Source organism: Coleofasciculus sp. A1-SPW-01, from assembly GCF_040217205.1.
GTDB lineage: Bacteria > Cyanobacteriota > Cyanobacteriia > Cyanobacteriales > Coleofasciculaceae > Coleofasciculus > Coleofasciculus chthonoplastes_A.
Genome location: NZ_JAVJNP010000155.1, coordinates 1 through 45125 on the forward strand (window position 1 = coordinate 1; position 45125 = coordinate 45125).

The 45125-nt window shown below is 45.1% G+C and carries 40 protein-coding genes and 6 pseudogenes; 16 read left to right on the plus strand and 30 right to left on the minus strand.

All coding sequences use genetic code 11. The features are described 5' to 3' along the window. Positions 1-314 precede the first annotated feature (314 nt). The 4 genes and pseudogenes from RH949_RS23405 to RH949_RS23420 form a co-directional block, all read right to left on the minus strand. Entirely contained in the window at positions 315-1682 is a 1368-nt protein-coding gene (locus tag RH949_RS23405; protein WP_446356522.1) for a UDP-glucose dehydrogenase family protein, read from the minus strand. A 102-nt stretch (positions 1683-1784) separates the two neighbouring features. Then, a pseudogene (locus RH949_RS23410) lies at positions 1785-2420 on the minus strand (GDP-mannose 4,6-dehydratase); the annotation flags it as partial. 33 nt (positions 2421-2453) lie between these two features. After that, a pseudogene (locus RH949_RS23415) lies at positions 2454-3104 on the minus strand (LAGLIDADG family homing endonuclease); the annotation flags it as partial. Positions 3105-3298: 194 nt separating this feature from the next. Beyond that, a pseudogene (locus tag RH949_RS23420) lies at positions 3299-3734 on the minus strand (GDP-mannose 4,6-dehydratase); the annotation flags it as partial. A gap of 475 nt (positions 3735-4209) precedes the next feature. On the opposite strand from RH949_RS23420, the gene RH949_RS23425 reads away from it, so the two are divergent. Together RH949_RS23425 and RH949_RS23430 are read left to right on the plus strand one after the other, a co-directional pair. Continuing rightward, positions 4210-6348, plus strand: coding sequence for an EAL domain-containing protein (locus tag RH949_RS23425; protein ID WP_446356524.1), 2139 nt, complete (start codon positions 4210-4212; stop codon positions 6346-6348). Between the two features lie 236 nt (positions 6349-6584). Beyond that, positions 6585-8672, plus strand: a complete 2088-nt coding sequence (locus RH949_RS23430) for a glycosyltransferase (RefSeq protein ID WP_446356526.1) — start codon at positions 6585-6587, stop codon at positions 8670-8672. Positions 8673-8752: 80 nt separating this feature from the next. On the opposite strand, the gene RH949_RS23435 is transcribed toward RH949_RS23430, so the two are convergent. The 4 genes from RH949_RS23435 to lepA all read right to left on the minus strand — a co-directional run bounded on the left by RH949_RS23435 (position 8753) and on the right by lepA (position 13980). After that, on the minus strand, positions 8753-9367 hold the full coding sequence (locus RH949_RS23435; protein ID WP_446356528.1) for a hypothetical protein: 615 nt from the start codon (positions 9365-9367) through the stop codon (positions 8753-8755). 123 nt (positions 9368-9490) lie between these two features. After that, entirely contained in the window at positions 9491-10399 is a 909-nt protein-coding gene (locus RH949_RS23440) for a polysaccharide lyase (RefSeq protein WP_446356530.1), read from the minus strand. A 217-nt stretch (positions 10400-10616) separates the two neighbouring features. Continuing rightward, a complete protein-coding gene (locus RH949_RS23445; protein WP_006104684.1) occupies positions 10617-11705 on the minus strand; it encodes an RNA-guided endonuclease InsQ/TnpB family protein in 1089 nt (362 codons plus the stop codon). 463 nt (positions 11706-12168) lie between these two features. Continuing rightward, complete coding sequence (lepA, locus tag RH949_RS23450) at positions 12169-13980, minus strand: translation elongation factor 4 (protein WP_006104676.1); 1812 nt, start codon at positions 13978-13980, stop codon at positions 12169-12171. A gap of 203 nt (positions 13981-14183) precedes the next feature. Between lepA and RH949_RS23455 the strand changes: the two genes are divergently transcribed. Further along, complete coding sequence (locus RH949_RS23455) at positions 14184-14414, plus strand: type II toxin-antitoxin system CcdA family antitoxin (protein ID WP_044210163.1); 231 nt, start codon at positions 14184-14186, stop codon at positions 14412-14414. Between the two features lie 125 nt (positions 14415-14539). Further along, entirely contained in the window at positions 14540-16249 is a 1710-nt protein-coding gene (locus RH949_RS23460) for a sensor histidine kinase (RefSeq protein ID WP_006104668.1), read from the plus strand. Positions 16250-17203: 954 nt separating this feature from the next. Here RH949_RS23460 and RH949_RS23465 read toward each other — a convergent pair. Together RH949_RS23465 and RH949_RS23470 are read right to left on the minus strand one after the other, a co-directional pair. After that, complete coding sequence (locus RH949_RS23465) at positions 17204-18472, minus strand: molybdopterin molybdotransferase MoeA (protein WP_446356534.1); 1269 nt, start codon at positions 18470-18472, stop codon at positions 17204-17206. 24 nt (positions 18473-18496) lie between these two features. After that, positions 18497-18709: pseudogene (locus tag RH949_RS23470) on the minus strand (CHAT domain-containing protein); the annotation flags it as partial. A 219-nt stretch (positions 18710-18928) separates the two neighbouring features. Here RH949_RS23470 and RH949_RS23475 point away from each other — a divergent pair. Further along, positions 18929-19129, plus strand: a complete 201-nt coding sequence (locus tag RH949_RS23475) for a hypothetical protein (protein ID WP_446356536.1) — start codon at positions 18929-18931, stop codon at positions 19127-19129. Here RH949_RS23475 and RH949_RS23480 read toward each other — a convergent pair. Then, positions 19114-20310 carry a DNA cytosine methyltransferase gene (locus RH949_RS23480; RefSeq protein ID WP_446356538.1) on the minus strand — a complete coding sequence of 399 codons (1197 nt, stop codon included), beginning with the start codon at positions 20308-20310 and terminating at the stop codon, positions 19114-19116. The genes RH949_RS23475 and RH949_RS23480 overlap by 16 nt on opposite strands. A 131-nt stretch (positions 20311-20441) precedes the next feature. After that, positions 20442-20840 (minus strand): hypothetical protein, encoded by a 399-nt coding sequence (locus tag RH949_RS23485; protein ID WP_446356540.1) that lies wholly within the window; start codon positions 20838-20840, stop codon positions 20442-20444. Between the two features lie 264 nt (positions 20841-21104). Between RH949_RS23485 and RH949_RS23490 the strand changes: the two genes are divergently transcribed. From RH949_RS23490 to RH949_RS23525, 8 genes are all read left to right on the plus strand, one after another. Continuing rightward, entirely contained in the window at positions 21105-21692 is a 588-nt protein-coding gene (locus RH949_RS23490) for a DUF3727 domain-containing protein (protein ID WP_006104710.1), read from the plus strand. Between the two features lie 68 nt (positions 21693-21760). Then, the gene (gene mltG / locus RH949_RS23495; RefSeq protein ID WP_446356542.1) at positions 21761-22852 is read left to right on the plus strand and encodes an endolytic transglycosylase MltG; all 1092 of its coding nucleotides are present in this window, start codon (positions 21761-21763) and stop codon (positions 22850-22852) included. A 198-nt stretch (positions 22853-23050) separates the two neighbouring features. Then, positions 23051-23614 (plus strand): YqeG family HAD IIIA-type phosphatase, encoded by a 564-nt coding sequence (locus tag RH949_RS23500; RefSeq protein ID WP_006104792.1) that lies wholly within the window; start codon positions 23051-23053, stop codon positions 23612-23614. A 302-nt stretch (positions 23615-23916) separates the two neighbouring features. Next, a complete protein-coding gene (gene proB / locus RH949_RS23505; protein WP_446356544.1) occupies positions 23917-25032 on the plus strand; it encodes a glutamate 5-kinase in 1116 nt (371 codons plus the stop codon). 88 nt (positions 25033-25120) lie between these two features. Next, positions 25121-25444: a hypothetical protein gene (locus RH949_RS23510; protein WP_157453360.1), complete on the plus strand. Its 324-nt coding sequence runs from the start codon at positions 25121-25123 to the stop codon at positions 25442-25444. A gap of 150 nt (positions 25445-25594) precedes the next feature. Continuing rightward, positions 25595-25822 (plus strand): hypothetical protein, encoded by a 228-nt coding sequence (locus tag RH949_RS23515; protein ID WP_006104774.1) that lies wholly within the window; start codon positions 25595-25597, stop codon positions 25820-25822. 11 nt (positions 25823-25833) lie between these two features. Next, a complete protein-coding gene (locus RH949_RS23520) occupies positions 25834-26223 on the plus strand; it encodes a type II toxin-antitoxin system VapC family toxin (protein ID WP_006104721.1) in 390 nt (129 codons plus the stop codon). Between the two features lie 48 nt (positions 26224-26271). After that, positions 26272-26496 (plus strand): hypothetical protein, encoded by a 225-nt coding sequence (locus tag RH949_RS23525; protein ID WP_052307563.1) that lies wholly within the window; start codon positions 26272-26274, stop codon positions 26494-26496. Here RH949_RS23525 and RH949_RS23530 read toward each other — a convergent pair. The 6 genes and pseudogenes from RH949_RS23530 to RH949_RS23555 all read right to left on the minus strand — a co-directional run. Continuing rightward, positions 26496-26597 (minus strand): annotated as a pseudogene (locus RH949_RS23530) (addiction module protein); the annotation flags it as partial. The gene RH949_RS23525 and the pseudogene RH949_RS23530 sit on opposite strands and share 1 nt — an antisense overlap. Before the next feature lie 232 nt (positions 26598-26829). Continuing rightward, positions 26830-27549 (minus strand): hypothetical protein, encoded by a 720-nt coding sequence (locus tag RH949_RS23535; RefSeq protein ID WP_446356547.1) that lies wholly within the window; start codon positions 27547-27549, stop codon positions 26830-26832. A 352-nt stretch (positions 27550-27901) separates the two neighbouring features. Next, positions 27902-28693: a hypothetical protein gene (locus RH949_RS23540; protein WP_446356549.1), complete on the minus strand. Its 792-nt coding sequence runs from the start codon at positions 28691-28693 to the stop codon at positions 27902-27904. 85 nt (positions 28694-28778) lie between these two features. Then, positions 28779-29019 (minus strand): annotated as a pseudogene (locus RH949_RS23545) (hypothetical protein). A gap of 62 nt (positions 29020-29081) precedes the next feature. After that, on the minus strand, positions 29082-29441 hold the full coding sequence (locus RH949_RS23550; RefSeq protein WP_006104700.1) for a hypothetical protein: 360 nt from the start codon (positions 29439-29441) through the stop codon (positions 29082-29084). Beyond that, positions 29438-29773, minus strand: coding sequence for a DUF5674 family protein (locus tag RH949_RS23555; RefSeq protein ID WP_446356551.1), 336 nt, complete (start codon positions 29771-29773; stop codon positions 29438-29440). Before RH949_RS23555 ends, RH949_RS23550 begins: the two co-directional genes overlap by 4 nt. A 94-nt stretch (positions 29774-29867) precedes the next feature. On the opposite strand from RH949_RS23555, the gene ilvA reads away from it, so the two are divergent. Then, positions 29868-31379, plus strand: a complete 1512-nt coding sequence (gene ilvA / locus RH949_RS23560; protein WP_446356553.1) for a threonine ammonia-lyase, biosynthetic — start codon at positions 29868-29870, stop codon at positions 31377-31379. 207 nt (positions 31380-31586) lie between these two features. On the opposite strand, the gene RH949_RS23565 is transcribed toward ilvA, so the two are convergent. The 7 genes from RH949_RS23565 to RH949_RS23595 all read right to left on the minus strand — a co-directional run bounded on the left by RH949_RS23565 (position 31587) and on the right by RH949_RS23595 (position 36295). Further along, on the minus strand, positions 31587-32192 hold the full coding sequence (locus RH949_RS23565) for a Uma2 family endonuclease (RefSeq protein ID WP_446356555.1): 606 nt from the start codon (positions 32190-32192) through the stop codon (positions 31587-31589). 268 nt (positions 32193-32460) lie between these two features. Continuing rightward, a complete protein-coding gene (locus RH949_RS23570; protein WP_446356557.1) occupies positions 32461-33114 on the minus strand; it encodes a glutathione S-transferase family protein in 654 nt (217 codons plus the stop codon). Positions 33115-33121: 7 nt separating this feature from the next. Further along, positions 33122-33583, minus strand: coding sequence for a type II toxin-antitoxin system VapC family toxin (locus tag RH949_RS23575; RefSeq protein ID WP_446356559.1), 462 nt, complete (start codon positions 33581-33583; stop codon positions 33122-33124). Then, entirely contained in the window at positions 33584-33847 is a 264-nt protein-coding gene (locus RH949_RS23580; RefSeq protein WP_446356561.1) for a hypothetical protein, read from the minus strand. It abuts the gene before it with no gap. Positions 33848-33946: 99 nt separating this feature from the next. Further along, positions 33947-35881: a P-loop NTPase fold protein gene (locus tag RH949_RS23585; RefSeq protein WP_446356563.1), complete on the minus strand. Its 1935-nt coding sequence runs from the start codon at positions 35879-35881 to the stop codon at positions 33947-33949. A gap of 35 nt (positions 35882-35916) precedes the next feature. Further along, positions 35917-36177, minus strand: a complete 261-nt coding sequence (locus tag RH949_RS23590) for a ribbon-helix-helix domain-containing protein (protein WP_446356565.1) — start codon at positions 36175-36177, stop codon at positions 35917-35919. Beyond that, entirely contained in the window at positions 36167-36295 is a 129-nt protein-coding gene (locus tag RH949_RS23595) for a hypothetical protein (protein WP_446356567.1), read from the minus strand. Before RH949_RS23595 ends, RH949_RS23590 begins: the two co-directional genes overlap by 11 nt. Before the next feature lie 679 nt (positions 36296-36974). Here RH949_RS23595 and RH949_RS23600 point away from each other — a divergent pair. Continuing rightward, a complete protein-coding gene (locus tag RH949_RS23600) occupies positions 36975-38051 on the plus strand; it encodes a fatty acid desaturase (protein ID WP_446356569.1) in 1077 nt (358 codons plus the stop codon). Between the two features lie 84 nt (positions 38052-38135). Here RH949_RS23600 and RH949_RS23605 read toward each other — a convergent pair whose 3' ends face one another. The 4 genes from RH949_RS23605 to RH949_RS23620 all read right to left on the minus strand — a co-directional run bounded on the left by RH949_RS23605 (position 38136) and on the right by RH949_RS23620 (position 42557). Continuing rightward, the gene (locus RH949_RS23605) at positions 38136-38402 is read right to left on the minus strand and encodes a ribbon-helix-helix domain-containing protein (protein ID WP_446356575.1); all 267 of its coding nucleotides are present in this window, start codon (positions 38400-38402) and stop codon (positions 38136-38138) included. Positions 38403-38538: 136 nt separating this feature from the next. Continuing rightward, the gene (gene hisG / locus RH949_RS23610; RefSeq protein WP_232231802.1) at positions 38539-39588 is read right to left on the minus strand and encodes an ATP phosphoribosyltransferase; all 1050 of its coding nucleotides are present in this window, start codon (positions 39586-39588) and stop codon (positions 38539-38541) included. 10 nt (positions 39589-39598) lie between these two features. Then, positions 39599-41170, minus strand: coding sequence for an ATP phosphoribosyltransferase regulatory subunit (gene hisZ / locus RH949_RS23615; protein ID WP_446356571.1), 1572 nt, complete (start codon positions 41168-41170; stop codon positions 39599-39601). A gap of 196 nt (positions 41171-41366) precedes the next feature. Further along, positions 41367-42557: a histidine kinase gene (locus RH949_RS23620; protein ID WP_006104795.1), complete on the minus strand. Its 1191-nt coding sequence runs from the start codon at positions 42555-42557 to the stop codon at positions 41367-41369. Positions 42558-42794: 237 nt separating this feature from the next. Here RH949_RS23620 and RH949_RS23625 point away from each other — a divergent pair, with 237 nt between their 5' ends. After that, positions 42795-44384: a glycoside hydrolase family 57 protein gene (locus RH949_RS23625; RefSeq protein WP_006104699.1), complete on the plus strand. Its 1590-nt coding sequence runs from the start codon at positions 42795-42797 to the stop codon at positions 44382-44384. Between the two features lie 159 nt (positions 44385-44543). On the opposite strand, the gene RH949_RS23630 is transcribed toward RH949_RS23625, so the two are convergent. Further along, positions 44544-44978, minus strand: a complete 435-nt coding sequence (locus RH949_RS23630) for a Fur family transcriptional regulator (RefSeq protein ID WP_006104678.1) — start codon at positions 44976-44978, stop codon at positions 44544-44546. Between the last annotated feature and the right edge of the window lie 147 nt (positions 44979-45125).

Below are 45125 nucleotides of genomic sequence, written 5' to 3' on the forward strand. Positions count from 1 at the left end.
TTGCTGCACAAGACCGAAACCCTTGGCTACCAAAGCTTTGAGTAGCATGAACATTGGCTCATCTTCAAAGAAAAAGGATAAAACCCTTTCATACCTTTGCACCATTATCAGGGAAAATGTATCATTGCTTCCCCTGCTTCCCCTGCTTCCCCTGCTTCCCCTGCTCCCTACCCCCACCACAATACTTATTCAGCAGCCCCTAATTATGTCCACCTACTTATAACCCAGCACTCTAATCTGCGATTAGAGTGCTGGAGGATGTCACGCGAAGGGAAACAACCAAACCCACCCCTATCAATCAACACTTAGAAAAATTAACGCCCAACTCCGACATAGCGGAACCCCGCACCTTCTAGCACTTTAGGATCAAGGAAATTACGACCATCAATCAGCACGGGATTATGCATCAGCTTCGCCATCTTGCCATAATCTAGACTCTGGAACTGTTCCCAGTCGGTGACTAATACTAAGGCGTCACAGCCATCTGCCAAGCGATCTGGATCACCTTCTACCTGCACACCAGATATACCGTGACTCATGCCACTGGATGAAATAATCGGATCATAAGCTTTAACTTTTGCGCCTAACCGATTGAGATTTTCAATCAGAATCAATGCGGGAGCATCGCGCATATCATCTGTATCCGGCTTAAAGGTTAATCCCAGAAGTCCCACCGTTTTACCTTTAAGGATTTTAAGTTCTTGCTGGAGTTTTTCCACAGCAATTAAGCGCTGACGATGATTGACACTCACCGCTGCTTTCAACAGTTGAGCATCAAACCCATAATCATCCGCTGTATGAATCAACGCCGAGACATCCTTGGGAAAACAGGAACCGCCCCAACCAATCCCCGCTTGCAGGAATTTACCACCAATGCGAGTATCTAAACCAATCCCTTGGGCGACTTGAGTCACATCCGCGCCCACGCGATCGCAGATATTGGCGATTTCGTTAATGAAGCTAATTTTGGTGGCTAAAAAGGAATTGGAGGCATATTTGACCATTTCCGCTGAACTCAAATCCGTCACCACCACCGGAACCGGGGGTAGGGATTTATCTTCAGCGGGTTCACGCTTGACAATCGGCGCATAGAGTTCCTGCATCATGGAAATAGCGCGATCGCTATTACTCCCCAACACGATGCGATCGGGGTTAAAGGTATCATAAATCGCTGATCCTTCCCGCAAAAACTCCGGATTACTCACCACATCAAACTCAACGCTTGTGTCTGACGTCGTACCTCCAGAGGACTTCTGGTGAGCAGTGACACCATCCATGACAATCATTCGTACCCAATCCCCAGAACCAATTGGCACCGTTGACTTATTCACAATCACCTTGTAGCCCCCATTCAGGTGATTACCGATCCCACGGGCTACCGCTTCCACATAGCGAGTATCACTTTCACCATTGGGTAATGCTGGCGTTCCCACCGCAATAAACAAAATCTCGCCATGAGCGACACCCCTCGCCAAATCGGAGCTAAACTCCAAACTGCCCGCCTTACTGCAAGCTTGCATCAGTTCCGATAATCCCGGTTCATAGATGGGCGACTGCCCAGATTTCATTAATTTGACTTTGTCCTCATTGTTATCCACACAGATAACATGGTGTCCGATATGGGCTAAGCACACCCCGGTTACTAAGCCAACATATCCAGTACCAATAACACAAACGCGCATGAGCTGATCCTCTCTGGTAGATGGTAGGACTCAGGGCTATCTAGCGGATTGATTCGTGTCCTAGTAAGCCCCTATGCCCCTATGAGTTAATACTGTAGTCGCTTAACTGGAAACAAGGGAATACCCTTCAGCCGTTAAGCGATCGCGGAAATCCTCAACAGTGGTTTTTAACCCCTCCTGTAAAGGTATAGTCGGTTGCCAACCCAATAACGTCTTCGCTTTAGTAATATCCGGACGGCGACGTTGCGGGTCATCTTGCGGTAAATCCTTAAAGATAATTTCTGTATCCGGATTGACCATTTGTTGCACCGCTTGCGCCAGTTGTAAAATTGTATACTCATCTGGATTCCCCAGATTAATCGGTCCAGTCTGATCATTATTCATCAACCGAATTAATCCTTCAACTAAATCCGATACATAACAGAAACTGCGAGTTTGTGAACCTTTGCCATACACCGTTAACGATTCACCTTTGAGCGCTTGCACGATAAAATTACTCACAACACGCCCATCATTTTCCATCATTCGAGAGCCGTAGGTATTAAAAATGCGAGCCACACGAATTTCCACGCCGTTTTGGAGATGGTAATCAAACGCCAGTGTTTCCGCCACTCGCTTCCCTTCGTCATAACAGTTGCCGCAAAATGCAACTCGTCCATGGCGACGTACACACACCACATGATTCTGCACATTAACGCAGTAAACATTGCCAGCATATCGAAATGGCTCTGGGGTGACTAAATGAGCGTCTTTTATCGGTCGAATATTCACCCGATATAAATCACGACCCACCGCATGAGACACAACAGACGCCGCATAGCCGCAACGCATGGCTAACTCTTGGACATCATCAGCCAGTTGTTTGGATTTGGTGTAATAAACATAACCCTCCCCACGCTGGGAACCATCTCCCATGATTAATGCCTTAAACAAAATCAGCGACTGACGCTTGGATAACGATAAAAACTGGCGCGGAATATATTTCTCACCCGACTTACCCAGAGGACATAAAATCTCCGCCAGTTGTTTACTACAAATCCGGAATTGGTGGTCATCTGATGAGAAAAACTTAAAGCCGAGGTTGTTTAAACAGTGGGTTATTTTAGCTCGACCCTCTGGATTTTCTTGGGCAATCAAGATGTTATAGTCAGCCACCTCATAGTCACGTCCACCAACAACCCGCCCTCGTCGTCGGACATGAACGCAGCCTTCAGAAATGTAGTAACCGAGGAATTCTAACCAATCATCCATCCGAATTCGCTCGACTCTCACCTTGGCATTTTTCGGTGCAGTTCCCAGTTCAAACCATTCTGGTTCTTCTCCCTGAAACTCACCCCCGGTAGGGACACGCCAAGAATGCCAATGTCGGTCTTCATCCGCACGCAAAAATTGCAATTTTCCGGTTTTACTGCGTACATACATCCAGTGATTTGGCGTTACACACAGATCGAATTTAGCATTGGCAAACCGGAGCAAATTACCCACGTAAGGCTGCACAATATACTCGTCCGGGACGTGATACTCAACTTGATTATCGGGATTAAGAGTCGCCACTCGCACCCCTGGCTGTAATTGGGGAAAAGGAACCCAGCCATTTTCCGTTAAAATTTCAGTTTCAGCGTCGTAACAACTGCGCGGTCCAATTGGATTAACATTTCCTCGGTATTCTTCGGGTTGAGGATGGACTTCCGGATCACCATACACTTCCGAAGTTGAGGCTAATAAAAATCTCGCCCCCACCCGCTTGGCTAACCCCAACATATAGAGGGTTCCCATGACATTGGTTTTAATTGTCTTGACAGGATTGTACTGATAGTGTATTGGCGAAGCCGGACAAGCCAGATGGTAAATTTGGTCAACCTCGACGCGAATCGGTTCGGTAATATCGTGGCGGATCAGTTCAAAGTAGGGATGATTCAGCCATTTGACGATATTTCGCTTGGTGCCAGTATAGAAGTTATCCAGACAGAGAACTTCATGACCAGCTTCCATTAACCGATCAACGAGATGGGAACCAATAAAACCAGCACCACCTGTAACTAGAATTCTCATAGGTTTTTCCGAATAGAGCGATCGCGTAAGCTTAGTGCGGTAAAGTAGCAAGCTCTACCATGTTACATTGAATCCCAGATTGGCAAGTCCTTGCCATGCTGAAAATCGCTTAATTCCTTTCAGGACGTGAAATTGAGACAAATTCAACACCCAACCCCTGACAATCGCTCTTGCCTGTGGTTATGATATTAGTTGAACTTTCTTAACACAACTAGATCTTGGGCAAACCAACGCGGTTTAGGGTGCAGGATTTGAGCGTTGACGTGCCATACCTCAAGAGTTTTAGCTGATTCGCTAACAAAACTGCCAAATTTATTTTGGCTCAAAGGTTGTCGCTCGATCCTCACGGATCGAAGTGAGGCTGTAACCTGGCACAACGTTGCTGGGAGGTTTCTGAGGGGAATTTTATGGCAATTTTTCCGTCAGAGATATTAATTCGGTGCTTGATTTGTATCTACCTGCTTGAACTTAATTTATGCTGCTAGAGACCTTACACTCGCCAGAGTCTGTCCTCGCTCAAATGGATACGTTCAGTACCGGGAAGTTAGAACTGTGGTTTCAGCCCGTTTATCAAACAAAGACTGGTGCTGTATTACACAATGAAATACTCCTACGTTGGCGAGACGAAGCCGGAAATCTGCACTTACCCCAGGAATTCTTACCCACGTTGTCGGATAAAGGACAACTGCAAAAGGCTGATCGCGCCGTTATTCGCAAGGGAATAGAACTCTTAGCGGAACAACCTGATCGATGCCTGTCGATTAATCTTTCGGGAGAGGGATTAAATAACTTTGAACTGATCGAATATATTCAAACACTTCTGGATCAGTCAGGAGTTGACCCGAAGCAACTGAGTTTTGAGCTAACCGAATCAACCATCGCCAAAGATTTTCCCACAATTCGGGCATTTGTCCGCGAACTCAAAAGTCTGGGTTGTGCGATCGTTCTGGATAACTTTGCCAGTCGCGAATTAACGCTGTTTCAATGCCAACAACTGGCGGTTGATCTGGTTAAAGTGGATGGTCAACTGATCCAACGCCTAAAAACGGAACCGAGTAGTCGCGTCTTAACCAAAGCCATTCTCGAAGGCATTCAGGCGCTGAGTCAGGTGGCGGCTAAATTTGTCAGCGATGCGGTTACCCTCTCACTGGTGGAAGAAGTCGGGATTGATTTAGTCCAAGGACACCATCTTAAAACCCCTAGTCCAGCACCCGATTGGACGGAACTGGTTCGCCCAGAGGAGGAACAGGATTCACCCACGGCTGAAGTCCAAAAATCTACTCAATCCTGGCGTTTCCTGGTGGGAACGGGGTTTGTGGTGCTGGGATTAGGGGCAGTTGGTGTGGGGATTGCCTCCATTGGCTATCGCCTCAGTCACTTAGTTGTAGACGGTAGCACGATTAACGGGCGAATTGTGCGGTTACAAGCGCCAACCACGGGTAATATTCAAGCATTTTACGCCCAGCCAGGAGTGGTTGTGAAATCAGGACAACTTCTCGCCCGGATTAGCCAAGAACCCAGTCCCCAAGAACAAGAAGCCCTACTCCGCCTAGAACGCGCCCAAGACCAAGAACAAATCCGCAATCAGCTTGAAAGTCTCGAATTACAAGGACAGATTCAGGTTAATGCTACCCAACTGGCATCGGCGAAACAGTCCCTAGCATTACTGAAAACGCAGTTACAGCAGCTTGAACGTCGAGACCAAGCCGTGCGCCAAGTGGATGTAGAATTGGGCTTAGACTCCGTTAAGGAACAGCAAGCTGTAGTTCAAGCGGCACAGGCAAAAGCTGAAGCTGCCCGATTAGATTATCAACGGTATCAAACCCTATTAGAAGCAGGGGGTGTATCCGCACAGGAAACGGATCAGTTGCGCTTAGTCTGGCAATCCGCCCAAGCCGAAGTCCAACAAGCCCAATCTGTCTTGGATGCGACGCAAAAGGCAGTCAATGCTGCCCAAGCGGGTATTGCTCGCAGTAATCGCAATAATATTATGGGCGGGGTTCTGTCCGATCAACGGATTAGTTTGCAGCAGACGATACAACAGCAATCGGTTGTGGTAAATACGATGGAAGCGCAATTGGCTAAACTCAAGCAGCAGCTAAATAACAGCCAGTCTCTACAAAAAAATGCCCCTTCTCTGGTTAATGATCTCAAACAATTACAAAGCGAACGGAAAGTGCAAAATGTGTCAGCCCCCTTTGCGGGTGTTGTCTACACAGCGGAACGAGAACAAGGCGAACAGGTTAATCAGTTAGAACCGATAGTGACGCTGCTTGATTGCAATAACTTGTGGGTAGAAACCGTGGTTAGTGCTGAACAAGCCAGTTCTATCAACACCGATAAACCTGTGACTGTCGGATTAGCAGGTTATGCCCAAACCGTCAAGGGTGAAATTGACCTGATTCAGCCGATTAGTAATATGCAACAGCTTAATAAGTTGACCCAGGTTCAAGCCCTACAGCCTGCGATTCCGCCTAAATTAGTGGGACAACCGTTAACCCGAATTACAGTACGGATTCCACCGCCGCCGCAACATGAGAATTCCCAACAGTTTTGCGGATTGGGACAAGCGGCGAGGCTGACGTTTCCTAAGAAATTGTTTGGTAATCGTTGAATTGAGATTTATATCTCAATTTTTTTTGTCTGGATTCCCTTGATTGTTTACATCTAGTCAAGAAACCGGGTTTCTTTGGGTAAAAGCTTGATATTTCATTGTCATCCTCACGAGAAACCCGGTTTCTAGGAATACTTGACCGACGCTCTAGGTGAGATGACAAATGATAGTCGTAAAACCCGCCCCTACACATAATTAAAGACGCGCCATGGCACGTCTCTACATCCAAAAACTCTATGACTCAATTATTTCGTTGGCAAAACATCTCGTCCTATCTTAATTGGTTCGCCCTGCTGTGTCTTTCCGCCTTCGGTTTTATTGGCTTTTACTTGCTGCGTAACCCAGAACAGTTAAACCTATTAGGCATATCCGGTTTAATTAGTATGGGGCTGATCGGCATTTGGCGATGGTCATGGTGGGCGCTGCAAGTGATTCGTTCTCGGATTTACCTACATTGGGTTTTTCCCCGGTGGCGCAAACAAGCCGATCGCATCCCCCTTGACAAGTTACCGCCTGTTTGCTTATTAGTTCCAACTTATAAGGAAAAACCCTGGATCACGGAACGAGTTTTCCGGGTAATCGCCCAAGAAGCCCAAAGTCTTTCTCACCCCCTGACACTGCTAGTTACCAGTAGCAGTAATGATGAAAATGCTGCCATCTTAAAGATACTTAAATCCGTTGACCCTGAACTCAGTTGTATTCGCCTAATCCAAATGGTGCAGACGGGGGAAGGGAAGCGCAAAGCCATGGCGGATGGATTACGAGAATTAGCGCGTTTAAATCTACCCCAAAATGCCGTTGTTGGTTTAATGGATGGCGATTCTGAACTGACACCTGGAACCTTACGTCGCTGTTTGCCATTTTTTCGTCTATTTCCCAAAATGGGGGCGCTGACGACGGATGAGTTACCGATTGTTGAGGGATCATATCTATTTTCTGAATGGTTTCATTTACGCCTATCCCAGCGTCATTATCAAATGTGTTCAGTGTCCCTGTCGCAAAAGGTGATGTGTTTGACGGGACGCTTTTCCTTATTTCGGGCGGAGGCGGCGCTGCATCCCACATTTGCGGATCAGTTAGAACTGGATACGTTGGATGATTGGTTGTGGGGACAGTTTAAATTCCTCTCTGGCGACGATAAAACGACGTGGTATTGGTTACTGCGTCGGGGTTACGATATGCTTTATATCCCGGATGTGATTGTCTATTCCATTGAGACGATTTCTGGGTCATTAATGGATCGCGCTTACCAGAATATGCGCCGTTGGTATGGGAATATGCTGCGGAACAGCGATCGCGCGATCGGATTGGGTCCAGGTAAGGCGGGATGGTTTATGTGGTACTGTCTCCTGGATCAACGGATTAGTTACTGGACAACTCTAATCACTCCCGGTTCGTTATCAATTTGTTTAGTGCAAGGGTATTGGTTAGCCGCTGGACTGATTCTCTGTTGGATTCTTTGTACTCGACCGATAATTTTAACCATCATTTTTTTGGGACGACAATCTCGACTTAAACCGATTCATTTACCCGTCTTTTTAATTGCCCAATGGAGTTCCTGTATTATCAAAATCTGGACTCAGATGAACCTTGCTCAACAAAAGTGGTCAAACCGAGGCAATCAAAGTATATCAGCCGCCGGATCGGGTTGGGAACGGTTGGTTAAAGTGAGTGTGTCTCGTTTTCTTTATGTTTCCCAGTTATTTGGCTTTGTAATTATTTTATGTTGGTTTGCTAGCCTTCTCACTCCCTTACAAGATGTGGCAGGGTTATGGTCAAATAGTACCTGGGCGATGAGTCAATCGGTTCCACCGCAAATTGTTGAAGCGATTGATAATGGAATTATTCCCAATGATGGTAAAGATGATGCCAAATCCCTCCAGGCGTTAATTAATCGCTTGTCTGGTGAAGACTCGGTTCAGATTAATTTACCCATTGGTGAAATTGACTTGTTTGATCCCATTGAAATTAATCGCAGTCACACGATTATTAAAGGGCAAGGAATGCGGCGAACTATTTTACAAGCGTATATTAGTAAACCTGATACAAAAGCTGTTCTAGTCATTCGACCCCGTGAACATCCTTTGACTGAAAAAGCGGAGTCTGATCAGAATCGGATTCAAGATATACATTTGAGCGGGTTTACACTGCGAAAAAAATCACTCAATTCAACTGAAAATATATCTGATGTTGGCAGTATTATTTTAGATAATGTAGTCAATTCATCACTGAAAAACCTTGATTTACCCAATAATCAAAATCATCCTTTAGTCATGCGTAACACCGAGAATATAACAGTAGAATATGTCATGGCAGGTTTGTAGTAAGGGCTTTAGCCCTTAATTTTAAGGGTTTTCAGTTCTGCCGTAGTTGGTGTGCTAAATATATAATTTAATAGTCTACCTTAAGACAAATGTTGTTCACATCGCTGAAAAATATAGCGCAGCACCCCTAAAATCTCGTCGAGATGAGCAATTCCATAGAGTAATGTTTCATACACCTCACCTTCAGTTGTTAATTTATAAAACCGCCAACCATCTCCATTGGTAACGATTCCAAATACATCAATCTCCTGCTCGCGTTGGCGATTTTGCCAGGAACACGCTTGCATTTCTACTAAACACTGAGCTAATCCTTGCTCAAAGTCATCTTTTTTCGCTTCAACAATACAGAGATAAGGGGTTTCAATATAAGCCTTACGTTCAGTAATCAAGTAATCAACATTTCCTGTGGTTATATCAGAGTCTAGAGCCGCCCCTTTCCATATTTTCAACTTCTTATAGGGTTGTATAGCTTCTTCGCAAATTGCATCAATCACTATTTTTTTAGATTCTTCATATTTTTGTAAATCAAAACATTGTAATCTAGCCCAGCGTTCTTGGAAAAAGGCACTGGGTGCAACAGGTTGGCTGTCAACGTGCCAGAGTAATAATTCAGTTAGGCTTAATTGCTTGAAGGCTTCTGTAGTATTAAAGCTAGCAAAGTTTTTTTTCTTTCGCTTTTTGGCATTTGACGACATGTCACGCCTTCCTGGTTAAAAAATACGCCGAAAAGGACTTATAGCTGGGGGTGAGGGCTTTAGCTTAGAGTGAATAGCACGCTCAGATGAGGCTGGTGGGCAATGCCCACCCTACCTTTTGTGCTATTCGTTCACCTCTGAAACTGAGAAATCAGCAAAATCGACATACACATCTTTCGGAGTTGCCCAAGAGGGATCACCGCCACCAAAAAAGGTGGAGAAGAATATACCATCAATTTTCAGGTCTTCAACAGTACGAAAGGTCAATCCTTGCTCATCGAGAACCATATTTCCATCTAACCAAACTTTAACCCGACCATTGGCTTGACCCGGTTCATTGAGGACAACTTCTTGCTCAATATGATGCCAAGTTCCAGGGATAAATTGCCAATTTCCCCGACCAATTGATGTGCCATATTCGTCACTTGTGGGCAGATAGGCATACAGTTCCCCATCTCCATTGCGTCTCCACATAAAGCGCGTCGAAAACCCATCGGTTCCATCAGGAGTTTTCCCGCCACTAGCACCGTCACCGCCGTAAAGTCCTGGCAATTTCCCCCCCTTAACAAAGTCAAAGTCGTCGGAAAAACGAACATAATAACTTAAGCGCAGAGAATCTTTAGCGGGTAAACCTAAATCCGCATAAAACTGCGTACCTCCTAAGGGGGCATCATTTTTTCGAGAAACCGTAGGACTAGCTGAACCCGCCGGATAGTTGACCCGCAGCACTTGAGCAAATCTGCCGTCGGCATCTTTAATCACTTCACTATTTTCTAAACCCCACTGTTTCTCACTTTTAAACTGCCAAGATTGCTGCCAATCCGTTGCGGCAAAGCTATCTGACCAGAGCGGGGTAACATCAGTGTTAGAGGCTACATCTTGACTGGTTTCTGTGGAATTGGAATTGCTTAAAGCAGAAGAGGACTCTATTTCATTTGAAGCAGTCTGAGCGCAACTATTCAGCATGATGACTAAAAAAGCTGCACTTAATAATTGACCTGAAGCGGTTAGATGCTTAAATGTGATTGACATGGGTTTGGCTTAAACGTGCGGGATAGCGTAGAGTTTTGAGCATTTTCATCTTGATGCACCCTCAACCATCCAATTTAATCCTTGCTCTCGGCTTTTGTCAGCCGTTATGAAAGACCTACTCAAAGCAGGTCAACCTTAGTCAGACCTAACTTTGATGCTTACTTCCTGCTTCACTCTGGCAGTGACGGCACTTAACCAGTCCACAGGCTACCACCACCTAACTGGCGGCTATCTCCAAATTAATGGAGGCATTAAAATCTCTGTCGATTTCCAAACCGCAATTGTCACACCGGAAAACTCGCTCAGATAAGGGCATTTCATCTTTTACGGCGTGGCATCTTGAGCAGGTTTTGGTTGAGGGATACCATCGGTCTACTACAACCAAGGTTGACCCGTACAATTGGCATTTGTACTCTAACTGGCGTTTGAACTCGTGAAAACCCATATCTTGAATAGCTTTCGCCAATTTGTGATTAGCCATCATGCCGGACACGTTCAAATTTTCTATTCCTATTCGGCTGTGGTTTTGGGCTAAATAAGATGTGAGCTTGTGTAACGTGTCTTTTCTGATATTGGCTATTTTCCGGTGCAAACGGGCTATTTTGACTTGGGCTTTTCTCCAGTTAGAGGAACCAATCTGTTTGTGACGATTTAGCCACTGCAGCCGTGAAAGTTTTTTTTCGTACTTGCGATAGCTAGACGCGCCTTCTACCACGATTCCAGTAGATAAGACGGCTAAGGCTTTGATTCCCAAGTCTACTCCCACTACAGGGTGAGGTTTGGGGCGATTGATTGGTTCATATTCCAGCTTAAAACTGATAAACCATCGGTCAGCCGTTCTGGATATGGTGACAGTTTTGGGCTGAAACTGAACGGGTAGCCGCTCATAGGTCTTCAACCAACCAATGACCGGAACTCTAATCTTAAAATGGTCGAGTTTAATTGACCCGTCTAGAGTAAAGCTGTCATGCTTTCCCTTGCGTTTAAACCGAGGTGGTTTTTTCTTTTTCTTAAACGCATTCCTCCATGCTTCGGCTAATTGCTTAAGCGCAAACTGGGGGGCGCATTTACTCACCTCGTAGTACCAAGGACAGGCGGGCTTAACCAGTGCAACTAACCACTTATGCAAGTCAATCCCAGTGGGGAACTTGATTTTATCCTCTCTTGTATCCCGGTTGTGGTCGAGTATCTGCTTAGTCAAGCCCAAACCCCAATTCCAAGCGTGACGGGCGACACCAGCGTGTTTAGCTAATGCCGTTCGCTGCTTGTTGTTCAAATTCAATTCACTCTTGAACCCTAAAAGCATAACCTGGCAAGAGTTGATAATTGTATAATAACCAGTATACCGCTACATACAGGAAGCAGCAATGCCCTTTCAAAAGGATCATCCATGGAGAGCGAAAAAGATACTAGATCAGCCGCTAGACAAAACCCCTATCTGTTTTAAGGGATATGAAGGGCAAAAGGATAAGCTGAAATCTGTCCCCAACTGGCAAGAACGGATAAGGCAATTTGTAGATGAACTGATATCTGAGCAAAATGCATAGACTTGCTCAGATATGCATAGATATTAGGTTGCAGCTACTAGCCCTTGACTGAAGAAAGGCAGAAGGCAGATGGCAAGGTGATAAGGAATAAGGAAATCATCACTGTTTAGATAGACCTCAATACTCCTCGGATACGCTCTAATTTAATTGCTTCTCCCCCAGCTTCCAGACGCGCCATGGCGCGTCTCTACAACCCCAGCTTCCCCAGATCCCCCAGCTTTCCTACTGGGGTTCGAGGCGCAAGACTGCCATAAATGCTTCCTGAGGCACATCAACTGTACCTAAAGATTTCATCCGCTTTTTCCCTTTTGCCTGCTTCTGCAACAATTTTTTCTTACGGCTAATATCCCCGCCATAACATTTAGCGAGTACGTCTTTCCGTAATGCAGGAATATGTTCGCTGGCAATTACCCGACTTCCAATTGAGGCTTGCAGGGGAATTTTGAATTGGTGACGGGGAATTAATTCCCGGAGTTTTTCCACTAACGCCCGACCAACAGAGTAAGCTTTATCCCGGTGGACAATCATTGCCAGAGAATCCACTGGATCACCATTAATTAACACATCGAGGCGAACCAGAGTGTTTTCCTGATACCCAATCAGGTGATACTCCATACTGGCATAACCGCGCGATCGCGATTTGAGTTGGTCAAAAAAGTCAGTCACGACTTCCGCCAGAGGTAATTCATACACCAAGGTGGTTCGCCCTTGGGTTAAATACCGCATATCTTTAAACTCACCCCGCCGCGTTTGGCACAGTTCCATCAGCGTCCCCACATAGGTTTCTGGGGTAATCATCTCGATGCGAACATAAGGTTCTTCAATTTTCTCCCGCTGCTGGGGTGGAGGGAGTAAGCTGGGGTTATCAATTTCCAAAACCTCCCCATCCATATTCGTGACTCGATAGACCACTGATGGAGCGGTAATGATTAAATCTAAATCATATTCCCGTTCTAATCGCTCCTGGACAATTTCCATGTGCAATAAGCCCAAGAAACCACACCGGAAACCAAACCCCATGGCGCTGGAGGTTTCCGGTTCATAGTTGAGAGCCGAATCATTGAGTTTGAGACGGTTGAGAGCTTCGCGTAAATCTTCGTACTGATCCGCGTCGGTGGGGAATAAGCCGCAGAATACCATGGGTTTGGCTTCCTTGTAACCCGGTAAGGGCTTCTCCGCCGGTTCAGCAGCTAGAGTTATAGTATCGCCAACACGGGCATCTTCTACGGTTTTAATCGCCGCCGCGATGTATCCCACTTCTCCGGCGTGTAGTTGCTCAACCTGGATTTGCGTCGGTGACAATACACCCAGTTCATCAATTTCATATTCTTTTTTGGATACCATCAGGCGAACTTTTTCCCCAGTTCTGACGCTACCATCCATCACCCGGAAATAGACGATGACGCCTCGGTAGGGGTCATAGTAGCTATCAAAAATCAAGGCTCGCAGGGGCTGATCGATGGTGTCTTGGGGAGGAGGAACCAGATGCACAATGGATTCTAAAATCTCATCAATCCCAATTCCCTCCTTTGCCGATGCGAGAATGGCTCCGCTACAATCGAGACCAATGATCTCTTCGATTTCTGAGATCACTCGTTCGGGTTCTGCTCCTGGGAGGTCAATCTTATTCAGAACCGGAATAATTTCCAGGTCATGCTCCAAGGCTAAATAAACATTTGCCAGAGTTTGAGCTTCAACCCCCTGAGAGGCGTCTACCACGAGCAATGCGCCCTCGCAAGCGACCAGCGATCGCGAAACCTCATAGGAGAAATCCACATGACCCGGGGTGTCAATTAAATTGAGAACGTATTGCTCACCATCTTTCCCCTGATAGTTCATGCGAGCGGCTTGCAGTTTAATGGTAATCCCGCGCTCCCGTTCCAATTCCATGTTGTCCAGGAACTGTTCCTTCATTTGGCGATCGCTCACCGTACCGGTTGTCTGTAAGAGGCGATCGGCTAAAGTGGATTTACCATGATCAATATGAGCAATGATGGAAAAATTGCGAATGCGAGAGACAGGAACATCAGTCATAGAATTATCGGGTGACAAAAAAAATTGGCAACACGGAATGGATGGCTCTTAATGTATTTTAATGTTTCTTCCCAAAATGGGGACAATACTCCTGATACTCTAACTCCAGAGAACCTTTTGGGGCTAAGTACGTCACGAATCTCAGGTGGCAAGAGGGCAAATTGTCGTAAAATGTAGTGTAGGGGAACACCAAAACGCTGAAAATGAATAATCATGCCATTCATCGAGAGCATTCAACAAACAAGGAAGAAATATCTATCCTGATGGATGCTCAACTGTTAGACCAAATCAAACACTTAACCAATGATCCGTCTAAGGTGATAGAAACAGCCATTCGTCAATGGCTAAGAGGAGAGCGCGATCGCGATGATGAGCTAACCCGCACCTTGAGACGAAATCCACCAGTACCGCCACGAGGCGAATGGAACGATTAAGAGCCAAGATGTTCGTCGCTTTATTCTTTCGCCTGAGGCTCCAGGGCGTTAAGGGGTTGCATTTATGTCTGTCTTGGTGCGAGCGCTAATCCTTTCGCTGCTTGTAGTTTCCAGGTTTCTTGTAGATGATTGCTCCTGCTGATTTCCACCATCCTCGATTTGGGTATACCACTATGCAATCTACTACTGCACAAGGCAAGTCCAGCTTTTTGCAGGAGTTAGAGGTTGAGCTGATGTGTAGCCAAGATGCATCAGGTCAGTATCACTCCTTTTATTGGCGACAAGCCGAGCAGTATGATTTAACTCAAGAACAGGTTATTGGGGTTCCCCTCAACGAAACCTTTCATCCCATTGCTCTAGATGCTTATCGGGATCGAATCCAGCGGATTCTAGACAACCGCACCCCAGAACGCTGTATCCACGACTTCTGTTATGGCGATCACGTATTTCCCTTTGAACTGGTGATCAGCCCAATTTTACAAGCAGACGGTCAGGCGACTCAGGTTTGGGTGATAGGTCATCTATTACCGGAGGGTTCGGTGCAAAAAGTGATCGATTCGCTAGTACCGTTAAGTGTCGATCCCAATCAAAAACTACTCACCCAAATTGCCCGCCGGATTCGCCGGACGTTAGACTTAGATACAATCTGGCAACAAACAGTAGACAGTTTAGGGAAAGCTCTACAAGTCAGTCGCTGTATTATCTGTTCCTACAAACCCGACTATACGGATGTCAAGGTGGAAGCGGAGTATCGCCAAGAGTCATTAGAGGAAATGTTGGGGATGACGCTGGAACTGGAGTCGGAACTGATAATGAAACAAGCGATGTGGAGTTCCGAACCGGTTGTAGTTGACCAAATCGCCCCGAGTCGGTTTCAAGAAAAATCCATGCTGGTGGTTTCCACGTCTTATAAAGATGAACCCAATGGCTTAATTAGTTTACAACAGTGCGATCGCCACCGTCCGTGGAGTGATGCGGAAATTGAGCTAGTGCGGGAGTTGGCTGAACAAGTGGGAACCGCGATCGCGCATGGTACGCTCTATAAAGAACTAGAACTAGCCAGAGAACAAGCCGAAGAAGTGTCCCGCCTCAAGAGTGAATTTCTTGCCAGCACCTCTCACGAATTGCGGACGCCCCTAAATGGGATGATTGGCTTTCTCAAGCTGATTCTGGAAGGGATGGCGGATGACCCTGAAGAACAGCGAGAGTTTATTCAGGAAGCCCATAATAGCGCCTTACATCTGCTCAACATCATCAACGATATCTTAGATATCGCCAAGATTGAAGCCGGAAAAATGGAGCTGGAGTTTAGTCCAGTTGAGTTAGAGTATCTATTTAATAAGGTCTATGATTTTACTGCCCAGCAAGCCCATCACAAGAATTTGAGCTTCACCCTAGAAATTCCCGCCGTCTACGATGGCATTGTCATGTATGGGAACTATCAACGGTTGCTACAGGTGATGCTAAACCTAGTGGGGAATGCGATTAAATTCACCGATGAAGGGGGAATTACCATCAGCGCCGAAGTCATTCGCAAGAAAGTCCATTTTCAGGGACAGGAGTTTCCTGGACATGTGAAAGTGCGGGTTGCGGATACAGGGATTGGGGTATCCTTGGATAAACAAGACAAACTCTTCCAATCCTTTAGCCAGGTGCATGGTGGACTCAATCGTCCTTATGGGGGAACCGGGTTAGGGTTAGCCATTTCCCAAAAGCTAGTGGAAACCATGGGCGGTGTTGTACATTTCTTCAGCATGGGGGAAAACTTAGGTTCAACTGTGACATTTACTGTACCCCTTTATCAAGAACCCGTGATGGTGTCGCGCACAGATTGAGCAAAAGGCGAGGTATCCTAGTGCAGCGTCGCAGAAATAGCCTTAAGTCAGTACCATTCCGTTAGGTTGGTAGCTGGAAAACTTATTGAATTGAGTTAAAGACTTACTGGCGAAGGCATTTCCTGTTCCCTGTTCCCTATTCCTTCTATTTTATTAAAAAAGTTAGGGGAATCCCCTAAGTCTGACACCTTCCCCTAACTGTTTATTATTGGGTAAGAGTGGAAGACGAACCGACTCCACCAAAAGAGCAGATACCAGGGGGTAGTCGGTTGATTACACAGACAGATCCCCGACTTCTTCAAGAAGTCGGGGATCTTGCTTAGTAGCTTATTAAATAAATCTTCAGGAAGAGGCAAAGGAAGCGGCAATTCTTTAATAAAAATTATCCGATACTTCTATGCCAAATCTATGTAATTTGATAGAAAACCTGAACCCGATCGCTTTGTTAAATTGATGCTGAGGCGATCGCACGCGCTGTTTTTAAGATTATGTCTAACCGTGTTTCCACGGGGGAGTACGCTTTTTTGCCGAGGAAGGTGAACAAGGACTGCAAGCCAGTACCGTGCAGATTGTGAACAAGCCGGGTGAGCAGATTTCCAAAGTTGATGAATTGGAAATTGAACAACCCCTCGGTTGGAACAAATAAATTAGCACTTGTGTAGGGTGCGTTAGGCGCATAGTTTTTTATTCACTTTTATTTCCCACAGAACACTCATGCGCCGTAACGCACCACCTTGGTTGGTGCGTTACTAACGCACCCTACCCAAATTACAATTAATGATGCTTGTTACTGGCGATATCTTGACATTCATAATTTATAAATAAGGCAGAAGATAGAACAGAGAGAGTAAATTTGCGTTCATTAAACCCGCGCAGGCGGGTTTTGTTTGTATAGCTGCGGTTACCCTGCGGGAAGCCGCTCCGCGTCTACAACCGCCCCATCTTAAAGGATTCTTACAAGCTTACCGACAAAACTTGCACCGTTTCTCCGGCTGGAATCAAAGTTTGACCAACGGGTACGACCGCAAGACCCGTAGTTTGGGCTAAGTTAATTAAATTACCCGAACTGTGACTACCACCCGCCAACTTGAATTCGTATTTCCCCTCAACTAATTGAAGCTGACCCCACAAATAGGATTCTCGACGCCCATCAGATTTGAGTTCGCTACGAGAGGTGGCGTGGATAAACCTGGGCTTCCATCGTTGCATTGGTAAACCAGAAAGCTTTTTCATCACAGGTTGCACAAATCGCCAACAACTGACTAACGCGGATACTGGATTTCCGGGTAGACCAAAATATAAGACTGGATGCGATGAGCCTTTTTTATTCCTCTGACTCGGAGGCGGAAACGTCGCCACGGTTAAGGGTTTACCAGGTTTAACCGCAACCGAACGGATGTGAATCTCCGCATCCAGTTGGGCTAAAATTTCATCTACATAGTCATAATCCCCCACAGAGACGCCACCTGTAGACAGAACAATATCGGCGGCTAGAATAGCTTGGGCAATGGCTTGCTTCAGGGCGTCCGGTTTATCGCGGACAATCCCCTGTACTTTAGGAATTCCGCCACAGAGAGTCACCCAAGCGGTTAAAGCGTATTGGTTAGAATCGACAATTTGACCCGGTTGCAAGGGTTGGTACGGCGTAACCAGTTCATTTCCGGTGGAGAGAATCGCGACTTTGGGACGGCGATAGACGGTGAGTTCCGTACATTGGGCGGCGGCGAGGACAGCAATTTCTGGCGCACCCAGTTGAATTCCTGATTCTAAGAGAGGGTCTCCAGCACGGTAAAATGATGCCTGATGACGCACAAAGCCTTGCGGTTTCGGTGCTTGTAAGATTAAAACCTGGTTATCCCGGTGCTGTGTATGTTCCTGCATTACCACCGTATCAGCACCCTGGGGCATACATCCACCGGTGAAGATACGCGCCGCTTGTCCGGCTGCAATGGTTTTTTGCGGTTGATAGCCGGCGGGAATCTCTTCAACTATGTTTAAACTGATTGGTTGCTGTTCACTCGCCGACTGCACATCCGTATAGCGTACTGCGTAACCATCCATGGCAGAATTATCCCAGTGGGGAAAATCCAATTGGCTGGTTACAGGAGTAGCCAGAATTCGACCTGTGGCGGTGGATAGGTCAATAATTTCGCTGTCTAACTGGGAGTCTAAGGGGTGGACGAGATCTAAGATAATGGATTCGGCTTGGTTAACGGGTAGCATGGGGCAAGAATTAGGAATAATGCGTTATTTAGCTTCTCCTATGAGTGTAAAGGCTGCCCAGTCTCTAGGATGAGGATGTTTTGCCATGGTCGTCAGCATGGCTGTGAGGATTTCATCTGCCGTAAGTAAACCGTTATCGTTATTAGAAGGAGCTAATGCGATCGCACTTCCTAATCCCCAGATTTCATCGAGTATGCCATGGGTGGCTAGGTGAATCATATCAAGTCCGGTGAATTGCCCATAATAGCAATGCTGTAACCGCAAGAGTTTCGGGCTTTTTTATTAAGGGTGATTTTCCGGACATCATATAATCCGGGCGTTTGCTATGTTCTCAACCAAGGTAATTTTTCAAATGACGGTTCAAGATGATCGTCGAGAAAAAAACAGATTTATACACTAGAAGACGCTCGTCGTTTACAAAAGAAACAGTACACAATCCAGCAGTATCGTCACCAGATGGATTTATTTCAGGGCTATTCACCTGAACGAATGCTTTCTATCTTAAAGGATAGATGTCGGTATTTAATCGAGAGAGGTTCGACCTTAAATAATCCTCACATTCCGGCGTCTTATTTTCAAGGTTGGGAGCGGATTACCGAAAATCATGCTCAACGTTTGCGAGAATTGGTAGCGGAAGCGCTTCATGATAAAGCTTGAGCAATAGATACAGCCACTCTATATGCCATTGGTGGGGGAACAGCATTGCCAATTTGACCTAGGGCTTTATAAACAGCACCATCAAATGACCAGGATTGAGGAAAGCCTTGCAAAATCGCACAGTCAGGTACAGATAAGCGAAAGTGACCATTATCTGGTACAAATAAATGCGCCTGTTCTCGATTGAGAGCGACTCCATTGGGCCAAATTTGTAGTTTTTCCCAAATCTTTTGCGCGGAAACACTACTTAATACTGATGTGGTATGACGTGGACCGGTGAGAGAACTGCGAATGGTAGGAGATAACGTATCAAATCCTATATCAGGTAGTCCTAAGGCTTCACGCACGCCCATACAAGGTTGTAACGTTTCAGACGGGTCGAGGAGCGAAAATAGATCTAGCTGAACATGAGGTTTAACTTTATCAGTAGGCAAATGATGCCAACTGTGGGTGGGGAGAGGGGACTGGTAATTTGACGCCATTTTTTCCTGACGAAACCCCACAAAAAATACACGCTTTCTCATTTGAGGAATTCCGAAGGATGGCGCGGTCAGGATAACTCGAATTAGCGTATAGTTCTGACGCAGGGGATGTTCAACAACCTCTTTAAGATATGAACTGAATTTTTTGCCCACCAATGCTGTAACATTTTCCGCCACGAAAGCAATTGGCTCAATTTCTAATACAGCCCGGATGAATTCTGGAAACATATCCCGGCTGTCTTCTTTTCCTTGCTGACGACCAGCGACAGAAAACGGTTGACAGGGGGGACCGCCATGGATTATGTCAACTAAACCCCGATACTCTCGCCAGTCTACCTGGGTAACATCTCCTTGTTCCCCCCCAAACACAGTCCACTCTGGTCGAACGTTCCTCAAGGTAATACCAGATTCAGGTAAGATATCGTAAGAGGCAACATGGGTAAATCCAGCGCGATCAAAGCCTAGGTCTAAACCGCCACCACCACTGAACAAAGAGAGCGATCGCCAGCCGTTACTGGCTAATTGTGGCATCAGGTCGTCCGGATTGAGCCAAGGTACATTAATCGGATGAATCGGTCTTCGTCCCTCACCCCGGACAGCTTTGGCTTTGGCTCGACTCGACGCCTGAGAACGTTTCCTGTAAACCTCTCGTTCTTCGTCAGTGATGTCCCAGCCTTGATGCCAAGATGATGCTGCCATAAATGGGTCTCCAGATCAAAGGTTTCAGCTCCCAGAAGTTTATATCAAGTCCTGTTAATTGCCCATAATGTAAGGGGATATATCTAGTGTCTTTTGTGATAAAACTTAATGATTGGCAAAATTTGCCCGAGTTAGGGCTGGCTCTCGCGGGCTTGGTAGGGTAAAGTGCGATCGCCAATCACAGAGTCAGCGCCAAAACTCTCACCCGATTCAAGTACCCACGCCGATACATGACGTTTTTGGCTGGGATTGTAACCCAGTAGCCGCACCCAACCTTGACAAACGAAGTAAAGGTCATTCGGATTCAGTACAGATTGACCCGAATTCTGGGATTGGCTGGAGGCGCGATCGCTCAATAGATCATCACCGAGTTCAAATTGATACCATTCTAAACCTTGACAAAACTCCGATACCAAATCAGCATCAACGTCCCATTGGTTCAGGAACGAGTGGATCACAGCCAAGTTCTGAGTCTCAGTTGGTGATGCCTGATCGTGCAATTGCCCCCGATTTTTGAGTGTCTGATTCATTCCTAACTCCTCAGCCTGGGCATGTTCAAAAGCATCAGCCGCCACTCTACCAAATTAGGTAATGCTTTTCGAGTACCTTTAGGTCGTTGACAAAAACGAGGTTATATTTTATACCATTTGCCTATTGCCTATTGCCTATTGCCTGGCGCGTAGCGCTATAATTCCTGATTTTGAGTTCATGCGCCGTGATATTCTAAGACTTTGCCACCTGATCCCCAGAGTACGGCAAGTTTTTGATATTCCATGAGCCTTGACAAAAACGGCATGTTTTCATCTGACTTTCCCCAAGAAAATGGACAATCTGGTCACAGTAGTAGTAATGTGACGCTCACCGATGAGGCGGGGCGATCGCTCAGTTGTTCAATCGAGCATTCTCTTAATGTGGAAGGAATCGACTATTTACTCCTCCTCCCTATCGATTCCCCCGTCGAAATAGTCGCCTGGGATGAGGATGATCAGGCTGACGATCTCGCGGATGCTACCCTCGTAGAAGACGAGACAGAAATCGATGAAATCTTCTCCGATGCCCAAGCGGTTCTCGCTGAACAAAATCTCATCCTGAAACGCACCGCATTTACCCTAACCGTCGCGGGTGAACTTCCGCCAGCGGATGAGGAGGAGATTCTCAGTATTGAACTCGCCGAAGAAGATGTGGAACTCGAACCCGAACAATTGCAATTGTTGGCTAATTTTTACCATGAAGAACAAGAGTACGGAATTTACACGCCCCTTGATCCCCTACTCTTTTTCGCCAAGCATAACCCTAACGGTCAATTAGAACTCTTATCCCCCGAAGAATTTCAAAAAGTCCAACCGCTGCTAGAAGAGTTATTATTTGAAGATTTAGATTAAAAATGACGAATGACGTAGCTTGCTTCTCGCGCAAGCGAGTATGACAAATGACGAATGATAAATGACAAATGACAAATAAAACGATTCAACAATTCTCTAAATGGTCTTATTATCTTGCCTTACTCCCGGTAACCATGGTAATCGGTTTATGGCAGGGGTGGGCATGGTGGAGTTGGGTACAGTCTCCCCCTGTCGATCAATCCTTAGACGCATCAACCAATACCTTACAAATCCAGATTCCCACCGGAACAGCCGCCCAACAAATCGGTTTTGATTTAGAAGAAGCGGGTTTAATTCGTTCAGCTAATGCGTGGAGACTCTGGGGTTATTGGTTAAAACTGCAAGATCCAGAGGGTGGATTTAAAGCTGGAACCTATAAACTATCCCCCAGTCAACCCTTACCCGACGTTGCCCAAAAAATTTGGACGGGTGAAGTGATGCAACTCTCGTTCACGATTCCCGAAGGATGGTCCCTCCAGCAAATGGCAACCTATTTTGAATCCCTGGGATATTTTAAAGCCCAAGACTTTCTGGCGGCGGCGAGTCAGATTCCTGACGATCAGTTTCCCTGGTTACCCAGTAACTTACCGCACCTAGAGGGCTACTTATATCCTGACACCTATCAACTACCGAGCGATCGCGTCACGCCCCAACAAATTATTAACCAAATGCTCAAACAATTTGAGCAGGTGGCTTTACCGGTGTATCAACAGGGACAACAGCAAACCCAACTCAGTTTACATGAGTGGGTAACGTTAGCCAGTATCGTAGAAAAAGAGGCAGTGGTGGCAGAGGAACGCCCCCTGATTGCGGGGGTATTTACCGCCCGTCTCCGCCGAGGAATGAAACTGGAATCTGATCCTACGGTTGAATATGGATTAGGCTTTCGCCAAACGGCAGATCAGCCCCTAACTTATGCCCAAGTGGGAACACCCTCTCCTTATAATACCTATCTCAATCCCGGATTACCGCCTACCCCCATTGGCAGTCCCCGAGTAGACAGTTTAAAAGCCACACTTAATCCTGAACAAACAGACTATCTCTTTTTTGTTGCCCGCTATGATGGCACTCATTTATTTAGTAAAACATTAGAAGCCCATGAAGCGGCAAGAGACGCCATTCGCAACCAACGGGAAGCACAGCAAATTCAACAACCTTAAGAATAGAGCTTACTGGGTAAATTTTTGAACCCGTTTTAACGGGTTTGAGCTTTAAGCCAGAACTTTAGTTCTAGGCTGCGATCGCGAAGACTGCTACGCTAGATGAAGCAGGAGCGCTGCTACAACCATTCGGTGGGAATAAAGTTATTGGCTGAGGACAAATCACGGCTTATGTCTTGGGTATCAAACTTAGAAAAGATGGCTTGGGTATCAAACTTGGAACCTGACTTAGTTCTGGAGGCTCCAATTGTGGGGTTAACCCGAGATATCCTGCAACACTATCAACTTAAAGGATTAGTGCTGGATGTAGACGAAACCTTGGTTCCTCTGAAAGCCTCCCAAGCCTCAGACGAACTTAGGGCGTGGGTTGAAGATATTCGATCAGTAGCGTCTCTGTGGCTAGTGAGTAATAATCTGAGTGAGACGCGCATTGGTGGGATTGCTAACTCCCTGAATCTGCCTTATCTCCACGGTGCGGTTAAACCATCCCGACGCAAATTAAAACAAGCCGCCGCCGCCATGAATTTGCCCGTAGAACAAATCGCGATGGTAGGCGATCGCTTGTTTACAGATGTCTTAGCTGGAAACCGACTCGGTATGTTTACCATTCTCGTCGAACCAATGATAGATCCCACTCAGACTGCCTATTCTTCTCCCATTCGCGATTTTGAAGTCTGGATCACTCAAATTCTTGGCGTATCACTGCCCAGCAAGCAACATAAGTTTACAAAAGATGATAAATCAAGACAAACTGAAATATAAAGAAAAGATTATGAAAAAGCAGGCAATCAGAAAATCATGAGATTATGATAATAGTTCAAATGGGGTCAGCCGCTATAAAGACCCTAACCATAATAAAACACCTGTTATAATTCCATCGCGAGCGCTATATCCCTTAGTTGAGGACGTAGCGCTCTATTGTGTTGAGAGGGGGAGCACCATTGTAGAGACGCGCCATGGCGCGTCTCTACATACATAAATGATGTGTCCTAACAGCCATGGCGGTTGCTATAGCTTGCTTCTCGCTAAAGCGAGTATGACGAATGACGAATGACGAATGACGAATGACTAAAACAATTGTTGTCAAAGTGGGTACATCGAGTTTAACTCATCCAGAAACGGGTCAGTTAGCGCTGTCAACGATTGCGATGCTAGTGGAAACGCTGACTCGGTTGCGTTCTTCTGGCTATGGTGTAGTCTTAGTCACCTCTGGCGCCGTGGGAGTTGGGTGTGGACGATTGGGATTAAAGACTCGTCCTCAAACCCTCGCCCTCAAGCAAGCTGTGGCGGCTGTAGGTCAGGGACGGTTAATGCGAGTCTATGATGATTTATTTTCCAGTCTCGATCAAGCGATCGCGCAAATTTTGTTAAGCCGCCAAGACTTGGTACAGCGCAGTTGCTATGTTAATGCTTACGCGACATTTCGAGAACTGTTGCAGCTTGGTGTCATTCCCGTAGTGAATGAAAATGATACCGTCGCTGTCGAGGAACTTAAGTTTGGCGATAACGATACCCTTTCTGCAATGGTGGCGAGTTTAATCGAAGCCGATTGGTTATTCTTATTAACCGATGTTGATCGACTCTATTCGGCTGATCCGCGTCAAGTTCCTGATGCTGAACCGATTACCCTGGTTAACCGGATGGAAGAGTTAGCCGAACTTCAGATACAAACTGGGAACGCAGGTTCTCAGTGGGGAACAGGGGGAATGGTAACCAAAATTACCGCCGCTAGAATTGCCACGAGTGCGGGAGTGAGAACCGTGATTACTCAAGGACGACACCCCGAAGCGATCGAAAAAATCTTACAGGGAGAACCATTAGGAACGCAATTTGCCCCCCAACCGCGAACCGAAAACGCCCGTAAGCGTTGGATTGCTCACAGTTTAGTTCCGGCGGGTAAACTGTATTTAGATCAGGGTGCAGTGAAGGCAATTTGTCAAGGGGGTAAGTCTTTATTAGCCGCTGGAATTACTGCAATTGATGGCAATTTTCACGCCTCAGATGCAGTACAACTCTGTGATAGTCATGGCGTAGAAATGGCTAGAGGATTGGTCAACTACAGCAGTTTGGAATTACAGAAAATTCGGGGACATAAATCAGCCGACATTCCCAAAATTTTGGGCTATGGTGGGGCGGAAACAGTTGTGCATCGAGATAACCTGGTTTTGAGTAATGTCTGAGATCACCGATTATAAAATGAGTTCGATGCTCACCCCACTAATCACCCTTTTATACCTTTTATACCTGTTGAATTGGGACAAATTAGCTATGAACCGACTATTTAATACTCAATTAATAGTTGCCTTAGCTGGAGCATCACTCTCTTTTCTGGCTGGAGTGGAGCCAGGGATTGCCCAGCCTGACCAATATTGCGATGATCCGGGTTCAATTCCAGCAGCACAGACAACCAGAAACTTAGAACTCGATAGGTTTGGCATAGAACTCACCATCCCCTCAAATTTCAGAGCCATACGCCTAAACAACGGCAACGTCATTTCTAAAAGCTGTGATTGTTCAGGAATGAGTGAAAGCCTAGTGTCATTACTTGAGCGCTCAAGTTTACTCCAACCAAGCCAAGCCTCAACTCCATAGCGCGATCGCGAACTAGATAGTCCCTGTTCTCTAATCTCAACCGTTAACTTTAATTGTGTCCCTAGACGTGTGAAATGTGGGATAAAATTATATTGATTGCCTAATTGGGTCGTTAATAAACAAACTGCCCCAACCCGGAGAAATGTGAAAATGTCTGCAAGAGAACAACTCATTCAGGAAATTGCTCAAGCTCCAGATTTTTTAGTTGAGGAAGTTTTAGATTTTTTGTTGTTTACTAAATCTCGTAAAAGTCAGCCCATATTTCCTGACAAGCAAAAACAACTCCGTCCATTTGCCCTTTGTGCAGGAGAGTTTACAGTCCCCCCAGAATTTAACGATCCATTGCCTGATGAGATTATTCGTGATTTTGAAGGCTAATTGTTCAACAAATGAAATTATTGTTAGATACTCACATTTTCCTCTGGTTCATCAGCGGTAGTCATCAGCTATCAGCAACCTTTCGTGATACCATTCAAAATCCTGACAATGATGTTTATCTGAGTGTTGTCTCGTTATGGGAGTGTATCATCAAGTATCAACTCGGCAAACTCTTACTCCCAGAGTCTCCTGAAATTTATTTGCCCAAGCAACGCGAACGACACCAGATTGATAGCCTTGCTGTTGATGAGGCAAGTGTGGTTCAGTTAATCAACTTACCCTCACTACACCGCGATCCATTTGACCGATTACTGATCTGTCAAGCTTTACAGCACAACTTGACAATCGTGACGGCTGATGCAGCAGTTATGGCTTATCAAATGGCTCAGTTTTTACGATAGCTGATCAAAAGAGCGATCGCGCAATGGTTGAGCAATTGCTTTCATACAGTGCAACTCGATCCAGGTGAATCTGAAGCGATCGCTTTAGCACTGGAAATCAATGCTGACTTGTTACTCATTGATGAGCGTCGTGGTAGAACAGAAGCGAACCGTCTGGGCATCCGGATTACTGGCTTGCTGGGAGTATTGGTGGAAGCCAAAAAGCGAGCGTTCATTCCTGCTGTTCGACCTTTACGAGGAAGTGCAATCTGCTTGACAATAGCTTTCATCTAAGCTTGCTCGGCTGCAATACTGTCCCAGATTGCTTGCACAAGACGAATTCTATCTTCAATGCTGAGGGCTGCTATTTCATTCAACGTAGCTGTGATGTCCATGCTGAGCAACTTAAATGGAAGAGTCGGCGGTATACCTCAAATATAGCGGACAGGGTTTTGCCCATGATGCGATAGCGCAAGCGCTGCTGCAAAGCAGATCGCTCTTTGGGTACTGGTAAAGGCGATCGTTGTTTTACCCGATCATCTCTACTGTATGCGGATGGTGGTGTTGCTAGTGAATAATGAGATGTTGGGTTTCCTTAGTCAACCCAACCTATAGCTGTCGCGGTTATTAGCTCTGTTCGGATTCGCCTTTGTCAGTTTCAGCAGTGTTTGCTTCTTTATGTTGGGCTATGAATGTTTCGGCATCTGTTTCGATGCCAACTAGTCGCATAACTCCTTCCAGCCGACCATACATACGCTGTCGCGTTTCTTTCAACTTCCATATATCTGTCTTATTGAGTTTCTTAACGTAGATGACTCCTAAACACACTGCTGCTGTTGTCCAAATTACTTCCTTAGGGTCTTCCCTCATGTACTCTTTATTATCCAATTTGCGCTTATCAAATTCCACCTTGTCTTTACCAAAGCAGAAAGCCTTCGTAACGCTATCCAACTTGTTAGACTGAGCAATGTATTCCTTTAGGCTCATCCCAACATTGGAAACGTCGTGAACAAACTCATTTCTGATTTGCGAGAGAGTGACAATGAAGCTCATATAATCAGGCTCAAGCAGTGATAATGCTTTTACAAAAGCCATTTTGCCAGTGGTATAGTTGCTCAGTGCAAGCCTTGAAATGAGGTTATGAAGCTCCTTTTGACCCAGAGCCGCTACAATTAGACCAGTGACAGCCGCCTCCATCAATGCATGGAGCTTAATAATGAATGACCAATCATCTTCATCCAAAAGTTCTGCGTAGAAGCCCTCTGGTAAACCAAGTTCCTTGACAAGTTCTTCGACAGCTTCAAAAGGCTCTGTTGGTCTATTGTTGTAGATGTCATTATTAGTCATAATCTTGCCTCTTTTGGTTGCAGTAGCAACTTTAATGCGCGGCACCCGGAGAACCGAGCGCAGCGACAGAACTATTTATTCAACCGCTACTTAGCAGTCTAATGTACAAAAAAACCGAATTCACACCGCCCTATTGCGGTCTATGAGTGTCCTTACTGTAATAAAGTACAGTAGCTCAAAGTCCCCCTTTTTAAGGGGGATTTAGGGGGATCGACAATGTACCGCATAGCAGAGCAAACTGCTGTATCTCTGAAGAAACCCTTCACGCCTGCCAAATGGAAGACCCAAGTAAGGTGTTTTGAGTCTTAATTAACCCATCAGAACTAATGACATGAACCACTAGTAGAGTTAGCTAGAAAGAGTCGAGGAAAGCTTCCCAGTTAGCCTGTTTTTCTGCTAGTTCTGTATACTTTTCATCCGCATCATCAGCCTGTGACTCAGACCAGACTTGGTATTCAGCTGCCAAATCCTTATCGGTTTTAGACTCATGAAATCTACGGTATTCTTCATATTCTTCATAGTGTTCCTGCATACGTTTCCAGGCTTTTCTACTAGCCTCTCCCAATAGTCGCCTTAACCGTTGATCTATAGGAAAACCTCTCTGTTTGATTAAGTCTTCAAATATTCCCGAGTGAAATATATCGGCGTAGGGGGGATGGGGATCGTTTTTTATGAAATCAATAACAGATCTTTCCCAGAAGCTTTCTACCAATGGATCTAACACTTCAAGAGAATAACTCAGCGTTAGCATATCCAGCGCCTTCGCGTTCGTCATTGAAAAGTGAATAATTTGGTTTCTTAGTCTACCGAATTCACGGTACTGCTTAAGCCGCTCAATCTTAATTCCTGTAGTTGCCCATAGCTGATTGGGCAATTCCTCATAGGATAGGGTGCGCCCGCCTTCTAGTAAATCAATCAGTGTGAGAGCATCCTTACTGGGGTTCGACTGGGGCAGTTTGTAAAAGATCAACAGTGGGTGTTCTTGAGCTATTCGAGCTTTTAACAGAATCTCTGCCGCATGAGCCGCATGTACCACACACATGAGCGTCTCACCTTGCAAAGCTTCCATAAAGGCATCACGAAAAAGGAGCATCCCCGTTCGTCTCATGTTTCGGGGGACATCCTTAATAGAAGCTTGATCCATATTCCTGTGACGGGTGAAAGACGACTGTTGTCAGATCAAGTTTAGCCTCTGGGATTCATCATTGCCCAGAGCGATCGCACAACAGTTAGACTGTTTCACTACTACTTGCTTGAGGCATCGCTTCAATAAGTGCCCGAAGCACCTTATTTACTGACTCCGGTGTTGAGAAAACCTCGGCAACATCCTCATCCAAAACAACGACGGTTAGCTTTGGCTTTCCACTTCGATTGGCAAAGCGATTGGGCTTTGCCTTTTTATAATCAAACTAGTACGGGCAAAAGCTCATCTTCAGAGTTTGAGGGTTGATCAAAAGGCGTTTTGTTCATAATCTTTAAGTTCCCTGCGAGTGGCGAGACGGACACTAATTCCTATAACTACTTCAACTCGCCTATGTAATCGGCTCAGACAGCAAACCAGACATTTCTAACACACGATCTGACCAAATTTTAGCTTGTTCGGCAACGTTCATCCGTTGTCCATCATCTGCCCAAATATTTGACCAGCCGAATTGCCAACGAGCCAGTTGTACTTGTAACTCAACTAAATCCGCAGCCTTTTCTATTCCAGCATCCATTGCTGTCCACTCGATGAAGAACTTGCTTTCTCTCATCAGATATTCGACAGTGTTACTACTAGCTCCACGCTGAACAAGAGATTTGATTCGAGCTAAGTTAGCAGCTAACCCACCTAAACGAGCTGACAAATCATCTTTTAGATACCGTTCGCGTAAAGCATTCCAGTCTTTCATACCCCTCCTAATAAGTTTTGAACAATTTGGGCAACCTGTTCCCGAATTTCAGGATTGAGAATTTCCATTGAACGATTATTTTGCCTCGGACGGATGTTGATCAGGGATTCGTATGTCACAGTTTGGGTATCTGGATACCAATCGGCTCCCCAGATATCTGCCTGCTGACTGCCATCTTCAAGCAATGCTGTTTCGCAATCTGCATGGAACTCTCCACCACCAGCGAGAATAGCACGCCGAATATCTACTGCCAACTTAATGTAAACACTCAGGGTTTCAAGCATTTCATCGATTTGCGCTTTCGTGGCACGAGTACGGATGATGTGAATCATGCAAAATCCTTCTGAGTAAGCAGATCCATAGTTTATCAGGGAATTAGTAAAGTACAATTTTCGTTACATCCTGCATCTGCCACCCTGTTTACCCATGCTTTGTGACTACCTAGTACAAATCCTTACCGCCCGCGTCTACGATGTTGCCCAAGAAACCCCGCTAGAATACGCCCCGAATCTATCCGCCCGCCTGAATAACCAACTCCTACTCAAACGGGAGGATATGCAATCCGTCTTTTCCTTCAAACTGCGCGGGGCGTATAACAAAATGGTACAACTCCCCCCTGATATGCTGGCACAAGGCGTCATTGCAGCATCAGCGGGAAATCATGCCCAAGGCGTCGCCCTGGCTGCGCGTCAGCTAGGCACCCAAGCGATTATTGTGATGCCCGTCACCACGCCCCAAGTTAAAGTCAATGCGGTTAAAGCCCGTGGGGGAGAGGTGGTTTTGCAGGGAGAAACCTACGATGAAGCCTACGCCTTTGCCCGGAAACTGGAAGCCGAAAAAGGGTTAACCTTTATTCATCCCTTTGATGATCCGGATGTGATTGCCGGACAAGGTACGATTGGCATGGAAATTCTCCGCCAATATCAGCAACCTATCCATGCTATTTTTGTCGCCATTGGTGGCGGTGGATTAATTTCTGGGATTGGGGCGTATGTGAAACGGTTGTATCCCCAAATTAAGATAATTGGCGTTGAACCTGTAGATGCGGATGCCATGTATCAATCTCTGAAAGCTGGGAAACGGGTGCGATTGCCTCAAGTGGGCTTATTTGCTGATGGGGTAGCGGTGCGAGAAGTGGGGGAAGAAACCTTTCGCCTGTGCTCCGAATATGTGGATGAGATTATTCTGGTGGATACCGATGCCACCTGCGCTGCAATTAAAGATGTTTTCGAGGATACACGCTCTATTTTAGAACCTGCTGGAGCATTAGCGATCGCAGCCGCTAAAACTTATGTTGAACGCGAGCAAATTCAGGGACAAACCTTAGTTGCCGTTGCTTGCGGTGCTAATATGAACTTTGACCGTCTTCGCTTTGTGGCAGAACGGGCAGAATTTGGTGAACGTCGCGAAGCTATTTTTGCTGTAACAATTCCCGAAAAACCGGGTAGTCTGCGTCAGTTTTGTGAATGCTTAGGTAAACGGAATCTAACTGAGTTTAATTATCGCATTTCTGCGGAAAACGAGGCACATATTTTTGTCGGTGTCCAAATTGCCAACCGCAGCGACGCCGCTAAGATGATAGAAGCGTTTGAATGGTGTGGATTCAAAACCGTAGATTTAACCGATGATGAACTGACGAAAATGCACCTGCGGCACATGGTAGGTGGACATTCTCCCTTAGCGGATAATGAATTACTTTACCGCTTCGAGTTTCCTGAACGTCCGGGTGCTTTAATGAAGTTTGTAGGTTCTATGAGTCCTAATTGGAATATTAGCCTATTTCACTATCGTAATAATGGGGCTGATTATGGGCGCATTGTCGTGGGAATGCAGGTTCCGCCGCACGAGATGGAGGAATGGCAAGGGTTTCTGGATACCTTGGGTTATCGCTATTGGGATGAAAACCAGAATCCGGCGTATAAGCTGTTTTTGGGATAGTTATAGCGCTACGCGCCAGGGAATAGGCAATAGGCTTTCTTGCAATAGTGAAGACAAAAGCTTACCTTACAAGGAATTGAGCGATTTGAATTTTTCTTCATTTGTCCTAACCTTAGTGCGTAGTGCTATATGACTAGAGATGTGGGGTTGAGCGAAGTCGAAACCCAACCTACAGGGATAGGTGATTATACTGATTACCATAAATAATTAATTGGGCATCACATCGTCGAGTTTGAGTTGTAAGTTGGGCAGGAGGTAAGATGTAATTGTATCTCCCAAGCGATATTTTTGCTGCTGATACGCCCCCCTCATGAGTTGGCATACTGTAAAAGTGGGTTGTTTAGGGTTGCCAATGAATTGCCAACCGCCTAAGCCGCGAAAGTCTACAATCCAGAATTCGGGAATGCCTAGAACCGCATACTCTTCGACTTTTCTGGCATAGTCATCTTGCCAGTTGGTGCTAACAACTTCGGCAACAAGTTTGATGGTTTTGCCATTACAAATAATTGGCTCTTTTTGCCAAAGCGGTTCGTTGCTGAGTTCGGCTTTGTCTAAAACAATGACATCAGGGCGTAGTGCTGTCGCTTCAGCCGCGAGTGGTTTAATTAAACAACTTTTGGGAATTAGCCAGTTTAACTGATTACCAATAATTTCGGCATAGATTCTACCCGCAATAGTCCCAGCAACTTCTTCATGAGGACCTGTTGGTTCCATGTCTCGTAGTTCTCCATCAATAAGTTCGTACCTGGGATTATCTCCGTATTCTGCTATAAATTGATCGAATGTTATAAGTTTAGAGGGGGTGTAAGTCATGGCGTTTTTCGGGAAAGGCAATTTTATTGTTTATTCTAGCTTGTAGAACTGGAAGCCTCATCTCTATGATTGTCTCATATCTAAATTCACCTTTTTTATTCACATCTTGCACCAGTAGCAACAATTAGCCAGGGATTCAAATCCCTGGCTCAAAGCTTGCATTCAGCTAAAGCTGACTGGATAAGAGTTTTAGTCCATTTTAATGGACTTTAGCTTTTAGCCCGGAGTTTGAACTCCGGGTTCCGGGCGGATGTCTAGATACTCTGAATCATCGCTTCTCTAAAATTGCTCGCATATTTGGAATAGCAGCTGCAACCATTTCCGGTTTCACCGATGTCTGTTGCCAACTTTCTCGCTGTTCAAGTTGCTGTGACCATGTTTTTAGGGATGGGTAATTGTCTAGAGATAAAGCAAATTGAGGCAAGGAGGGAACCAGTGTTCCAGCTACAATATCCGCTAGAGTAATTTGATTGTTCACAAAGTAAGACTGTCCAGCTAAAAGATTTTCATAAAATTTGATAATCGTCGTTATGCGTTGCCGAGCATTGTCAATTTTATCAGGGTTAACTTCTAGTCCAACTAATTGTTTCGTTAACGGAATCATCAGCGGTTGAAGTTCATTAATGGCTATCATTTCTACCATGCGAACCGTTGCGATCGCGTCAATTTCATTAGGCATCAATGATGGCGTTGGATACTTCGCCTCTAAATAGTCCAAAATGGCTAACGACTCAACGATCCGAAATCCGTTATCGATGACGACAGGAATTCGCTGAAGCGGGTTAATGGCGGTGAAGTCGTCACTCAGGTGATCTCCATCTAGATTCACCAAAATTGGCTCAAAGGGAATTTGTTTTTCCAGTAATGTCACCCAAACTCGGCGAGCATTAACAGAGATTGGATTGTAGTAGAACTTTAGCATTAGATTATCAGTAATTATTGGGGTTTTCAACAATCATACCCTCACTGGCTGCGGCTATATTCAACTCGTTATCAGCAGATACAAATATCACACTAGGCAAACTGTTAGCCATGCAAAGGACATTTATCGCACAACCTGCTGCTAGTTGAACGGCGTCGTAGCCTCTTAATCCGTAGGCTTCAGCTAATTCCATTGCTGAGTTGATGATGCTCTGTTGAATTTCGACGACTTGATATTCGGATTGTAGATCACTCTTGAATTGATGACATACTGCTGTCGCATCCGTAGCACTTATACTTCCGCCACGCGATCTTCGGGTAATTGCAGCAATAATTTCCACAGATGTGATAGAAGCAATCACTACATCATTATTCAGTTGTGGGTAAAATAAATTCAAAACCCATACTGAACCTATCTCATAAATGTAGCGTTTAACCAATGCACTGCTATCTATAAAATAAGCTGCCATTTAGCGGCGTTCCTCAATGATTGTCTCAGAAATAGGCTTATCCTGCACCTGAATCAGACGCCGTTCAATTTGCTGATGATTAGAAGCGTCTTTGACTTGTTTAACTAAACCAGAGGTTAACAGCGCTTGGTGAAATTTTGTGCGTTGCTCAGCTACTTCTTTGTCAGTAAGATGTTTTTGGATAGCCAGATTAAGTTGCTGTAGTTCCTCTGACTCAAGCATCTCTAACTGATTAAGGATTTGATTCAGGATTGTTTGTGGCATAGCCTTCTACTTTTTACTCATCGAGTTTGTCTCCTATTTTACGACGGATATTAAAAAAGCATGGGGATTTAATTGGGATAGGGCTGGGCGCGATCGCATTTATGCTGGTGAATGTTTTGCATCAAGCGTTTCAATCGCTGGATTAAAACACTTTTTAACCAGCAAGTTTAAACGATATCCGCTAAGCTTGCCTTTCCTGTTATCGGCTTCTTTGAGCAACAAATCCCGAACCGATTTAAGCCAATCTAATTCTTCTATCAGTTCCTCATTAGTCCCATCAAATTTATATCGTCCGGTTAGCGCACTATAAATTATTCGTTGGTGTTCAAAGTTCATAGACACAATTTTTTTCACAAAAACCGCTGGTTCTATGTATTTTAATATAGGAATTTCACAGTATATCCCCGATACATATTGATTCTTCAAACTCCTTGGGCAAATCATTTCATAGAACTTCCATATATCGCTTTGCATGGTATCCAGTAAATCTTGAGCATCATTAGGCAGACTCTTAAGCATTTTCAAGTCGTAAGCTTCTTTAATGTAGGATACAAATTCTTGAAACTCTGGAAGTTCTCTTCCAGAAAATGCTAGTCCAAGGTAGCCGCTAAATGGATCATCTAAAGCCCAAGCAATATCTTGACGAAGCTTTTCAGGTTGAGCCTCTTGTACAAACTGATCAATATAACGTTTTGAATTCTCTAGAATTTTTGCCTTAGTTCTACTATATAAACCAATGTCAGATAAGTTTAATAAAATTCCGGTTATATGCTTGATTTCCCCAATATCACTAAATTGTCTGTCACAATATTCTGATTTAACCTTTTTGAGTAAATAAGAAAAATCATCATCAGTTAAATAGTGAAAATGCCACAATCTAATCCAATTAGGTGTATTTTCATCCTGAAAATATTTACTACTTGGCAGTGATTGCTTTAGTTCCTCCGCATCTATAATGCCTTTATCAAAAAAGGTTTGCCACCATGTTTTACTGGGGAATGGCTCATGTAAATTTAGGTTGGGATACCTTCCCAACATTTTTTGAAGTGAAGTTTGCGGTTCAATATTCTCTTCCGGGACTGAATTAGTATCTTGACGCCGCATTCGATCCATTCCCTGATTTCTCAGTACAGATCCATATTCTTTTTCTAATTTATTAATTTCTTTTGGCTCCATCCTTCCACTTTTAATTTCAATGGAAAAAACTGAAAGTATTGTCAAAATATCTTGAAGAATCTCTGGTTTATTTTTTGCCTTATCTGGTAGTTCTGCAAAAATCCGATCAAAGTCTAAAAAAACTTGCTTAAGAATTCTTAGATTCTCAGATTCTGCTTCTTCGTATAACTTTTGTAGTAATTGAGTATTGTCAGATAAGAACTGTCTGACATCTGAATTGTTCGCTACAGTAATAAAATTTTCTAAGGCTCCCTCAAAATCAAGAGATACACCAAAAGTTTTGCCGATTAACTTTTCCTTGATATTTTTATAGCTACTCTCTTTGACTAATTCATCCTCGTTAGCAATGATAACTATTTTTAGGTCTTGATGTTCTACAAAGTAGTTAATGTATCCTAATATACTGCCCAGCTCTATTTGGCAACGTTCTAAATCATCGAAAATTAAAATACTTTTATCAGTATCTTTAAGATAATCAGGAAGATTAATTTCTGGAACTTGAGGATTCAATGTCCCTTCATCTTTGCCATCACTGTCTAAATCAATTTTTATTGTGCCTTTTATTAATCCCTTTACAATCTTTCCTGTTATTGCCATTCCCTTGGACGAGAGTACAGGATGTAATTGCTGAAAGAAAGCATCTTCTATCTCAGAAAAGGTAGTCATTCCGTAAAGACTAACATACAAGCATTTCTGCTTATCTGCTTTTAGCTTGTCGTAGTATTTTTTGATAAACCATGTTTTTCCTGACCCCCATTGCCCTTTGAGTAAAACAGCAAACCCAGGTGCGTGGGATAAACTACAATAATAATCTAAGTACGCTTCGATATGGCTATTAGGATTGTTTTCCTGAGTCATGGTTCTTATTCCTCAAATCAAATCGTGTTTCCTGTTTAAGTCTCGCGTGTTTGCTGGAAGCGATCCAAAATCTCTGCGATAAAGGGTTCGCCATCAATGGGTGGAGTCTGTTCGGAGACAGCAATAGCAGCATCTATTTTTGACCGTACAGATTTGAGCCACTCGTTGTCAGCACGCTCATATTCATCTAACAACTGCAAGGCGATTTCGAGGACTTCTTCAGCCGAGCGATATTTGCCTGTTCGCAATTTGGTTTGAATAAATTGCTCTTGGGTCTTTGTTAGACTAATACTCATCGTAGTCAGCCAGAAAGTTTGCTCTAATTCTAGCAATCTCACTTGCTTTTTGGTTGGGCGCGATCGCACAAGCATGAAGGAATGGCAATCCCTTCTGTATACTGTAGGTTATCGCCATATAAGATGTTGGGTTTCGGCGCGTCAACCCAATCTACAAGCATTACACCGTGGGACTTTAGCTTAATTCATAAGACTTGATTATCACCCGAAGTACGGGAGAACCGTTTCCAGCTTCATACAAGGTGGGCTAATCCTTGGTAATCCCCAGAATGATGGTGCGTTGAGGTAATCATTGATACCGAAAACGATTTGACTGAAATGGCTAGAAAAAGGGTGCTATCAGTTTTTTCGTAGTGAGAAGCTAGATCTGCTGCACCAGATGAAGATGAACGCGATCGCACGTTTATTATTGTAGGTTGGGTTGAGGTTGCTTAAACCAACACATCTAGTTATAGTGTTAGAGCTACGTCTGATTGACTACTGAATACATATTTATAGTATTATGTCAACTCCGTTTTCCACTGACTGATACTATAGGATATCGCTATGGGGATCAAAAGCAACATCTGGCATAAACGCTATTTTGGTGCTAATGGGATGAGCCGCGAAGCGATCGCGTAGTTATTGACTGACAAACAACTGATCCGCTAATTTTAGATTTATTTGAACAACTAAGGTCATAAAAGGTTACAATCAAGCTTGTGTAATTCAAGCCTATATTTACCCGCTTTACCTGGCATATTGTGTGTGGCAGGTAGTTGATTAAATGTAGGTTTTTCAATTAAATTAGAAGTTTCGTGCAATCAAACACAGTTCTCAAGCCGACAACAATTACAGCCCCATCCATTCGGAAAGAAGAGTTACCCTTTACTCTTCAAGACTTGAAAACGGCAATTCCTGCCTATTGTTTTGAACCTTCTGTTTGGAAGTCTCTCAGTTATTTCTTTCTAGACATTGGCATAATCGCTGGATTTTATGCCATCGCCTATAAACTGGATTCCTGGTTATTTTTCCCCATCTTTTGGGTACTGCAAGGAACTATGTTTTGGGCGTTGTTTGTGGTGGGTCATGACTGCGGTCATGGCTCTTTCTCTAAGATTAAATGGCTGAATAACCTGATTGGACATCTGTCTCACACTCCCATCCTGGTTCCCTTCCACGGGTGGCGCATCAGTCACAGAACTCATCATGCCAATACGGGTAGCCTGGAAACCGATGAAAGTTGGTATCCGGTATCTCAGACTAAGTATAAGCAGATGCGGTGGTATGAAAAGCTATTTCGCTATAATTTACCATTGCTAGCTTATCCCCTCTATCTATTTAAGCGATCGCCTAATCGCGAGGGTTCCCATTTTCTGCCCAATAGTCCATTATTTCGTCCCTCGGAAAAATGGGATATTGTCACCAGTTCCGTTCTCTGGGTGTTAATGGTTGCCTTTTTAGGGGGACTGACGTTTCAGTTCGGTTGGCTATTTCTGGTGAAGTATTACCTGGTTCCTTATGTTGTATTTGTCATGTGGCTAGATTTGGTCACATTCCTGCATCATACTGAACCAGATATTCCCTGGTATCGGGGAGATGATTGGTATTTCCTGAAAGGGGCATTATCAACGATTGATCGGGATTATGGCTTTATTAATCCCATTCATCATGATATCGGGACTCATGTGGCGCATCATATTTTCTTGAATATGCCCCACTATCACTTGAAGACAGCAACTGAGGCACTTAAACCCGTGTTAGGCGAGTATTATCGCTGTTCCAATGAGCCGATTTGGAAGAGTTTTATGCGTTCTTACTGGGCTTGTCATTTCGTGAAGGATCAAGGATCTCCCGTTTACTATGAATCTCCCAGACATCCGCGATCAAACTAAAGTATAGAACGCGGATTTACTACATTAGAACTGTAGAGACATTCCCAGGAATGTCTCTATGGCTATTATGCTTATTTTCCGGAGTCATGTTTGAGTCTCGCGTGCTTGCTGGAAGCGATCCAAAATCTCTGCGATAAAGGGTTCGCCATCAATGGGTGGAGTCTGTTCGGAGACAGCAATAGCAGCATCGATTTTTGCCCGTACAGAGTTGCTCCACTCGCTGTCAGCACGCTCATATTCATCCAACAACTGCAAGGCAATTTCGAGAACTTCTTCAGCCGAGCGATATTTGCCTGTTCGCAATTTGGTTTGAATAAATTGCTCTTGGGTCTTTGTTAGAGTAATACTCATCATACTCAGTCAGAAAGTTTGCTCTAATTCTAGCAATCTCACTCGCCAGATGTCATAGCAAGTTAGCTATCTAGCGACATTCCTACATGATTGTATGCAACGTCTTTACAATGTCGTATTCATTGGATATCTCTGTTTATGAATCTTCCTTTAACCGTTCCAAGAATACCTGATAATTCTGAGACTGAGAACCAAATACGTAATCCGGTGATGTAATCGTCATATCACTTCCCCCCGCTTTTCTCAGATGATTAACCGCCGCTAATAACATATTTTGCTCAACCACAATCGTTACGGCATACCAATCTTTGTCTTCCTTAGAATAAACTTTGGCAATTGTCGGTCCTCTCAAACCAGTTAAACCGCTCAATTCGCTATGATTGACCAAATAGTTGCCAACTTCATCGGCTGATTTGCCGCGAACATTTGCTGTGATTGAGACATATTTTTTGGCATTCAGATTTGCCTCAATTAATTCCAAGATCGTTTTAGTTGTATCCAGTTTCGTGGGATCGTCTTGGAGGAGGCGTTTATTGCCAATTAGACAGGCTTGGGACTTCAAAAGTGTCCCACCAGTAATCCGCTTCAAGCGGTTTTCTCGGAGGGTGGTTCCCGTACTGGTGACATCAGCAATCATGTCGGCATAACCCATACTGGGTGCGGCTTCCATGGCGCCTTGGACGGAAACGAGGGAAAAGTTTACAATTAGCTTTTCGTATAACCAATCTCTGGTTAGATTGGGATATTTTGTAGCAATTCTGAGGTTTTTTCCTTTTTCTTTAAATAGAAGGGTAAGTTCGGCTAAATCTTCAATCGAGGAGACATCTACCCAACTTTCGGGAACAGCTAATACCAGTTCGCATTTACCGTAACCCAAACGGTCATGAATAACCACGACATTATCATGACCCACGCCTTCTTCACAGACGACATCATAGCCTGTAATTCCTAGGTCAACGCTACCTTCTTCAACTTTGGTGAAAATATCAGCCGCCCGTTGGAAAAGTACATTAATTTGAGGGAGTGAGGGAATCGAGCCGAAATATTGGCGATCGCTGGGTCTAAAGACGCTCATCCCACAGGCTGACAGGAGGCTGCTTGTCGAGCGTTCCAGCGCTCCTTTACTGGGGAGAGCGAGGCGAACGGGTGATTGGTGATTTGTCATTGGTGATTTGTCATTGGTCATTTGTTATTTGTCATTTGTCATTGGTCATTCGTTTTAATCCATCGTGAATATGCTTGGCGGCGTCGCTTACGGTTAGCTGCTGCTGTTCTCCGGAATCCATCTGCTTGAGTACAACATTTGACGCTTGTCGTTCCTCTGAACCCACGAGAATGGTGTAGGGAATGCCTTGTTTGTTGGCGTATTGAAAGTTACTGGAAACACTTTTGCCTCTAAGATCCATGGCTACTGCCAATCCAATCTGTCGTAACTGTTGGGCAACGCCAATGGCATAACCTGCATCATCTTGACTGACAGGAACAACTAAAGCATCCATCTGTCGCTGTACTTGCCAAACTTTGCCCTCGGCTTCTAGGGCTAATCTTAGCCGTTCCATCCCGTAGGAAAAGCCGGTAGCTGGGGTATCTTGGCGTCCGCCAAAGGTTCCCACTAAATCATCATATCGACCACCGCCGCAGATTTGTCGCTCCTGTTTGCCTGCGCCATGATAAATTTCAAAAATCATGCCTGTATAGTATTGCAATCCTCGGCTAAGTCCTAAATCCAGGCTAATTTGACTAGAATCTAGATTGTAGAATTCTAATGTCTTAATAATCTCACGCAGTTGTTCAAGTCCAGCATCATCAATGCCATGGGAACAGAGGAGTGTTTGGGCTTCTTTTAAGACTTCCGTGGGTTCTCCTACCAGTTGTCCCAGTTGACTCATAAACTCTAGCGCTTTACTGACTCTCTCAGTTTGATCTTGGCGTTTTATTTTGGTCAGCAGGCGATCAACAATTTCCTGGGCGTCGCGATTACCCGCCAATTCAATGTTCATGCTGTCTAGGAGATCCAGAATCGTAGTTTGGGCGTCGGATTCTGCCATTCCTTGAAAGAGTTGACTCAACCGTTGGCTGTGGACTGTCTCCAGGTTCGTCTGTTCTGGACTCAGTTGGGGGTTAGAGGTGTAGAGGGCAAAGGCGGGATAGATATCACACAAGCGCTGTTCAACGGCGGCTTTGCCTTCCTTGCGTAAAATTTCCATATTGGTTAGCAAGAAGCTACGCAGGCGACTTTCGAGCTGGAGGTTATCGAGAAATTTAGAGATTACACCAATATGACCCAGAACGATTTGATACCCGCTTAATCCTAAACGATTTAACCCTTGGGATGCGATCGCGATAATTTCGGCATCTGCCATCGCCCCTGTCGCGCCAATCAGTTCAATCCCCATCTGGTTAAACTGGCGGTAGCGTTCCTTCTGGGGGCGTTCGTAGCGGAAGGCGGAACCCGCATAGTAGAGGCGAATGGGTTGGGGAACGCCTTGCAGGTTGTCTACATAAGCGCGGACAACCGAGGCGGTAAATTCGGGGCGCAAGCAAAGGCGGCGGTTGCGGTAGATGAAGTCATAGAGACGGGGGGCGATTTCTTCACCGGATTTCCTTAAATACAGTTCTGTATATTCAATCAATGGCACGTCAATTGGACGATAGCCGAAGGATTGGAAGCATTGACGCAGGGTATCCTCAAGTTGTTTAGTGATGGCGTAATCATCGGGCAAGACATCGTTGACGCCCCGCACTCGTTCAATTTTGGTTGTTCGCATTTTGGTCATTTGTCATTTGCTCTATGTCATTCGTCATTTGCTCTATGTCATTCGTCATTCGTCATTCGTCATTTGTGATAATTGAACGGTTAGGTCGGGGCGGGTTTAGTTATATCAGGGTAACACCAAAGGTTAACGGTAAAACCCGCCCCTACAAAAGATATTTCATCGGAACGTCTCTACATCGCTTTGACGTTTACCGATAAATGGGTAGGGTAAAGTGGAAACAGCCACCACCTTTGGGCGAGGAATCGACCCAGATGCGACCATAATGGGCGCGGATTATGCGTTGGCACAAGGATAAACCAATCCCGTACCCGTCCTTGCCTTGATCGCGTTTGAGTCGGAAATGATTCTCAAAAATGCGATCGCGATTTTCTTCCGGGATACCCGGACCTGTATCATAGACCGAGACTTGAACTTTTTGGGTGGTGCGGTGCAGCATCGAAACCTGAATTTTACCCCCTTTTGGGGTGTATTTGTTGGCATTGTCTAGCAGATTGACGATGACTTGACGCACCAACTCACTATCGGCATGGACAAGGGGTAAATCCTGGGGAATATCTGTTTCCACAATCTGGGATTTGAGTTGGAACGACTCCTGCATTTGATTGAGAATATCTTGACACAAGGGTCCTAAAGCCAGTTTGCGGGGTTTAACATAAAAGTCGGCGTTGCTGCCTTTGGCGGCTTGCAGGATTTCCGTAATCATGCGATCAATGGTACGGAGTTGGATACGCGCTTGTTCCAATAACCGGGCTTTTAGCCGGGGGGTTAGTTCAGGGCGAGGAGATTGATTCGGGTTGTTTTGACCTAATTCCAGGGTATCTAAGGCAATAGATGCGGCGGTTAAAGGGTTGCGGATGTCATGGGCTAACATGGACAAAATTTGGTCTTTAAAATGGATATTTTCCCGCAGTGTTGCGTTTTCTTGGTTGAGGCGAAAAATTTCGTCCGTGAGTTGAATCACTTCGACGGAAGATGCCATGGAAGGTTTGGCAGATGAGCCATTCTCACTGGAGATATCCTCCTTAGCGGAGGAGATCATCTGCTGGGTTAACTCGGCTTTATAGTCTTCGAGACAGCGTTGCCAGCGTGACCAACAGTTCTTCAACTGTCCTACTAAATTCGTTCCCGCTAGGGTTTGTCGGGGTTGGGGATGAATCTTGAGCAGGGCTGGAGTGGCTACAATTTTAAAATGTTCGGCTAAATAGGGCTGTTCTCCCACCTTCACAATCATCAGTTCAAACGGATAGTCCTGTTTCAAGGACTCCAGATAGTTGCGGATGTGATGGATATGTTTCCGGGAACTGGGGCGCTCATCGACAAACAGCAGAAGCTGTAGGGTGGCTTCCCCGTCCGGAGAGTTCTCATGAGCGACCTGCATGAAATTGGGTGTTAGCACTCTTAACTGGGGCAATTGTAGGAGAACATTGGATTTGACTGCCTAGGGGCTGGGGGGTCTTTGCTTCCTTATAATTTAATCTCTATTTTAGATTTTCCGCAAAACTGAATAGTTTGTGAGGTTGATCTATCCTTTTCGTCCTAAAATCTTAAATGACTGTAAACCTCCCAGGCTATCCTAAACTTTTCGTTATCTAGCAATTCACGACTTCTATTCACTATGGCTATCGGCTACGTTGCGCTCGTCCTTCATGCCCATCTACCTTTTGTGCGGCATCCAGAAAGTGACTATGTTCTGGAAGAAGAATGGCTTTTTGAAGCCATCACCGAAACTTATGTCCCCCTCCTTCATGTCTTTGAAGGGTTAAAGCGGGATGGGGTGGACTTTAAAATCACCATGAGTATGACACCCCCTTTGGTGTCGATGCTAAAAGATCCTCTGTTGCAAGAGCGCTACGACAAACATCTAGCTCTACTCGAAGAGTTAGTTCAAAAGGAAGTCGAGCATAACGAACACAATGGTCATATCCGCTACCTAGCTGAACATTATGTGAACGAGTTCAGCATGATTCGCCAAACCTGGAATAACTATGGCGGTGACCTAGTGTTGGCATTTAAACAATTTCTCGACAGCAATAACCTAGAAATCATCACTTGCGGCGCGACTCACGGCTATTTTCCGCTGATGAAGATGTACCCCCAAGCTGTTTGGGCGCAAATTCAGGTGGCTTGTGAGCATTATGAACAAACCTTTGGGCGTCCCCCGAAAGGGATTTGGTTACCCGAATGCGCCTATTACGAAGGGGTGGAACGATTACTCGCCGATGCAGGCTTGCGCTATTTCCTCACCGATGGTCACGGGATCTTGTATGCCCGTCCCCGTCCCCGGTTTGGCACTTATGCTCCAATTTATACAGAGACAGGGGTAGCTGCATTTGGACGAGATCACGAGTCCTCTCAGCAGGTGTGGTCTTCGGAAGTAGGGTATCCGGGTTCACCGGAATATCGGGAATTTTACAAGGATTTAGGCTGGGAAGCCGAATACGAGTACATTAAGCCCTATATTATGCCCAATGGACAGCGCAAAAATACAGGAATTAAATATCACCGGATCACAGGTCGCGGATTAGGATTAGGGGATAAGGCGTTGTATGACCCCTATTGGGCGCGAGAAAAAGTGGCTGAACATGCAGCTAACTTTATGTTTAACCGGGAACAGCAGGTGGGTCATTTGGCTGGAATTATGCAGCGTCCGCCGATTGTGGTGTCCCCCTATGATGCGGAACTGTTTGGTCATTGGTGGTACGAGGGACCGTGGTTTATCGATTATCTGTTCCGCAAGTCTTGGTATGACCAGGGAACTTATGACATGACTCACCTGGCGGACTATTTGCAGGATAATCCCACCCAGCAAGTTTGTAAGCCTTCTCAGTCAAGTTGGGGGTATAAGGGATTTCATGAATATTGGCTGAATGAAACCAATGCTTGGATTTATCCTCACCTGCACAAAGCAGCGGAACGGATGATTGAGTTAGGGCGTCGCGAACCCGCCGATGAACTGGAATGGAAAGCACTTAACCAGGCGGCGCGAGAGGTACTCCTGGCGCAGTCATCGGACTGGGCGTTTATTATGCGGACGGGAACCATGGTACCGTATGCCGTTCGGCGGACGCGATCGCACTTGATGCGGTTTAATAAGCTTTACGAGGATATCAAGATTGGTAAAATCGACAGCGGCTGGTTAGAAAAAGTCGAGGAAATCGATAACATCTTCCCCAAAATTAACTATCGGGTTTATCGTCCATTGTAAAGATTGGGGACAAGCTATACGTCTCTACTTCGGGGCGGGTTTAGTCGCATCTAGGTGAGAGAATAAACGATAATAGTGAAACCCGCCCCTACACACCCACCAGGTTTCCTTGGATTTTGGGTGGCGAAGGGTCACGCGCTTATGCCCTCGCGCCAAAACTCAAAACTCTCCCCTGTGCATCCCCTTGGCACTATAACGACGGTTTTGATCAGCTTCAACCATTTGGCAATCCTCACAGAGTCCAAAAAATTCTAGGGTATGATAGTAAATTTGAAAGTGGTGGTTATCTTGTAACTGGGTCTCTAAATTGTGGACAGGACATTCCTCGATCGGAATTGATCGCCCACAATTGAGACAGGTGAGATGGTGTTGATCCTGCAATAAACTGTAGAGGGATTCGCCAGTCGCTAGAGTCCGCATTTGTACCACTCCTTCAAGTTTCAAGGCATCGAGAGAGCGGTAAACTGTGGCTAGACCCATACCTTGCTTCCGCTTGCGTAACTCGATATGAATATCCTGGGCAGAGACAGCACGATTTAAGGTTTTGAGCAACTTTAAAATTCGTTCTTGAGAACGGGTGCGTTGGGCTTTCATAGATTTAGGGGTTAACTAACAGTCCGTAAATATCTAGACAATCATTGACATAACTAGACATTTTTGATGATATAATACAGAAATGTCTAGTTTAACTCCCCAAGAAGCAGCTACTCGACTTTGTGTGACGGTCTTGCACGTTGCACC

Bases quoted from the DNA above. Each gene is read 5' to 3' on its own strand.
- RH949_RS23405 (WP_446356522.1), bottom strand. From the start codon at position 1,682: ATGCGCGTTTGTGTTATTGGTACTGGATATGTTGGCTTAGTAACCGGG.
- RH949_RS23630 (WP_006104678.1), bottom strand. From the start codon at position 44,978: ATGAAAGCCCAACGCACCCGTTCTCAAGAACGAATTTTAAAGTTGCTC.
- RH949_RS23595 (WP_446356567.1), bottom strand. From the start codon at position 36,295: ATGGCGATAACCTACAGTATACAGAAGGGATTGCCATTCCTTCATGCT.
- lepA (WP_006104676.1), bottom strand. From the start codon at position 13,980: ATGACTGATGTTCCTGTCTCTCGCATTCGCAATTTTTCCATCATTGCT.
- hisG (WP_232231802.1), bottom strand. From the start codon at position 39,588: ATGACCAATGACAAATCACCAATGACAAATCACCAATCACCCGTTCGC.
- RH949_RS23575 (WP_446356559.1), bottom strand. From the start codon at position 33,583: ATGGCAGCTTATTTTATAGATAGCAGTGCATTGGTTAAACGCTACATT.
- RH949_RS23625 (WP_006104699.1), top strand. From the start codon at position 42,795: ATGGCTATCGGCTACGTTGCGCTCGTCCTTCATGCCCATCTACCTTTT.
- ilvA (WP_446356553.1), top strand. From the start codon at position 29,868: ATGCTTTGTGACTACCTAGTACAAATCCTTACCGCCCGCGTCTACGAT.
- RH949_RS23445 (WP_006104684.1), bottom strand. From the start codon at position 11,705: ATGCTTTTAGGGTTCAAGAGTGAATTGAATTTGAACAACAAGCAGCGA.
- hisZ (WP_446356571.1), bottom strand. From the start codon at position 41,170: ATGCGAACAACCAAAATTGAACGAGTGCGGGGCGTCAACGATGTCTTG.
- RH949_RS23590 (WP_446356565.1), bottom strand. From the start codon at position 36,177: ATGAGTATTAGTCTAACAAAGACCCAAGAGCAATTTATTCAAACCAAA.
- RH949_RS23580 (WP_446356561.1), bottom strand. From the start codon at position 33,847: ATGCCACAAACAATCCTGAATCAAATCCTTAATCAGTTAGAGATGCTT.
- RH949_RS23465 (WP_446356534.1), bottom strand. From the start codon at position 18,472: ATGCTACCCGTTAACCAAGCCGAATCCATTATCTTAGATCTCGTCCAC.
- RH949_RS23565 (WP_446356555.1), bottom strand. From the start codon at position 32,192: ATGACTTACACCCCCTCTAAACTTATAACATTCGATCAATTTATAGCA.
- RH949_RS23520 (WP_006104721.1), top strand. From the start codon at position 25,834: ATGAAATTATTGTTAGATACTCACATTTTCCTCTGGTTCATCAGCGGT.
- RH949_RS23485 (WP_446356540.1), bottom strand. From the start codon at position 20,840: ATGAATCAGACACTCAAAAATCGGGGGCAATTGCACGATCAGGCATCA.
- RH949_RS23475 (WP_446356536.1), top strand. From the start codon at position 18,929: ATGGATTTATTTCAGGGCTATTCACCTGAACGAATGCTTTCTATCTTA.
- RH949_RS23500 (WP_006104792.1), top strand. From the start codon at position 23,051: ATGGCTTGGGTATCAAACTTGGAACCTGACTTAGTTCTGGAGGCTCCA.
- RH949_RS23425 (WP_446356524.1), top strand. From the start codon at position 4,210: ATGCTGCTAGAGACCTTACACTCGCCAGAGTCTGTCCTCGCTCAAATG.
- RH949_RS23555 (WP_446356551.1), bottom strand. From the start codon at position 29,773: ATGATTCACATCATCCGTACTCGTGCCACGAAAGCGCAAATCGATGAA.
- RH949_RS23515 (WP_006104774.1), top strand. From the start codon at position 25,595: ATGTCTGCAAGAGAACAACTCATTCAGGAAATTGCTCAAGCTCCAGAT.
- RH949_RS23455 (WP_044210163.1), top strand. From the start codon at position 14,184: ATGAATAATCATGCCATTCATCGAGAGCATTCAACAAACAAGGAAGAA.
- RH949_RS23585 (WP_446356563.1), bottom strand. From the start codon at position 35,881: ATGACTCAGGAAAACAATCCTAATAGCCATATCGAAGCGTACTTAGAT.
- RH949_RS23620 (WP_006104795.1), bottom strand. From the start codon at position 42,557: ATGCAGGTCGCTCATGAGAACTCTCCGGACGGGGAAGCCACCCTACAG.
- RH949_RS23550 (WP_006104700.1), bottom strand. From the start codon at position 29,441: ATGAAAGACTGGAATGCTTTACGCGAACGGTATCTAAAAGATGATTTG.
- RH949_RS23570 (WP_446356557.1), bottom strand. From the start codon at position 33,114: ATGCTAAAGTTCTACTACAATCCAATCTCTGTTAATGCTCGCCGAGTT.
- RH949_RS23480 (WP_446356538.1), bottom strand. From the start codon at position 20,310: ATGGCAGCATCATCTTGGCATCAAGGCTGGGACATCACTGACGAAGAA.
- RH949_RS23605 (WP_446356575.1), bottom strand. From the start codon at position 38,402: ATGAGTATTACTCTAACAAAGACCCAAGAGCAATTTATTCAAACCAAA.
- RH949_RS23435 (WP_446356528.1), bottom strand. From the start codon at position 9,367: ATGTCGTCAAATGCCAAAAAGCGAAAGAAAAAAAACTTTGCTAGCTTT.
- RH949_RS23490 (WP_006104710.1), top strand. From the start codon at position 21,105: ATGTTTTCATCTGACTTTCCCCAAGAAAATGGACAATCTGGTCACAGT.
- RH949_RS23540 (WP_446356549.1), bottom strand. From the start codon at position 28,693: ATGGATCAAGCTTCTATTAAGGATGTCCCCCGAAACATGAGACGAACG.
- RH949_RS23430 (WP_446356526.1), top strand. From the start codon at position 6,585: ATGACTCAATTATTTCGTTGGCAAAACATCTCGTCCTATCTTAATTGG.
- mltG (WP_446356542.1), top strand. From the start codon at position 21,761: ATGACAAATAAAACGATTCAACAATTCTCTAAATGGTCTTATTATCTT.
- RH949_RS23535 (WP_446356547.1), bottom strand. From the start codon at position 27,549: ATGACTAATAATGACATCTACAACAATAGACCAACAGAGCCTTTTGAA.
- proB (WP_446356544.1), top strand. From the start codon at position 23,917: ATGACTAAAACAATTGTTGTCAAAGTGGGTACATCGAGTTTAACTCAT.
- RH949_RS23460 (WP_006104668.1), top strand. From the start codon at position 14,540: ATGATTGCTCCTGCTGATTTCCACCATCCTCGATTTGGGTATACCACT.
- RH949_RS23440 (WP_446356530.1), bottom strand. From the start codon at position 10,399: ATGTCAATCACATTTAAGCATCTAACCGCTTCAGGTCAATTATTAAGT.
- RH949_RS23510 (WP_157453360.1), top strand. From the start codon at position 25,121: ATGAACCGACTATTTAATACTCAATTAATAGTTGCCTTAGCTGGAGCA.